Source organism: Falsihalocynthiibacter sp. S25ZX9 (genome assembly GCF_041205405.1).
In the GTDB taxonomy this organism is placed as follows: domain Bacteria; phylum Pseudomonadota; class Alphaproteobacteria; order Rhodobacterales; family Rhodobacteraceae; genus Falsihalocynthiibacter; species Falsihalocynthiibacter arcticus.
Genome location: NZ_JBGFCD010000012.1, coordinates 1 through 57,671, shown reverse-complemented (window position 1 = coordinate 57,671; position 57,671 = coordinate 1). Strand labels below are relative to the sequence as shown.

51 protein-coding genes and 2 pseudogenes are annotated in these 57,671 nt (G+C 52.1%); 23 read left to right on the top strand and 30 right to left on the bottom strand.

The annotated features are described in order from the left end of the window. Positions 1–34: 34 nt before the first annotated feature. Complete coding sequence (locus tag AB9F29_RS14145) at positions 35–199, bottom strand: hypothetical protein (RefSeq protein ID WP_369756150.1); 165 nt, start codon at positions 197–199, stop codon at positions 35–37. 733 nt (positions 200–932) lie between these two features. Between AB9F29_RS14145 and AB9F29_RS14140 the strand changes: the two genes are divergently transcribed. The 9 genes from AB9F29_RS14140 to AB9F29_RS14100 all read left to right on the top strand — a co-directional run bounded on the left by AB9F29_RS14140 (position 933) and on the right by AB9F29_RS14100 (position 9,688). Next, on the top strand, positions 933–1,811 hold the full coding sequence (locus AB9F29_RS14140) for an HlyD family efflux transporter periplasmic adaptor subunit (RefSeq protein ID WP_369756149.1): 879 nt from the start codon (positions 933–935) through the stop codon (positions 1,809–1,811). Beyond that, a complete protein-coding gene (locus AB9F29_RS14135) occupies positions 1,812–3,788 on the top strand; it encodes a glycosyltransferase (protein ID WP_369756148.1) in 1,977 nt (658 codons plus the stop codon). A 1,372-nt stretch (positions 3,789–5,160) separates the two neighbouring features. Further along, positions 5,161–5,310, top strand: a complete 150-nt coding sequence (locus tag AB9F29_RS14130; RefSeq protein WP_369756147.1) for a hypothetical protein — start codon at positions 5,161–5,163, stop codon at positions 5,308–5,310. Positions 5,311–5,320: 10 nt separating this feature from the next. Continuing rightward, positions 5,321–5,707, top strand: coding sequence for a hypothetical protein (locus AB9F29_RS14125; protein ID WP_369756146.1), 387 nt, complete (start codon positions 5,321–5,323; stop codon positions 5,705–5,707). Then, positions 5,691–5,921 carry a hypothetical protein gene (locus tag AB9F29_RS14120; RefSeq protein WP_369756145.1) on the top strand — a complete coding sequence of 77 codons (231 nt, stop codon included), beginning with the start codon at positions 5,691–5,693 and terminating at the stop codon, positions 5,919–5,921. Before AB9F29_RS14125 ends, AB9F29_RS14120 begins: the two co-directional genes overlap by 17 nt. Before the next feature lie 161 nt (positions 5,922–6,082). Further along, positions 6,083–7,306: a hypothetical protein gene (locus tag AB9F29_RS14115; protein ID WP_369756143.1), complete on the top strand. Its 1,224-nt coding sequence runs from the start codon at positions 6,083–6,085 to the stop codon at positions 7,304–7,306. Positions 7,307–7,723: 417 nt separating this feature from the next. Continuing rightward, positions 7,724–8,140 (top strand): DUF2852 domain-containing protein, encoded by a 417-nt coding sequence (locus tag AB9F29_RS14110; RefSeq protein ID WP_039004335.1) that lies wholly within the window; start codon positions 7,724–7,726, stop codon positions 8,138–8,140. 99 nt (positions 8,141–8,239) lie between these two features. Further along, entirely contained in the window at positions 8,240–8,758 is a 519-nt protein-coding gene (locus tag AB9F29_RS14105; RefSeq protein WP_082802324.1) for an RDD family protein, read from the top strand. 75 nt (positions 8,759–8,833) lie between these two features. Further along, positions 8,834–9,688 (top strand): arginyltransferase, encoded by an 855-nt coding sequence (locus AB9F29_RS14100; protein ID WP_039004336.1) that lies wholly within the window; start codon positions 8,834–8,836, stop codon positions 9,686–9,688. A 98-nt stretch (positions 9,689–9,786) separates the two neighbouring features. Here AB9F29_RS14100 and AB9F29_RS14095 read toward each other — a convergent pair whose 3' ends face one another. From AB9F29_RS14095 to AB9F29_RS14085, 3 genes are all read right to left on the bottom strand, one after another. Beyond that, a complete protein-coding gene (locus AB9F29_RS14095; RefSeq protein WP_369756142.1) occupies positions 9,787–12,165 on the bottom strand; it encodes a TRAP transporter large permease subunit in 2,379 nt (792 codons plus the stop codon). An 18-nt stretch (positions 12,166–12,183) separates the two neighbouring features. Beyond that, positions 12,184–13,074, bottom strand: a complete 891-nt coding sequence (locus tag AB9F29_RS14090; protein ID WP_052275122.1) for a TRAP transporter small permease subunit — start codon at positions 13,072–13,074, stop codon at positions 12,184–12,186. A gap of 115 nt (positions 13,075–13,189) precedes the next feature. Next, positions 13,190–14,278 carry a TRAP transporter substrate-binding protein gene (locus tag AB9F29_RS14085; protein ID WP_335586526.1) on the bottom strand — a complete coding sequence of 363 codons (1,089 nt, stop codon included), beginning with the start codon at positions 14,276–14,278 and terminating at the stop codon, positions 13,190–13,192. A gap of 342 nt (positions 14,279–14,620) precedes the next feature. Between AB9F29_RS14085 and AB9F29_RS14080 the strand changes: the two genes are divergently transcribed. From AB9F29_RS14080 to ilvN, 5 genes are all read left to right on the top strand, one after another. Continuing rightward, a complete protein-coding gene (locus AB9F29_RS14080) occupies positions 14,621–15,964 on the top strand; it encodes a cache domain-containing protein (RefSeq protein ID WP_369756224.1) in 1,344 nt (447 codons plus the stop codon). 14 nt (positions 15,965–15,978) lie between these two features. Continuing rightward, positions 15,979–16,638 (top strand): response regulator transcription factor, encoded by a 660-nt coding sequence (locus AB9F29_RS14075; protein WP_335586524.1) that lies wholly within the window; start codon positions 15,979–15,981, stop codon positions 16,636–16,638. Between the two features lie 155 nt (positions 16,639–16,793). Further along, positions 16,794–17,543: a methyl-accepting chemotaxis protein gene (locus tag AB9F29_RS14070; RefSeq protein ID WP_369756141.1), complete on the top strand. Its 750-nt coding sequence runs from the start codon at positions 16,794–16,796 to the stop codon at positions 17,541–17,543. Positions 17,544–17,839: 296 nt separating this feature from the next. Further along, positions 17,840–19,594 carry an acetolactate synthase 3 large subunit gene (locus tag AB9F29_RS14065; RefSeq protein WP_369756140.1) on the top strand — a complete coding sequence of 585 codons (1,755 nt, stop codon included), beginning with the start codon at positions 17,840–17,842 and terminating at the stop codon, positions 19,592–19,594. Between the two features lie 13 nt (positions 19,595–19,607). Then, positions 19,608–20,174: an acetolactate synthase small subunit gene (gene ilvN / locus AB9F29_RS14060; RefSeq protein WP_039004343.1), complete on the top strand. Its 567-nt coding sequence runs from the start codon at positions 19,608–19,610 to the stop codon at positions 20,172–20,174. A gap of 258 nt (positions 20,175–20,432) precedes the next feature. On the opposite strand, the gene AB9F29_RS14055 is transcribed toward ilvN, so the two are convergent. The 16 genes from AB9F29_RS14055 to AB9F29_RS13980 all read right to left on the bottom strand — a co-directional run bounded on the left by AB9F29_RS14055 (position 20,433) and on the right by AB9F29_RS13980 (position 36,658). Continuing rightward, on the bottom strand, positions 20,433–24,125 hold the full coding sequence (locus tag AB9F29_RS14055; RefSeq protein WP_369756139.1) for a vitamin B12-dependent ribonucleotide reductase: 3,693 nt from the start codon (positions 24,123–24,125) through the stop codon (positions 20,433–20,435). A gap of 658 nt (positions 24,126–24,783) precedes the next feature. Next, positions 24,784–25,656 carry a glucose-1-phosphate thymidylyltransferase RfbA gene (gene rfbA, locus AB9F29_RS14050; RefSeq protein WP_369756138.1) on the bottom strand — a complete coding sequence of 291 codons (873 nt, stop codon included), beginning with the start codon at positions 25,654–25,656 and terminating at the stop codon, positions 24,784–24,786. 2 nt (positions 25,657–25,658) lie between these two features. Continuing rightward, on the bottom strand, positions 25,659–26,498 hold the full coding sequence (gene rfbD, locus AB9F29_RS14045; protein WP_369756137.1) for a dTDP-4-dehydrorhamnose reductase: 840 nt from the start codon (positions 26,496–26,498) through the stop codon (positions 25,659–25,661). Next, on the bottom strand, positions 26,495–27,535 hold the full coding sequence (gene rfbB / locus AB9F29_RS14040; protein WP_369756136.1) for a dTDP-glucose 4,6-dehydratase: 1,041 nt from the start codon (positions 27,533–27,535) through the stop codon (positions 26,495–26,497). Before rfbB ends, rfbD begins: the two co-directional genes overlap by 4 nt. 3 nt (positions 27,536–27,538) lie before the next feature. Continuing rightward, positions 27,539–28,096, bottom strand: coding sequence for a dTDP-4-dehydrorhamnose 3,5-epimerase (rfbC, locus tag AB9F29_RS14035; RefSeq protein ID WP_369756135.1), 558 nt, complete (start codon positions 28,094–28,096; stop codon positions 27,539–27,541). A gap of 164 nt (positions 28,097–28,260) precedes the next feature. Next, complete coding sequence (locus AB9F29_RS14030; RefSeq protein WP_369756134.1) at positions 28,261–28,995, bottom strand: hypothetical protein; 735 nt, start codon at positions 28,993–28,995, stop codon at positions 28,261–28,263. A 106-nt stretch (positions 28,996–29,101) separates the two neighbouring features. After that, positions 29,102–29,572: a GNAT family N-acetyltransferase gene (locus AB9F29_RS14025; RefSeq protein ID WP_369756133.1), complete on the bottom strand. Its 471-nt coding sequence runs from the start codon at positions 29,570–29,572 to the stop codon at positions 29,102–29,104. 268 nt (positions 29,573–29,840) lie between these two features. Continuing rightward, on the bottom strand, positions 29,841–30,377 hold the full coding sequence (locus tag AB9F29_RS14020; protein ID WP_369756132.1) for an SGNH hydrolase domain-containing protein: 537 nt from the start codon (positions 30,375–30,377) through the stop codon (positions 29,841–29,843). A gap of 885 nt (positions 30,378–31,262) precedes the next feature. Continuing rightward, positions 31,263–31,634, bottom strand: a complete 372-nt coding sequence (locus tag AB9F29_RS14015) for an Imm8 family immunity protein (RefSeq protein WP_369756131.1) — start codon at positions 31,632–31,634, stop codon at positions 31,263–31,265. A gap of 205 nt (positions 31,635–31,839) precedes the next feature. Next, on the bottom strand, positions 31,840–32,121 hold the full coding sequence (locus AB9F29_RS14010) for a hypothetical protein (RefSeq protein WP_369756130.1): 282 nt from the start codon (positions 32,119–32,121) through the stop codon (positions 31,840–31,842). Between the two features lie 258 nt (positions 32,122–32,379). Beyond that, positions 32,380–32,676, bottom strand: coding sequence for an RHS repeat domain-containing protein (locus AB9F29_RS14005; protein WP_369756129.1), 297 nt, complete (start codon positions 32,674–32,676; stop codon positions 32,380–32,382). Then, a complete protein-coding gene (locus AB9F29_RS14000) occupies positions 32,642–32,875 on the bottom strand; it encodes a hypothetical protein (protein WP_369756128.1) in 234 nt (77 codons plus the stop codon). The genes AB9F29_RS14005 and AB9F29_RS14000 overlap by 35 nt, the downstream gene beginning before the upstream one ends. Before the next feature lie 448 nt (positions 32,876–33,323). Then, positions 33,324–33,977: a DUF2461 domain-containing protein gene (locus AB9F29_RS13995; protein WP_369756127.1), complete on the bottom strand. Its 654-nt coding sequence runs from the start codon at positions 33,975–33,977 to the stop codon at positions 33,324–33,326. An 81-nt stretch (positions 33,978–34,058) separates the two neighbouring features. Further along, positions 34,059–34,547, bottom strand: coding sequence for a DUF2269 family protein (locus tag AB9F29_RS13990; RefSeq protein WP_369756126.1), 489 nt, complete (start codon positions 34,545–34,547; stop codon positions 34,059–34,061). Further along, positions 34,544–35,872, bottom strand: a complete 1,329-nt coding sequence (locus tag AB9F29_RS13985) for an SDR family oxidoreductase (protein ID WP_369756125.1) — start codon at positions 35,870–35,872, stop codon at positions 34,544–34,546. The genes AB9F29_RS13990 and AB9F29_RS13985 overlap by 4 nt, the downstream gene beginning before the upstream one ends. 390 nt (positions 35,873–36,262) lie before the next feature. After that, on the bottom strand, positions 36,263–36,658 hold the full coding sequence (locus tag AB9F29_RS13980; RefSeq protein ID WP_335586621.1) for a cupin domain-containing protein: 396 nt from the start codon (positions 36,656–36,658) through the stop codon (positions 36,263–36,265). A 79-nt stretch (positions 36,659–36,737) separates the two neighbouring features. On the opposite strand from AB9F29_RS13980, the gene AB9F29_RS13975 reads away from it, so the two are divergent. Next, entirely contained in the window at positions 36,738–38,255 is a 1,518-nt protein-coding gene (locus tag AB9F29_RS13975; RefSeq protein WP_369756124.1) for a winged helix-turn-helix domain-containing protein, read from the top strand. Between the two features lie 695 nt (positions 38,256–38,950). Here AB9F29_RS13975 and AB9F29_RS13970 read toward each other — a convergent pair. Continuing rightward, positions 38,951–39,421: an Lrp/AsnC family transcriptional regulator gene (locus tag AB9F29_RS13970; RefSeq protein ID WP_369756123.1), complete on the bottom strand. Its 471-nt coding sequence runs from the start codon at positions 39,419–39,421 to the stop codon at positions 38,951–38,953. A gap of 91 nt (positions 39,422–39,512) precedes the next feature. Here AB9F29_RS13970 and AB9F29_RS13965 point away from each other — a divergent pair, with 91 nt between their 5' ends. After that, a complete protein-coding gene (locus AB9F29_RS13965; RefSeq protein ID WP_369756122.1) occupies positions 39,513–40,517 on the top strand; it encodes a pyridoxal-phosphate dependent enzyme in 1,005 nt (334 codons plus the stop codon). A 2-nt stretch (positions 40,518–40,519) separates the two neighbouring features. Then, entirely contained in the window at positions 40,520–42,289 is a 1,770-nt protein-coding gene (locus AB9F29_RS13960; protein ID WP_369756223.1) for a 2Fe-2S iron-sulfur cluster-binding protein, read from the top strand. Positions 42,290–42,700: 411 nt separating this feature from the next. Here the strand turns inward: AB9F29_RS13960 and AB9F29_RS13955 are convergent, their stop codons facing one another. From AB9F29_RS13955 to AB9F29_RS13930, 6 genes are all read right to left on the bottom strand, one after another. Then, positions 42,701–43,675: a helix-turn-helix transcriptional regulator gene (locus tag AB9F29_RS13955; RefSeq protein ID WP_369756121.1), complete on the bottom strand. Its 975-nt coding sequence runs from the start codon at positions 43,673–43,675 to the stop codon at positions 42,701–42,703. A 70-nt stretch (positions 43,676–43,745) separates the two neighbouring features. Then, positions 43,746–43,955 (bottom strand): hypothetical protein, encoded by a 210-nt coding sequence (locus AB9F29_RS13950; protein WP_369756120.1) that lies wholly within the window; start codon positions 43,953–43,955, stop codon positions 43,746–43,748. Between the two features lie 262 nt (positions 43,956–44,217). Next, complete coding sequence (locus AB9F29_RS13945; protein ID WP_369756118.1) at positions 44,218–44,583, bottom strand: cupin; 366 nt, start codon at positions 44,581–44,583, stop codon at positions 44,218–44,220. Positions 44,584–44,896: 313 nt separating this feature from the next. After that, positions 44,897–46,330 (bottom strand): mercury(II) reductase, encoded by a 1,434-nt coding sequence (merA, locus tag AB9F29_RS13940; protein ID WP_369756117.1) that lies wholly within the window; start codon positions 46,328–46,330, stop codon positions 44,897–44,899. 19 nt (positions 46,331–46,349) lie between these two features. After that, positions 46,350–46,646, bottom strand: coding sequence for a heavy-metal-associated domain-containing protein (locus AB9F29_RS13935; protein WP_369756115.1), 297 nt, complete (start codon positions 46,644–46,646; stop codon positions 46,350–46,352). A gap of 11 nt (positions 46,647–46,657) precedes the next feature. Further along, a complete protein-coding gene (locus AB9F29_RS13930; RefSeq protein WP_335586631.1) occupies positions 46,658–47,062 on the bottom strand; it encodes a mercuric transporter MerT family protein in 405 nt (134 codons plus the stop codon). Positions 47,063–47,136: 74 nt separating this feature from the next. Here AB9F29_RS13930 and AB9F29_RS13925 point away from each other — a divergent pair, with 74 nt between their 5' ends. The 4 genes and pseudogenes from AB9F29_RS13925 to AB9F29_RS13910 all read left to right on the top strand — a co-directional run. Further along, the gene (locus AB9F29_RS13925; protein ID WP_369756114.1) at positions 47,137–47,556 is read left to right on the top strand and encodes a helix-turn-helix domain-containing protein; all 420 of its coding nucleotides are present in this window, start codon (positions 47,137–47,139) and stop codon (positions 47,554–47,556) included. A gap of 523 nt (positions 47,557–48,079) precedes the next feature. Next, positions 48,080–49,351, top strand: coding sequence for a cytochrome P450 (locus AB9F29_RS13920; protein WP_369756113.1), 1,272 nt, complete (start codon positions 48,080–48,082; stop codon positions 49,349–49,351). Further along, the gene (locus AB9F29_RS13915; RefSeq protein ID WP_369756112.1) at positions 49,344–51,959 is read left to right on the top strand and encodes an amino acid adenylation domain-containing protein; all 2,616 of its coding nucleotides are present in this window, start codon (positions 49,344–49,346) and stop codon (positions 51,957–51,959) included. Before AB9F29_RS13920 ends, AB9F29_RS13915 begins: the two co-directional genes overlap by 8 nt. A gap of 761 nt (positions 51,960–52,720) precedes the next feature. Beyond that, positions 52,721–52,912: pseudogene (locus AB9F29_RS13910) on the top strand (transposase); the annotation flags it as partial. A 94-nt stretch (positions 52,913–53,006) separates the two neighbouring features. Here the strand turns inward: AB9F29_RS13910 and AB9F29_RS13905 are convergent. Then, a complete protein-coding gene (locus AB9F29_RS13905; protein ID WP_369756111.1) occupies positions 53,007–53,897 on the bottom strand; it encodes a LysR family transcriptional regulator in 891 nt (296 codons plus the stop codon). Positions 53,898–53,995: 98 nt separating this feature from the next. Between AB9F29_RS13905 and AB9F29_RS13900 the strand changes: the two genes are divergently transcribed. Together AB9F29_RS13900 and AB9F29_RS13895 are read left to right on the top strand one after the other, a co-directional pair. After that, positions 53,996–54,493 (top strand): lactoylglutathione lyase family protein, encoded by a 498-nt coding sequence (locus AB9F29_RS13900; protein WP_369756110.1) that lies wholly within the window; start codon positions 53,996–53,998, stop codon positions 54,491–54,493. A gap of 181 nt (positions 54,494–54,674) precedes the next feature. Continuing rightward, positions 54,675–55,334: a trimeric intracellular cation channel family protein gene (locus tag AB9F29_RS13895; RefSeq protein WP_369756109.1), complete on the top strand. Its 660-nt coding sequence runs from the start codon at positions 54,675–54,677 to the stop codon at positions 55,332–55,334. Between the two features lie 199 nt (positions 55,335–55,533). On the opposite strand, the gene AB9F29_RS13890 is transcribed toward AB9F29_RS13895, so the two are convergent. Both AB9F29_RS13890 and AB9F29_RS13885 read right to left on the bottom strand, forming a co-directional pair. Beyond that, the gene (locus AB9F29_RS13890; RefSeq protein WP_369756108.1) at positions 55,534–55,986 is read right to left on the bottom strand and encodes a GNAT family N-acetyltransferase; all 453 of its coding nucleotides are present in this window, start codon (positions 55,984–55,986) and stop codon (positions 55,534–55,536) included. Between the two features lie 114 nt (positions 55,987–56,100). Further along, a pseudogene (locus tag AB9F29_RS13885) lies at positions 56,101–56,291 on the bottom strand (transposase); the annotation flags it as partial. Positions 56,292–57,671 lie beyond the last annotated feature (1,380 nt).

Genomic DNA, 57,671 nt, shown 5'->3' with positions numbered 1-57,671 from the left:
ATGCCGTCGCATTGCGCTCGATCTTGCCTTTGAATTATGGAGGTGGCACCGGAATCTGTAAACCATTAATGGTCGTCGTTGCCGACGGCGTTCCCGGAGTACCTGTGATTGTTTGCGCGGATGCTGTGACCGAAAAATGTGACGCCGCCGCAATTGCAACGGCCAATGTAAACTTGAACTTTGCTGAATTCAGGTTCATTGCTACCCCCCCTTATTAATCAAAAAGTTTAAAAAAATACTTCGCTATTCGATTCTAATTGTAGCCCCATTTGCAATTTTGGGAACTACTTTTTGAAGGAAGCGGGAAAGCAACAACGAACGAGTCGCCCTCTTTGTCAATCTCCTCGCAGAGGATAGACAAAGAGAGGTATCATGCATTCATTTCCTCGAATTTTCTCCAGACTGAACACGTTATTACAGTCAATACAGAGATAGATCGTGCGGGCGGCTATCGCAACGTCAGCGCACCAGAATTTTGGTGCCAGTGCCGCTTTGAGTTGGAAGCTGCCTTTAGTCGCTACCTGTATGTAGGGCAGTTATGGGCCGTTCGTGTCATTAAACACTAAGGACGGAAAGGATCCGTTCGCTACGGAATGCACCAAGGTCTGCTATGCAGACGAAATGAATATTAGTGGCCCCAGAGCGAGTAGCGGCATGCGATTTTGATCCATAGGTCATTTCTGCCCGAGACCATTCTTTGTCTAAACTTCGTGAGAACGGCTGCTTTGCCACCTGTGTATCTTCAGCCCGAAATTTTTATGGCGCTGGACAATACGTAATGAAAAATCCCCTCGCTCTGCCATAATTCTAGACTAAGGATGACGTAGAAACTCGTTTTTACGAAGAGTTGATTCGTCTGCTGCATGGGGCAGTTTTCCACAAAATGAATGGGTTGCGAGATGCGCTTTGGTAGGCTTTTGGTGGGGTTAATAGTGATCCTGTTTGCCCTCTGGGTTATTGTTGGTGAACAAATCACGGGCGTCAGTTCAGACGCGGTCGTGAACGCACGATTGTCGACGGTACGCGCGCCGATTGCGGGAACGCTGGATATGCCGATGCGTCCTTTCGGGACGGTTATTCAAGAAGGTGAGGCATTGGCGACGCTGAACGATCCGCTGGTTGATAGTGTTCGGCGTGACGACCTGCGCATGGAGCTTGCCTTTGCTGCGGCGGAAGTTGAGCGCCTCGTGGCTTTCGATGCTGATCAGGTCGAAGCCGACACCGACAACAGCTCCGCCGATCCGGAGGTTTTGGCAAACCGCAGCCCGCGGACAGATACGCGCATTGGGCAGTCGGACCTCAACGTCTATTTAAGCGAGGCCCGCAGCCGACTTGCAGCCATTGACGCGCGCCTTTTTGAGGAAAATACGCGGCTTACCCGTCTTTCGAGTGCCAACCTTACCGCCCCGACCGACGGTCTTTTGTGGGAAGTTCTCGCCGATGATAATGAGGTCGTGCAACGCGGGCAGGATATCTTGAAACTGATGGTCTGCGATTCAGCCTTGGTCACTCTTTCGGTGCCCGACAACGTCTATAACCGCCTGCGCGTCGGCCAACTCGCCAAGTTCCGGCTGGAAGGCGTCGAAACGCTGTATGACGGGACGATCACGCGCATCGCCGGCGCAGGTGCAGAAACGATCTACCGTAACTTGGCGGTCGCACCGTCGATCAAACACCTTGAACGCTATGACATTGCCTTACTGGTGCCTGAGTTGCGCAAGAATACGGAATTGCGCTGCACGGTCGGCCAAACAGGTCGAGTGTTCTTTGAAACGCGCCCCTTGGACTGGGTTCGGGACCTGCTGAAGTAAATGCCCGATTACCTATATCTGAGTGACATCGAAAGCAGCCTCATCCGTGTCATGCTGGTGTTGGGAATCGCCATTATTCTACCGCTTTGGTTTGACGAAAAGAACCACTGGCATCGCAGCACGATGTTCGCGGTTGCTGGGGTGTTGGCACTTCGGTATCTGTGGTGGCGCGCGACCGAAACTATCGCTCCGGCGGGATTAACTTGGGACTGTTTGGCCAGTTGGTCGCTGCTGGGGCTTGAGGCGCTGTCGATTATCAGCTCGCTTAGCTCATTCGTGATCATGTCACGCATCCGCCATCGCGGGGACGAAGCGACAGAGCAGATTAACTGGTGGGACGCCGCGTCACCCCCACGTGTCGCCATTTTGATTGCAACCTACAACGAAGAACTTGAAATCCTTGAACGCACGATTATCGGGGCCAAAGCACTGAATCATCCCAACAAAGCGGTGCTGGTTCTCGACGATGGCCGCCGCGACTGGTTGCGCGATTATTGCGGCACGCAGGGTGTCCGATACGTTACGCGCGACGACAATGTCGGGTCCAAAGCAGGCAATATGAACAATGCGCTACGGGTGTTGGCGCAGGACGCGGTGCCTCCCGATTACATTGCCGTGCTCGACGCCGATTTTGTGCCGCACCGCGGTTTTCTCAGCCGCTCACTTGCACTGTTCCATGACCCGAAAATTGGACTGGTGCAAACCCCACAGCACTTTTTTAACGCCGATCCGATCCAGCATAATCTTGGGCTAAGCCGGTCTTACCCCGACGAACAGCGGTTCTTTTTTGATCATTTACAGCCCGCACGCGATGCTTGGGGCATTGCGTTTTGTTGTGGCACATCGTCTGTCATGCGCTGGCAGGCGGTACAGGATGTTGGTGGCTTTCCCACCGAAAGCATCACCGAAGATTTCATGATGACGCTGGTCTTGCGCGATGGCGGCTGGGACACCGCCTATCTGGACGAACCGCTGACGGAGGGGCTCGCCCCCGAGGGCCTCAAGGAATACGTCACGCAACGGTCCCGCTGGTGTTTGGGCATGATGCAAATCGCGCGTAGCCGCGTCGGGCCGTTTGCCCGCAACAACCTGCGGCTGCGTGATAGGTGGAGCGTGATCGACGCCGTCCTCTACTGGCTAAGCACGTTCCCGTTCCGACTGGCGGCGCTGACCTATCCGCTGCTGTATTGGTATTTCAACATCACAGTCGTGAATGCCGAAGTTGCCGATGTGATCGGTTATTTCGGGGTTTATTACATGTGGGTTCTGTTGGCGATGAATGTGGTCGCGCGGGGCATGGTCATCCCTATTCTCAACGACGTCAGCCAGATACTCGGTGCCATCCCCATCGCCCGCTCGGCCATCGTCGGCCTAATCCAACCCCATGGCCACCCCTTTAAAGTGACGGCGAAAGGCGGCGATCGCAGCCGTATCATTATTCAGTGGGATCTGCTGAGGCCCTATTTGATCCTGCTGCTGCTGACCATCGGGGGCCTGCTGATCGGCATATTCTTCGACGGGTTTTCATTCAATGACGCGGGACAGGGAAAATCTGTGGTGTTGTTCTGGACGCTCTACAATGTCCTCGTCTTGTCGATGACGTTGATAGCATTTGTCGAATTGCCGCGCGAGGAAAAGCATATCGCCGACGCTCCGGAGAAAACCTCCCTGATTGTGGGAGGAACGCCCTTACCCGTTCTCATCAAGTCGCTGACGCAGGACACGCTGCGCTACGAAGGGCTGTGCCACCCTCTGGGTTCAGTCGGCACAATCAATCTGCAGGGCGTGGGCGACGTGCGCGTGACCGTGATCGCCAAGACCAACCACGGCGCAAGGTTGCGTCTGCAAACAACCCCTGCCCAAAAAGAAGCACTGCTGTTGCGGTTCTACGTCGACGGAGGGTCCCCCGGCGTGGCACGCGCTAGCATAGTCGCACTGGTAAAAGACCTCGCCCGCAGACTATCGTTCAATCCCTGAAGGTCGTTAGGTAGGCATCAACGTTCTCAAATAGTTCAGGAGGTGGCGGTTAGCATTTGTTGGTGAAGCATGCAGCATCAAATAATTTGGCCCCATTGCTGCCGTTAGCTGCAAAGTGCTCCAAGGTCCGCTGGGGCCGTTCGCGTCGACGTCACGGTTGCCAATAGATGCAAGCGCAGCGAAGGTCGGCTTAGAGCCCAAACTGCAAGAGTTCCGCAACGCAGCAAAGGCAAAAACCTTCAACAACTATTCGGATTCTGAATGGTGTTTTTAGGGGCGCCAATCGGGCTTGTTGGCGATTAGGGGCGTTTGTGGACCACGTGCCGCCTCTACGCAACTTTGCCGTTTAACCTATTCGCGCGTTGCCAGCGTCAATTTGATTGATCTGAGCTAATCGTCCACGCGACTGAGCTTCAAGTTTAATTTTCATTGGGGATGATGCTTTGGTTTTATTATTATCATCCCGCAGCTTGGAAAGATGGCCATGTCGATTAAGAATTACTTATGTCCCAAACAGCGCTTTCGTGGACTGTATCGCCAAACATTGTAAGGTCACCAGCATCAACGCTTTGCTTGCAGCCGTCAGCAGCTACCCGTTCATCGATCTTGGTCCACATGTCGATATAAGCAAAGAATGCTAGAATAGGGCTACATGGGCTTCCCTGTGGCAACACGTCATTTTCAGTCGCAATCTTTGCCTAGATCAATGCAACAACTGGCGCGCACTGCATCTGCGAACGAAAAAACCACAGCACCTTATTAAAGGTGCAGCTTGGAAAAAATCTTCGATGTCGAGCAACCGAAAAGATCGGACGCATATATCCCCCAAAGTTCCGTCTTTTTTAGGTTTCTGAAAGGCAAAGTAACCGCCCTCTAGGTTTGTCAGTTTCTTCAGCTTTGCTAGCGATACGTGCAATAAATCTGCCCGTTTTGCCTTCGTGCGCAATCGAAAGAAAGGGTTGAATTTCTGGTCATACTTAGGTTTTGGCATGATCAGTTTTCGCCAAAAAAAATTGAATGAACTGTAAGATATTTCCTGCGATTGCAGTCCGTGTCTTTGCGGCCTTCCCCTGATTTTCTAAGTTCTCTGCAAAGAACAATATCTAGGAAGATGGTATCCCAAACCTCTCCGAGTACGTCTGGATCACATCCATGGATGGACCCATTTTCCAGTTCGGACACGTACGATTTGGAAAGGCCAAGTTCATTTGCCTGTAAGACGCAGAGCAAAACTGGGCCACCGAAGCGGCTGCAAGGCGCAGTTGTAGCGGAGTAAAATTCGCCAGTTTATGTCCTTCGTTTATTCGGAAAGCGGGGGATGTACTCTGCGTATACTTATAGTCGTGTACGCCGTGCTTGTTTGAAGGACGGTATGTCTGCTCGAGAAGCCGCGCGTTATTTCAACAAGGACCGTAAGACGATAGCGAAGATGCTGCGCATGGACAAAGCCCAAATCAAAAAACCGCGTCACACAACCAAGCGCATCTTTGTGCGCCTGCGGGATGAGCCTGCCGCATTCTAACGCAGTTTTTGTGAAGAGATACCCTGCGGAGACAACCGAGCCGTTCTGTGATGGCCACGTGTCTGCCTTTGCGTTCTTTGATGGCATCCCGCAGTCCATTCTTTATGACAATACCAAGATCGCTGTTGCGCGTATCCTTGGAGTCCGACCCTGTGTGCGGACACAGAGTTTTACCGAGTTGCAATCGCATTGCCTGTTTGATGACAAGTTCGGCAGGCCTGCGCGGGGGAACGAGCGAGGAATTGTCCGCCATTGGTCCGAGGACAATGGACGAGCGGCAATGTCGAAGGCGTGGTCGGATATACCCGCCGCAACTTCATGGCGCGGCCACAGCCAAACTATTGGCCAGCGTTTGGTATCCGATCAGGGCATCAATCTCAATGGTGCGCTACCGTAGCAATGATTACTCTGTGCCGGTGGCCTATGCCCATCACGACGTCCACGTGCGCGGCTTTGTGCATGAGGCCATTATTGGCTGCGATTTTGAGGTGATTGCGCGGCATCAGCGGTCCTATGCCAAAGCGGATATGATCTTTGATCCGCTGCACTTCATGCCCTTGATTGAGCAAAAGGTTGGGGCCTTGGATCAGGCTACCCCTTTGCAGGGTTAGAATTTTCCGGATGTGTTTGCCACCCTGCACCGATTACTTGAAGCCAGAATGGTCAAGCCCGGAAAGCGGGATCGAGCCATTGTCCGCCATTGGTCCGAGGACAATGGCGAGGGTGCAAGTTCTACGCCCGCTGGAAACCTTCGAGATGGGCGTTGTGCAAGGTGCAATTCAACAGGCGGTTGATCTGGGGGCGATTGATTTCTGTGCAGGACGGTTTGCGGTTGAATTATTTTGGTGCTGATAGTTTTTTCCAGCAATACATTCTCGGTTTAGTCACAACTCTTACAAATAACTTTGATCGGTGCCGTGTTGCTATCGTTGTTGGGGTGGGAAAACCGATCAAGGTTTATGCAAGTGGTGACGATGTTACAAACGTCACGGAGCATTTCTGTTTCCCTACTTTACCGCCTCACAGCCTGACGATTGACACCGATGTTGAAGGGTGGACAACGCACCGCGTGGCGCTCCATGCAGGCGCGCTGGAAGGCGAAAAGCTTTACGAGGCTTTGCAGATGGGGGATGCCAGCGCGGTGCATGTTTTAGGCGATAGTTTCGTGGTGCAAGGGTTTCCCGATGTTCTGCATGATTTGCTCGCTGAAAACGGCCTTGGTGACGTTATGACGTCTTTCGACGGGATCGGCGGCCTTGCCTTTTACGAAACCGATGGGCGCGGCCATACGCAGCGCTTTGCCAATACGCCACAGCACTTTGGCAAAACCCTTGTGATGAATGACGGCGGTTTTGAATATGGGCGCGGCGAGTTGGTGATTAAAACATCGATTATGAGTGTCTTGGAAAAACTCAAATATAACGGCGCGCCAAAACAATATATTTTGCTCGAAAGCAACCCGTTGAATCCTGTGGGCGATAGCCGCAATGTTGAATGGTCGGACGCAATGGGCTGGGTGCGCGATGTCATCGGAACCCGTTTTGTCTATACGCTTGAGGCAATGTTTTGCGGCAATGACGGCAGCGCGGGCGATCTTGCGCAAATCGCGATTGGCCTTTGGCCGAGCAGCTTGACCGGCGACGGGACGCACCCGACCGAAGCCGGGCGCGAGATCTATGCCAAGGCGGCTTATGGGGCTTTGGTTGATTTTGGCTGGCTCGAAGGAACCATCACTGTGCCAAGCGTTGTGCAAACCCTTGCGGCGGCAGGGACGACAATCACATGGGCCGCGCCAGCCAATGACGGGGGCAGCCCAATCCTTGGCTATAAAATCGAGCGCAACACGGGGAGCTGGGTGGCGCAAACACCGCAAGGTTCGGCTGCTGGTTACACCAAGCAATATATCCGCTCTTGGATCGCGCCAGCCTCCGGCACCTATCGCGTGTCGGCGATTACTCGCAAGGGCACAGGATCGCCCACAACAATCGTGGTTTAATCTGCGGGGCGCAGGGCATCCCCCTGCGCTCAAAGAGGCCAACAGATGCCCAACTGTAGATCGATCCGCAGCCACCTGTTTAACGCCCGTTTAAACTTTTCTGGTCGACGGGCCACTTAAACGGTTCTATTAATCAGAAAAACGTTTTGCTGCAGATATCTCTGTCAATCACTGCAAGAATCCCTGTCACGCTACACACGCTACAACAGTTTGGGCTGTCGCAGGCACACCGCACCATATTTTCTCGGCAAAATCACAGGAAATTATTGAAATTTTCTACGCGCAACATACTGATTTTATTTATTAAATCAAGTTAATGTAAAAAAGATTTACATTAGGTCTTGCGTTTTTCGCTAAACTCCCCATTTCTATTGATGTGAAACACATTAACATCGACCCCAACAAATGGAGACAGATATGACTTCCGCCACCGCATGGCCCTCACAAGCAGAAACATGGCTTGACGAAAAAGGCAAAGGCGCCTGGATTGCCGCTATGGTTCTTGGATTTATCTTTTTTTGGCCCGTCGGCCTCGCCCTACTTGCCTATATGATCTGGAGTAAACGTATGTTCAAATCAAAATCACGTGGCGGTTGCCGCGCACATTCGCACCGTCATTCGCACGGCTTCAGCAGCACAGGCAACTCAGCCTTTGACGCTTACAAAGCCGATACGCTGTCGCGCCTCGAAGAAGAACAGGTCAATTTTGAATCCTTCCTAGAGCGTCTTCGTGAAGCGAAAGACAAATCCGAATTCGACACGTTTATGGATGAACGCGCCAAAAAGGCACAGTCGCCCAAAAACACCGACAAAGATGCCCCCATCGAGTTGTAATTAACGCCGCATCCCTGTCTCCTCGCGGACTTGCCACCTCCCAAATTCTGGCAAGTCCGCAAATAGCAAATAAACGTCTTAACAATAGGTAGTCCTCAAATGGCAAGTGATTTTGATCCCCGCGATTATGGTTTTGAACCGGGTGCAGATACGTCCAACCGCCGCCAAAACCGCGAACAGGCGACGGGTCTCCCTGACCCTGAACTCCACGCCGGATTTTACGCGGATGTCGCTAAAAAACGTTTCGGTGCATGGATTATTGATACCATTGCCATCGGCCTACTGACGGGGCTTGTGCTTATTTTTACAGCCTTTTTGACGGTATTTATTGCGCCCTTTATTTTCCTCGCCATCGGTTTTCTTTATCGCTCTGTTTCCATTGCCAACCATTCCGCGACCCCTGGAATGCGGATGATGGGCATTGAATTGCGTAACAGCGATGGCAACCAGTTGGACGGCTCAATGGCGGTTTTGCACACTTTGGGCTATTCGCTATCCTTTACAATCTTCCTCGTTCAGCTTCTGTCGGTTGGTATTATGTTGACCAGCAACCGCGGAAAAGGCCTTACGGATATGGTTCTAGGGACCGCAATGATTAACTCGATGTCGCGATATTAACCCTTTGTTCAGCATGGGCTTGGCGCAGACGGTTTGGCTTGCTATCCTTATAGGTAGGAAAACCAGCGAGAGTATATGCGTCATAGCCTTCCAGTAGCCCCACAATTTTATGTGACGGCCCCCCAGCCCTGCCCTTATCTTGAGGGGCGCCGCGAGCGTAAGTTGTTTACTTCGCTTCAGGGGGAGTTCGCACAGGAACTCAATGACAGCCTTTCCAAACAAGGATTTCGGCGCAGTCAAAATGTTTTGTACCGCCCATCCTGTGCGGATTGTTCGGCCTGTATGTCGGCGCGCATCCGTGTGGCAGATTTCAAACCCAACAAGAGCCAGAAGCGCGTCACACGCAAAAATGCTTATCTGAAACGGCAGGCGCGCTCCCCTTGGGCCACCGAAGAACAGTTCAACCTGTTTCAACACTATCTTGAAACGCGCCACTCCGATGGCGGCATGGCGGAAATGGACGTCTTTGAATTCGCGGCCATGATTGAGGAAACCCCCATTCGCAGCCGCGTTGTGGAATATGTAACGCCCGAAGACACCCCCGATGTGGACACCGGCCTGACAGCCGTGTGTTTAACCGATGTTTTTGATGACGGCGTGTCGATGGTCTATTCCTTTTACAACCCGGATTTAGCGCGCAACAGTTTGGGAACGCACATTATTTTAGACCATATTGAGATCGCCCGCGAGGCTGGCCTGCCCTATGTCTATTTGGGGTATTGGGTCCCTAACAGCCCGAAAATGGGCTATAAGGGGCGTTTTTCAGCCTTGGAAGTTTACAAAAATGGTGCGTGGGTCAAAGTCGTTGACCCCGAAGGTTTCAGCCAAGATGACGGCCCAGAATTTGGCGATCAATTGGCCGACCAAGTGGCCCAGATCACCCTACCAAACAGCCGCAACGCCGCGGCACGCCACCCAAATACAGAGTGACGTCTAGCCCTCGGTTCCTCACGGTATCTGTGGATTTAAACGAAAAAGGGCGTCTCAATCGAGACGCCCTTTTCTGTTTTAGTGTCCGTTGAACCTGATCATTTTCCGATAAGGTTTGGAACGATCGTCACAATCGACGGTATGAAGTAGAGAACCGCAAGCGCCCCGACTTGGATCAAGACAAACGGTACGACCCCGCGATAGATGTGTCGCGTCGTGACTTCCTTGGGGGCGACCCCTCGCAAGTAGAACAGTGCGAAACCGAAGGGCGGGGTTAGGAAGCTTGTTTGCAGGTTCACCGCGATCATGATTGTTACCCATTTTGGGTCCATCGTGCCGCCGTAAATCACCGGTCCGACAATCGGGATCACGATATAAATGATCTCGAGGAAGTCGAGCACAAAGCCAAGAATGAACAACACCACCATCACCAGCAAGAACACTTTGAACTCGTCATCAAAGCTGCGCAGGAATTGTTGGATATAGTGCTCACCACCAAAGGAGATCACCACAAGGTTGAGCATTTGGCTGCCGATAAGGATGGTAAACACCATGCTCGTGACCTTGGCCGTTTCGCGCACAATCGGGGTAAGCACCCTGTTGCGGAACAAAACATAACAGGCGAACAGGATGCCAAACATGGCCATCAAGTAAGCTGCAAGCGCCACAAAGTAGGCAACCCAATCCTCAAACGGAACGCTGGAACGTGTGATCCGAAGATCGAAGTTCACCCCAACGAGGATCATCACAACTACGGCGAAAGCCGAAACCAAGATGATTTTACCCGAACCGCCCTGCTCTTGCAGGCGACGATAGGCCGCCAGCAAAAGCGCACCACCCGCGCCAAGCGCCGCAGCCGGTGTTGGGTTGGTGATCCCGCCAAGGATCGATCCCAAAACCGCAATGATCAGAACCAAAGGTGGGAACACCACCCGCAGAAGTTCATTGCGCGCCAACAAGCCAGAGGCATAGCGAACACCATAGGCCAGCATCAACCCGGGAACGGCCAACAAGATTGTTGCCCCCCCGGGGGATGTTGTCGGCGCGATCAAAAATGCGTCGATAATGAAGGCGAGAAGCACCCCTGCGCCGCCAATAACCAAGGGACGTGTATTGGCATATGGTGCCACACCGCGCGCCGTAGTGAGCGCAAGACCCATCAACACAAAGAAGATTGCAATGCCTGTGCCAATTGGTGCGATGCTAGAGATTTTCGCAACGGTTGCTGCTTCATACTCTTCTGGTGTCAGCTCGCGGCTTTTAACAGCCCCGCCAGAGGCCATGATCGCCTCTTGTTGATCAATCGCAAGATCCCAAGCTTCTTGGCCGTGCAAGTTAATCATCGCCGCCTGACAGCTGTCCCCGACATTTGTGCGCAAGCTAGCTGCTTCGGACGCATCGGAATAGCTGTCGACGTTGGTGTTTTGGCTTCCCACGATGTTCGCTTGGCTCAAAAGGATCAAACCACCGATGGCAATCACAGGCATAGCTACGAACCATGTGAGGCTGTTGCGACCACTGCCTTCCGTGTTGGCAACGCCCTCAAAGACAACCGCAGGTGCTTTTAACGGGTTAAACAGCGCATAGATAAACGCATAGCCACCATAAAGAACCGCCAGCATGACCCCCGGAAGGATCGCCGCTTGGAACAGGGTCCCAACCGAAACCACGGCCGCTTCGCCAAGATAAGTCAGCGCATCCGTACAACCCGCTTCCATCGCGCGGGCTTCTTGGGCGGCGGAATAGAGATCCCCCGCCAACGTGCCCAAAAGAACGATAACAATGGACGGCGGGATGATTTGCCCCAACGTCCCAGACGCCGCGATCACCCCCGTTGCAAGCTCAGGCGAGTAGCCGTGGCGCAACATGGTGGGAAGTGACAGGAGGCCCATGGTGACAACTGTTGCCCCCACGATCCCCGTTGACGCGGCAAGAAACGCGCCCACAACCACAACCGAAACCGCCAAACCGCCAGGCAAAGGGCCAAAGACCCGCGCCATAGTTGTCAGAAGATCGTTCGCGATTTTGGAGCGTTCAAGCGTGATCCCCATCAGGACGAACATCAAAACCGCGAGCAGGGTTTCAATGGATTGCCCCGCGAACACCCGCTCGTTCATCCGATTTACGATGAACGACAGGTTGCGGTTCATCGCGGTTTCCCAGCCACCGCCCACGGAGGGGTCGAGATCACTCGGGAAGAGCGGAACCTCAATAACGGGCAAATCCGGATATCGGAACAAAGAGATCACGTCTTGGTGCAACCCTGAGTCGATCAAGGCCCGATAGGCGACCGAACTGGTGTCCACCGAGGCGTGCATCAAAATGCCTGCGCTGTCTAATGCTGCGATAATCCCGAAGGATATCACCCCCGCCCCACCGATGGCAAACGCCACCGGAAAGCCCGAGAGAATGCCCGCAAAGAGGCTGAGGAAGACGATGATTAGGCCGACTTCGACGCCATCGAGTCCAAATAACATAGGTAGTGCCCCTTAAAATTAATGCGTGCCTTCGTAGGCTTCTTCACCCGCGCCAAGCGAGTCACGGTCGAGGTATTTCCCATCACTTTCGGGTCCTTCTTTGCGCTCAAGATAGGAGCGGTAGAAAAACGCGATTGCTTGGAGGAAAACCATACCGGTAAAGGCGACGATAAGGATTTTGAACAAGAAATAGCCGTTGAACCCGTTGGGCGAGAACCCGATGGTTTCGACGTTCCACTTGAGGATTTTGGCTTTCCTCGAGAGCAATTCGATGGTGTCGGTCGCCGAGACTTTCGGGGTCACGAGGTGACGCCACAAGAAGAACCATGCGTACATCCAAACCAGAACCGCGACGGGCATCATAAAGAAGATCGACCCGAACATATCAATTGCGCGTTTAGCGCGGAAACTCACGGCCGAATAGACAAGGTCCACACGTACGTGGCCGCCCTGAACAAAGGTGTAAGACGCACAAAGAGCCACGACCAAAGCATTGTAAAATTTCAACTCTTCGGCCCACCAACTGATGTCGAGGGCCAGTGCGGGACCAAAGCCAAACGTGATTTGGGCTTGAGTGAAAATCCGTTGCACGAACACGATGATAATCTGTTGCAGAACCATCAAAAGGCCGGCCCAAGCAAAGAACCGACCGACACCGTTAGAGATGCCTTCGAGCACCCGCACACAGCCCCACATGAATTGATTTTTCCACATCCCGAAGGCTGTGAGCACGAGAAAGCCGGTGAAGACCACAAAGAAAAACTCAATCGAGCCACCATAGTAGATGAACCGCATAAGCGATGCTTGGTCCGACCAATCGAGCCACATTTGCGGATGCGTTACCGCAAACCCGAAATTGTAGAACGCCATTAGGATGTTCTGAAAGAACCAGACAATGCCATTAAGCATCGAAGTCCCCCTGTTAATTTAATGTCTATGATAACGCCGCTGGTTGCGGGTCAGATTCGGGTTGGGCCTTCCACGAGATCGCAGAAGGCCCTTCCGATAGTGTTAGTGGGGCAAATTAGCCGTTGCCCAGAACACGGGTCCGTTGGTCTACGTAGAAACCATCCGATTTTTGGATCCAAGAAGACGAAGACGCCAAGGATGTTTCAAAGCTCGCACGGATTTTTTGGAACAATGCGTCATCCATGTTTTCGTCCATAACTTCTTTGGAAGCCGTCCCAAATGCATCCCAAACATCATCAGAGAACTGAAGGGTTTTAACACCCTGCGCCTGAAGACGGGCCAAAGCGGCACCGTTGTTTGCGAGCGTTTCGCTCAAGTTATAGTGTGTTGTGGCTTGTGTTGCATAATCAATGATCGCCTGATGTGTTGGCGACAGGGAGTTATACACGTCAAGGTTCATACCAACCGCAAGGCCGGAACCCGGCTCGTGGAAGCCCGCTGTGTAGTACACTTTGGCAACTTCTTGGAAGCCAGCACGTTCGTCCGCAAACGGACCAACCCACTCAAGACCGTCCAAAGCGCCAGACGACAGAGCTTGGTACAATTCACCACCGGGGATATTTTGAACAGACGCGCCCAATTTACCCAGAACTTTACCACCAAGACCCGGCATACGGAACTTTAGGCCGTTGAGATCTTCTGCGGAGTTAATTTCGGAACGGAACCAACCACCAGATTGCGAACCCGAGTTCCCAGCAAGGAAGGAACGCAGGTTGAAGATTTCACCCAGTTCATTGTGAAGGTCTTGACCGCCACCGTGAAGGTACCAGTTGGTCAGTTCTTGTGCTGTGGCGCCAAATGGAACCGCAGTGAAGTAAGCATAACCTGGGTGTTGGCCCAAGAAATAATAGTCAGCCGAGTGATAAAGATCAGCTTGGCCCGAAGACACAGCGTCAAACACTTCCAACGCGCCAACAAGCTCGCCCGGTGCTTTTTTCTCGATGATGAGGTCGCCACCCGAAAGGGTGTTAACAGCGTTCTCAAAGTAGCTCGCAGCGTCGTCAAGAACAGCAAAGCCACGTGGCCAAGATGTTACCATTGTCAAAACGCGTGTGCCCTGAGCGAGCGCGGGTGTTGCGAGTGATGCAGCGGCAGCAGCAGAGCCACCAAGTGCAGATGTCCGTAGGAATGAACGGCGATCCATAAAGGTCTCCTCCCCTTTATAATGTCCGACTCTTTGGTCGGGACATTCGTTAATAGTAGGTGCAGACTACTTAGTTAAGGCCACGCCACAATACCCAGTCCTACGCAGACGGTCAGAAAAAATGACCAAAACCAATATTTTGACCTTTTAATCAACATTGATTCCCGCGCATTCCCTTGAAAGGGTGTTTGACCATCACGCGACTTGGCCTCATTCTCTATCTCACGTGCGAGGTGACTCGCCGCTTAATTAGGATAACTGCCCCCGTTGCGACCCCCGCGTTTCCAAAAACTGTCAGCTTTCGTAAATGGCCTCTCATTTGGCTATGGGCAAAAGCTGTTTATGTTGGCCACCCTGCCCCTTATTCTCGCGACGGCGGCGATTGCAGTTGTGGTAACCAACCAGTCCCGTGAACTGGCGGAATACGAGATAGCACAGTTGGAACGCGAACTGATTGAAGCCAAGAAGTCCGAATTGAAAAATTATGTAAACCTCGCCCGCTCCGCATTCTTCTTTATCTATGGTCGCGCCGCGCCCGACGATTATCAGGCAAAACTGCGGGTCACCCAAATCCTTTCGGCGATGACTTATGGCGACGATGGCAGCTATTTTGTGTTCGACTACGACGGAAATAACCTCGTCTCACCACGCCAAACCTATCTTATCGGGCGCAATTGGGCGGGACTGACAGACCCCGAAGGCACCCCCATTGTCGACGCGTTGATCACACTGGCGCGCACGGGCGCGGGCTATCACACTTATACGTGGGAAAAACCGTCCACTGGCGAAACCAGCCAGATGATCACCTATGTGATTGGGCTGCAAAACTGGCGGTGGGCCGTGGGCACAGGCGTTTTCATTGACGATGTGGTCAAAACAACCGAAGAGGCCCGCGCACAGGTCGGCGACCGAATTCGCCAGACCTTCCTCTATATCGGGGCGATCACCCTTGGCGCCCTCCTTTTGGTGTTTTTATCAGGATTGACCCTCAATATTCGCGAACGCCGTTTGGCCGATGTGAAGCTTAAAAAACTTACGCAACGGGTGTTTGATACTCAAGAAGAAGAGCGCGGCCGTGTGGCGCGCGAATTGCATGACTCCATTAGTCAAATCCTTGTTGGTGTGCGCTATGCGCTGGAACTGACCCGTCGCCGCATGAATAACGGTGATCCCGATGCCGCCGACAGCCTCGATAAGGGCGTGTCGCACCTTAACGGCGCGATCCAAGAAGTCCGCCGAATTAGTCGTGATCTGCGCCCCGGTATGCTAGACGATCTTGGCCTAGGTCCCGCGCTGCAATCTTTGATTAAAGACTTCAGTCTGCGCACCGGTATCAAAACCCAGATCGAAACCGCTGTTTTTCGCAACCGCCTCGACCAAGAAAGCAAAATCGCGCTTTACCGTATCGCCCAAGAAGCCCTGACAAATATTGAGCGACATGCGGGGGCTACGCATGTTAGCCTACGCGTAGGTGGCCATAAAAACGGTGCTTCTCTCGTGATCTCCGATAATGGCCAAGGGATCCCAGAAGCGCGCAAGGACCGAGTTGAAAACGGTATCGGCCTGCGTAATATGCAAGAACGTGTGGATCAACTTGATGGCACCTTTATGATGAATTCAACCAGCGATGGCACAACGATCGAAGTGCAAGTGCCCTTTAGCCACCTATTGCCCCCAGACCGATAATCCTAGGAGTCCAAATGAGCGACACGCCCCAAGTCACACCCACGCGCGTTTTGATTGTCGACGATCACCCGATGGTCGCGGAGGGCATTCAGTCTATTCTTGAGACCTATGACGATATTACGGTTGTAGGCTGCCTGAGCAATGGGCGAGAAGTTATTGAGAAAATTGATGAATTCTCGCCTGACGTCATCCTGCTTGATCTTAATATGCCCGAGGTAAACGGGCTATCCGCCACCGAAATCCTTTTGGAAACGCACCCGAACACCCGCATTTTGATCCTGTCGATGCACGACACGCCCGAGTATATTTCGACCGCGCTCTCTGCGGGGGCAAAAGGCTATATTCTCAAGGATGTCCCGACCGAAGAAATCAAAGTCGCCATAGATACGGTGATGGCAGGTAACCAGTATCTTTGCCCCGGTGCAACATCGTCAATTGAGCCTAAAACCACCGATGGCCGCGTCCCCCTTACGAGTCGCGAGCAAACGATCCTGTTGGAATTGGCCCAAGGGCGCAGCAACAAAGAGGTCGCGATCAGCTTGGATATTTCCGTGCGCACTGTTGAAACGCATCGCAAGAATATCAAACGAAAACTGGGGATTAGTTCGACCGCTGGCCTGACGCGCTACGCCATGGAGCAAGGCGTCCTGCAAGGGACAGGCGTGCCGTTCTAAGCTTTTTCAACGCTTAAAACGGCTGTCATTCCGTTGCGGGCTAAAAAATACCATGTGTGCCCCATAACTTTTTGGAGGTCACGAGTTTCGTTAATGGAGCCTTCATTATAACGACATAGATTGTGGAAAACGTATGCAGTTAGGATGCCACCCTTATGTCGATCTCGCAAAAATTTTCGCCCCCAAACGCCTCGAAAATAACGTCCTATTCTGATGGGTCTCGGTCCAAGAAGAACGCCGATTCCTTTCAAAAGGATCGCGAAATCTTGGATCAAATTACCCTGACGCGCTCGGAGGCTCTGCAAATGAGTCTGCGCGTGATGGCCATCGTTGCCGCGCCATCAAGTAAAGATCGCGACGTGAGTATCGAGGAATTCAACGCCTACCAAGAAAAGTATCTTAAGACGCTTGGGCTTTTGTTTGGCAAAGAAAATATCCTTGACCTTCCCCAAGATAAACTCGACTGGATTAGACAAATCGCCTCACAGGATGGCGAGTTGCGCCAACGTGTTTTGTCGTGCGGAGAACGGATCAAGTCGTTGGGAACGCGTCTTGCGGAAGGGAACATTCCAACCTATCGCGAAGCCTCCCAGTTCTATGAAGCCATTTTTCCCGCTACATATGAAAGTATGAACGTGATTACAGAGGCTCTTTGGGGCGATCTAGAGTTGAAAAAAGGCGACATCGACGGGGCACGTCAGACGCTCACCTCCGCGTTTAACGATATTCGCAAAATTTCCACCTCCATTCGCCTGACAGCCATTAACGCGTCCGTAGAAGCAGCACGGGCTGGAGATGCAGGGCGGGGATTTTCGGTCATTGCCAGTGAAGTAAAAACCCACGCAGAAGGTATCCAAGCGGCCACAGACAACGCGCAAAGCGTGATTAGCACCCTAATCAACTAACCTCGCCTTACTTAAAATTCCAATTTACCATCGCATTTTGCAACTTTACGCAACTATTTTACATTGCCGCGACACTTTAATCGCGTTTTCGGTGTTGACGCCCCCTTTTCCCGTGATTAATGTCTCTCTACACGCAAAGGAGCTTAGGCAATGTTTTCTATTGTCATTCTAGTCAGAAAGATGCGCATGGGCCGGTAACGGTACACCATTATGGAACCCATGCGCCCTCGGAAATTTCCGGGGGCTTTTTTGTTGCAACACCATACACGCAGATCGCGTGAACATCGGAGAGAAACATGACACGGCAGATGACCGGCGCAGAAATGATTGTTCAAGCCCTTAGGGATCAAGGCGTAGATACCGTCTTTGGCTATCCCGGCGGCGCCGTCCTACCAATCTACGATGCCATTTTTCAACAAAACGACATTCAACATATTCTGGTGCGCCATGAACAGGGCGCGGTTCACGCCGCCGAAGGATATGCGCGCAGCACCGGAAAACCGGGTGTCGTTTTGGTAACGTCCGGCCCTGGGGCCACAAATGCAGTAACCGGTTTGACGGACGCTTTGCTGGATTCCATCCCACTTGTGGTTTTGACCGGCCAAGTGCCGACATTCATGATCGGAACCGACGCGTTCCAAGAAGCGGATACCGTTGGCATCACCCGCCCCTGCACCAAACACAACTGGTTGGTAAAAGACACCGACAAACTTGCCGAAACGTTGCACCAAGCCTTCCATGTTGCGACCAGTGGTCGCCCAGGACCGACGCTTGTGGACATTCCCAAGGACGTTCAATTTGCAACGGGCACTTATACGCCGCCGCAGAAGGCGAAGGTTGATCACTACCAACCCAACCTAAAAGGCGACAAAGAGGCCATTACGGCAATGGTTGAACTGCTCGAAACTGCCAAACGCCCGATCTTCTACACGGGTGGCGGCGTTATCAACTCAGGCCCCGCCGCCAGTCAGCTGCTGCGCGAATGGGTTGCAGCAGCAAACATTCCTGTAACGTCCACCCTCATGGGCTTGGGTGCCTATCCGGCGTCAGGCAAAAATTGGCTCGGCATGTTGGGCATGCACGGGTTGTATGAAGCCAACATGGCGATGCATGATTGCGACGTGATGATCAACATTGGTGCGCGGTTTGATGACAGGATCACCGGCCGTCTCCAATCGTTTAGCCCAAAAAGTACCAAGGTTCACATCGATATTGACCCGAGTTCGATTAACAAAGTGATCCGTGTCGACGTTCCCATTTTGGGCGATATCGGCCATGTGCTTGAAGATGCTTTGAAAATTTGGAAAGCGCGCGGCAGTAAAACAAATGTCGGGGCATTGGCAACTTGGTGGGCACAGATCGACAAATGGCGTGCGCGCAGTTGTCTTACGTACAAAAATTCTGAAACCATCATCAAGCCGCAATATGCGCTGCAACGCCTTGAAGCGCTTACAAAAAAATATGACCGCTATATCACCACCGAAGTTGGTCAGCACCAAATGTGGGCCGCACAATTCCTTGGGTTCGAGGATCCAAACCGGTGGATGACCTCCGGCGGATTGGGCACAATGGGCTATGGTTTACCCGCGTCAGTTGGCGTGCAGGTTGCCCATCCCGATAGTCTGGTGATTAACGTCGCGGGCGAAGCGAGTTGGTTGATGAATATGCAAGAGATGGGAACCGCAATTCAATATCGCCTGCCCGTCAAACAGTTCATCCTCAACAATGAGCGTTTGGGCATGGTACGCCAGTGGCAGGAATTGCTGCATGGCGAACGGTATAGTCATTCGTGGAGTGAAAGCCTGCCAGATTTTGTGAAGCTGGCCGAGGCCTTCGGGGGCAAGGGTATTCGCTGCTCCGATCCTGCGGATTTGGACGAAGCGATCATGGAAATGTTGGCCTATGACGGGCCCGTTATTTTCGATTGTATGGTCGAGAAGCACGAAAACTGTTTCCCGATGATTCCGTCTGGTGCCGCGCACAATGAAATGTTGATGGGTGATGCTGACACGCAAAATGCTATTGGAAACACTGGCGCGGTTCTCGTTTAAGAAAGGTCGATAAATGTCTGTTCTAAAGATTAAAAAAGGCGCATCCAAGCACTCGGCTTATGACTTAAAAGACCCGAATGCTGATGTCATTGAAACGCATACTCTAGCCTGTGTTGTTGAAAACGAGGCGGGTGTTTTGGCGCGGGTCATCGGCCTGTTTTCGGGGCGTGGATATAACATCGACAGCCTCACAGTGGCCGAAGTTAACCACGAGTTTCACCGCTCGCGTATCACTATTGTCACCTCGGGAACCCCACAAGTTATCGAGCAAATCAAAGCGCAACTTGGGCGGATCGTGCCCGTTTACCGAGTCAATGATTTGACAGTCGAAGGCCCGAGTGTTGAGCGCGAATTGGCGCTTTTCAAAGTGGCCGGAAATGGCGAAAAACGTGTTGAAGCCTTACGTTTGGCCGATATTTTTCGCGCCAATGTCGTTGATAGCACGCTCGACAGCTTCATTTTTGAGATGACCGGCACAAGCGAAAAAATTGACGCTTTTGCAGAGCTTATGCGCCCGCTTGGGTTGGTTGAAACTGCGCGAACGGGCGTTGCCGCCCTTGCACGTGGTGGGGAAAAATAAGCTGGCTTTTTTAAACTCTTTAAACAAAAAACAAACGCGTTTTTAAACATTAGAAAGCCGAGGTTTTATCCTCGGCTTTTTGCATTTTCCTCGAATTCACACTCGTGGAAAGGAAAAAGGGGAGCCCAAAGGCTCCCCGAGTTTCGCTTATCAGGCTCATCATTCGTACCGCCCGGTATTCTGCCTGCGGCCTGATCCGCGTCAAGGGCGAGCGCACCCGCCCCGGAATTCCCCCGACCCGAAGGTCGAGGAGGTTTTCTAGCTACACCCAGATGTTCCGCCACAGGTGTTGCATTTCATACAGGTGCCATTGCGCACCAGTGTGTAGTTTCCGCAATCACCACAGGGATCGCCCTCGTAGCCTTGCATTTTTGCTTTCGAACGCAGGTCCATTTGGCCCAGGCCGGTTGAAACAGTTCCGGACGAAATCGACGTCGTTGTCGCCGTGGAAACCTCTGGAACAAGGGACCTCAACGTGGCGATTGGATCGGCGAAATCGCTCAATGCAGTTGCCCCCGCGCCGCCCTGAAGGACAATTAACTCTTGGGGAAACCGCTTGCGCAAATAGCCTGTAGAGCTGATTTGTTTCAAAACCTCCAAGGACTTGGACGCTGCAGCTTCACTCACAGTCTGCACGTTTGAGACGCCCTCCTGATCGCCGCGACCAATGTCGTCAAAACTTGCGCCCTCTGGTTTGACATGCGCGAGGTCGGTGCGATCCAAGTAGGAAATAGCCAATTCGCGGAAGATGTAGTCAAGGATCGAGGTCGCGCTTTTAACGCTGTCGTTGCCTTGAACCATGCCAGCGGGTTCGAATTTCGTAAACGTAAAGGCATCGACGAATTCTTCGAGAGGCACACCATATTGCAGGCCAACCGAGACCGCGATGGCGAAATTATTCATCATTGCGCGAAAGCCTGCGCCTTCTTTGTGCATATCGATAAAGATTTCACCAAGATTGCCGTCTTCATATTCGCCAGTCCGCAGATACACTTTGTGGCCGCCGACATTGGCCTTTTGGGTATAGCCTTTGCGCCGCTGAGGCATCTTTTCGCGGTGGCTTTTGATGATCTCTTTGATGATGATCTTTTCGACAACTTTCTGCGCCAAAACAGCAGCTTTTTCCCGTTGGGAACCGCTTTCAAGAATGTCTTGCGCCTCCTCGTCGTCCTCAACCAAAGCAGAGGCCAAAGGTTGCGACAGTTTGGATCCATCACGGTACAGCGCGTTTGCCTTGATCCCGAGCGACCAGCTCAACTCATAAGCTTTTTGACAGTCCTCAATCGTAGCATCGTTCGCCATGTTGATGGTTTTGGAAATCGCACCCGAGATAAAGCTTTGTGCCGCCGCCATCATATAGATGTGGCTGTTAACACTAAGGAAACGCTTACCAATTTTTCCGCAAGGATTGGCGCAATCGAAGATTTCGTAGTGTTCTTCTTTGAGGTGCGGCGCGCCTTCAAGGGTCATTGTTCCGCAAACATGGTCGTTCGCTGCGTCGATTTCCGCGCGCGTGAAGCCAAGGTGGCGCAGCAGATCGAAGCTTGAGTCATTCAGTTTTGCGACGGGAATTCCGAGCGTCTTGGTGCAGAATTCTTCGCCCAACGTCCATTGGTTAAACACGAACCGAATGTCAAAGGCGCTTGGCAGCGCTGCTTCGATTTTATTCAATTCGGCCTGACCAAAACCGTGCCCAATGAGGGAGGTGTGGTTGATGCTTGGGGCGTTACCAATGCTGGCGTGGCCAACCGCATAGCTGATAATTTCTTCAATATGCGCCGAGCCATAACCTTGTTTTTCGAGGGCCGCGGGAACAGATTGGTTGATGATTTTAAAGTAGCCACCACCTGCGAGTTTCTTGAATTTCACCAGCGCGAAATCAGGTTCAATCCCCGTGGTGTCGCAATCCATAACGAGGCCGATGGTGCCCGTCGGCGCAATAACCGAGACCTGCGCGTTGCGATAGCCGTGCTTCTCGCCAAGGCGCAGAGCTTCATCCCAAGCGGAAGTGGCCAAGTCGATTAGGCGCATGTCGGGACAGTTTTTGTGATCGAGCGCGAGGGGTTTGATATCAAGCCCTTCGTAGCCGTTTACCTTGCCATAGGCTGCGGTGCGGTGATTACGGATGACGCGCAGCATATGCTTGGAGTTTTTCTCGTATTTCGAAAACGCGCCCAGTTCGCCCGCCATTTCGGCGGAGGTCGCATAGGCAACCGCCGTCATGATCGCCGTCAAAGCGCCGCAAAGCGCGCGGCCTTCGTCGCTGTCATAGCCAAAGCCCATGTTCATCAGCAAACCGCCGATGTTGGCATAACCAAGGCCCAACGTGCGGAAATCATAGGAGCGTTGCGCGATTTCTTTGGAGGGGAATTGCGCCATGGTGACCGAAATTTCCAACGTGATGGTCCAAAGACGCGTGGCGTGCATATAGTCTTCAGCTTGGAATTCGTCGTCCTTAAGGAAGGTGAGCAAGTTCATCGATGCAAGGTTACAGGCCGTGTCATCGAGAAACATATATTCGGAACAAGGGTTTGAGCCGCGGATCGCACCATCTTCGGGGCATGTGTGCCAAGCGTTAACGGTGTCGTGGTATTGGATGCCCGGATCGGCACAGGCCCATGCGGCATGGCCAACTTGTTCCCAAAGGTCGCGAGCTTTGATTGTCTTGGTGACAGCGCCGTCGGTGCGGTTGATCAGGTCCCAATCGGTGTCTACTTCCACCGCTTTCAAGAAGGCGTCCGTGACGCGGATTGAGTTGTTTGAATTTTGGCCAGAAACGGAGCTATAGGCTTCGGAATCCCAGTCAGTGTCGTAGGTTGGGAATTCAATGCTATCATAGCCTTGGCGGGCATAATCCAGAACGCGCTTCACATAAGTCTCTGGGATCGCAACTTTTTTCGCAGCCCGCACGGCGTCTTTTAGAGCGTCGTTCTTTTTGGGTTCATAGGCATCTTGGACGGCACCATCCCAAAGTTTAATTGCCGCAAAGATCGCGTTCAGCTTCTCTTCGTGCATTTTGGAACCCGCCACAATGGAGGCAACTTTTTGCTCTTCAAGAACCTTCCAGTTGATGAATTCCTCGATATCTGGGTGGTCGGCATCGACGATCACCATTTTGGCCGCGCGACGGGTTGTGCCGCCGGATTTGATCGCCCCTGCGGCGCGGTCACCGATTTTTAGGAAGCCCATGAGGCCAGATGAACTGCCGCCGCCCGATAGTTTTTCGCCCGCCGACCGGAGGGACGAGAAGTTGGTGCCAGTGCCAGAGCCGTATTTAAACAGACGTGCTTCGCGGACCCAAAGGTCCATGATACCGCCCTCGCCCACCAGATCGTCGGCCACGGATTGGATGAAGCACGCATGCGGTTGCGGATGTTCGTAGGCGGAGGTTGAGAGGGTTAATTCGCCCGTTTTATAGTCGACATAATGGTGGCCTTGGCCCGGTCCATCGATGCCGTAGGCCCAGTGCAGGCCCGTGTTAAACCATTGTGGAGAGTTGGGGGCGGCGCGTTGGCTGGCGAGCATATGGCGCATTTCGTCGTAATAGGCGCGCGCATCGGATTCTGCCGAAAAATAGCCACCCTTCCAACCCCAATAGGCCCAAGCCCCGGCCAGACGGTTAAAAACCTGCTTGGCGCTAAGTTCACTGGTTGTGCGTTCGGATTTAGGGAGTTTTTCGAGCGCCTTTTCGTCAGGAACCGAGCGCCAAAGAAACTCAGGGACACCCTTTTCTTTCACTTTTTTCAGGGCGACAGGCACACCCGCCTTGCGAAAGTATTTCTGGGCAATGACGTCGCTAGCGACTTGGCTCCACTTAGCGGGCACTTCAATGTCTTTGAGTTGGAACACAATTGTACCATCTGGATTGCGAATTTCCGACAGTGTTTCGGTGAATTCTATATCCGCATAAGCGTCTTTTCCGGATTTGGTAAATTTGTGTTCGATTTTCATGTCTTTGCCCCGTCGCTGACCCTGCGGTCTCGTTTTAAAGTGCAAACCAAACCCACATACCGTGATGAAGCTTGATCCCAAATTCGTGCTGGTCGGTGAAGAAAAAGGAGTGAAAACCCGCCAATGATCATGCAATCAACGGCGTAAGCGCGATTTGAAAATTTAATTTCGCTCTTAAACTTGTCTCTGTCCCTTTTGCCGCTCTGCCACTAAATCTTGTGGCATCCCCGACCGGCACCCACAAGGTGGCGTATTTGAAGCCATTCGGTCAACGCAAATATTTGACTTATCCACTGGTTTTTTTCGTTGACCTGAGCGGATTTTCGGGACGGGTGGCCTCATTTTGATTCTAATGGTTAATTTATTTTTTGCCCGCTTATTGAGCCGGTTTTGGAATTGTTCAATAGATCGGCTGAGTTAGGGAATTGGACTGAGAAACTGGGTGAAGTTATCCACAGCAGAGAGTATTAACAGAAGCCTAAATTCGAAAGATGGCCGAAGCGCCCCTCTCGCGATTGATTCCTAAAAAATGATTACCACCTAGGGTAGTTCTCTCTAAAATCTGTTCTAATTTAGTATCACTTTGGGTTTTGAACTCACACGACGCAAGACGGGGGCACCTTATGGGACCCCCGTTGTGATTCTCGCCAGTGAAACGTTAATGGATCAAACTGGCCAAATAGGTGCCATAGGCATTTTTGCCATAGGTCTTGGCGTGAACGGCCATCATCCCAGCATCAATCCACTTGTTCTCAAATGCAATCTCTTCGGGACATCCCACCTGCATCCCTTGGCGCAATTGTAGGGTCCGCACGAAATTTCCGGCGTCCAACAGGCTGCCATGGGTGCCTGTATCGAGCCACGCAAACCCGCGCCCCATGGTTTCAACCGTCAGCGAGCCGTCCTCAAGGTAGGTCTCCAGGAGGCTGGTGATTTCCAATTCACCCCGCGCGGAGGGTTGTACTTGATGCGCACGCCTTGGCGCATCCCCATCGAGGAAATACAGGCCCGTCACCGCGTAGTTCGACGGTGGGTTCTTTGGCTTCTCGATGATTTCATTAGCGTTTCCATCCACGTCAAACCCAACCACACCATAACGCTCCGGATCGGCGACGTGGTAACCAAACACCGTTCCTCCTGTGTTTTTCTCATCGGCGCGTTCCAAAATCTCCGGAAGCCCGTGGCCAAAAAAGATGTTGTCACCAAGCACCAAAGCCGATGGCGCCCCCGCAAGAAAGTCCTCAGCGAGGATATAGGCCTGCGCCAACCCGTCCGGATTTTCTTGCACGATATAGGTCAGCGATAGGCCCCACTGGCTGCCGTCGCCAAGCGTGCGGATAAATTGGTCTTGGTCGTGCGGCGTTGTGATGATCGCAATTTCGCGTATGCCCGCGAGCATCAAAACCGACATCGGATAGTAAATCATCGGCTTATCATAAATCGGTAGAAGTTGTTTCGAGACTCCAACAGTAATGGGGTAAAGGCGCGTGCCGGAACCGCCCGCGAGAATAATGCCCTTACGTTTTGTCATAATTACTGGTCCAATTTATTTAGTGTTTTAGTCAATGAGGCGCGCCAATCTGGGCGCTCAAGGGTGAAAGCGGACAAATCATAACAATTCATCCGCGAGTTTTTCGGCCTTTTTGCGGGGGTCGGATAGGCCGTTGAGGGAATATCCTGAACCGCGCAGGTGATGCCAGTTTGGTGGAAAATTTCCCGCGCAAAATCCGCCCAACTTACGTCGGGGGCCCCCGCGAAATGATAGGTCCCAGATTTTCTTGGGTCCTGCGCTAGTTGTTGAACGATGTCAAAACAGGCCGCCGCGATATCCTGTGCGGCGGTGGGGCCGCCGACCTGATCGGCCACGATGTTTAAGCTGTCGCGTTCCCGTCCAAGGCGCAACATGGACTTCACAAAGTTGCTGCCATGCTCGGAGAAAACCCAACTTGTTCGCAGGATTGCGTGGGTCGGATTTGCCGCCCGCACCGCCTCTTCGCCCGCAAGTTTTGTTGCCCCATAGATATTTAGCGGACCGGTGGTGTCCTCTGGCGATCTAGGACTGTCGCCCGCGCCATCAAAAACATAATCCGTCGAAATTTGGACGAAAGGAATATTCAAATCACGACAGGCAACGGCCATCGCCCCTGCCGCTGTCCCGTTGATCGCCTGTGCGATTTCGGGCTCATCCTCAGCCTTGTCCACATTCGTATAGGCCGCAGCGTTGATCACCCCAAGCGGTGCACGGTCCCGAATAATCCGCGCACAGCCTTCTGGATCACTGAGATCGGCCTCGTCCCGTCCAAGGCAAACCACCCCCGCAAGTTTCGACAATTCGCGCCCGACTTGACCCGTTTTGCCAAAAACCAGAATCACGATTTTGTCCCAAGGCGCGCGCCAACCCCGTCGCGGTTTTGCAACGCCGACCACCAGTCTTGATTATCCAAATACCAATCAACGGTTTTGGCGATACCTTCTTCAACGGTCACCGAAGGGCGCCAGTTGAGTTCGGTGCGGATGCGCGTTGGATCAATCGCATAACGCAAATCATGTCCGGGGCGATCGGCAACAAAGCTGATCAAATCGGCATGGGGCGCGTTTGAGGGGCGGCGTTGATCGAGCACCCCGCAAATCATTTTGACGAGATCCAAATTAGTGGCTTCGTTTTCGCCGCCGACATTATAGCTTCGGTTTAGCACGCCCTTTTCCAACACACACAAAAGCGCGTCGGCGTGGTCTTCAACATAGAGCCAGTCGCGGACGTTTTCGCCCGTTCCGTAAACAGGGATCGCCTCCCCCGCGAGCGCCTTCAGGATCACCACGGGAACCAGCTTTTCGGGGAAGTGGTACGGGCCGTAATTATTGGAGCAATTGGTCATCACAACGGGTAAACCATAGGTTTCGGCCCATGCGCGCACAAGGTGGTCACTCGCGGCCTTAGACGCTGAATACGGCGAGTTTGGCGCATAGGGCGTGTCTTCGGTGAACTGCCCTTCGGCCTCCAGCGAACCAAAAACCTCATCGGTTGAGATATGGTGAAAACGGAAGCCCTCGGGCTTGCCCGCCCCTTCCCAATAGGCCCGCGCGGCCTCAAGAAGGATATACGTTCCAGTAATATTGGTCTGGATAAACGCCCCAGGTCCGTCGATCGAGCGGTCCACGTGGCTCTCGGCGGCAAGATGCATCACAGCGTCGGGCTTATGCGCAACCAGAATGCGATCCATCGCGGCGCGGTCGCAAATATCGGCGTGCTCGAAGGCATAGAGAGGGTTTTCGGATACGCTTGCGACGTTTTCCAAACAGGCCGCGTAGGTCAACGCATCGACATTCACAACTTCATGGCCGCGCGAAACCGCCAAGCGCACAACTGCGGAGCCAATAAATCCTGCGCCGCCCGTAACCAAAATTTTCATGCTCTAACCTTTATATTCAAATGGGCTGTCGAAGGTGCTAAACACCTGTGCAGCCAAGTCTTTTTCCGAAAGAACCGGAGCCGCCACATCAAGGGGCCACGTCACGCCACAACTGTCCCACCGCACCGCGCCATCACATTCGGGCGCGTAATAGTCGGTACATTTATAGACAATTTCCGTATCCGGCTCCAAGGTCATGAACCCATGCAAAAAACCCGCCGGTACAAGAAGCTGTTTGCCGTTTTCAAAGCTCAATATTTCGCATGCCCACTGGCCATAGGTCGGCGAGCCTTTGCGAATATCAACGGACACGTCAAACAAGCTACCTTTGCCACAGCGGACCAACTTGTCTTGCGCATGGGGTGGCGCTTGAAAATGCAGCCCGCGCACAGTGCCTGTTTGCGATGAAAGCGAGTGGTTGTCTTGGACGAAATCATACGCCAACCCCGCCGCCTCGAATGCACGTTTAGAATAGCTTTCGCTAAAAAAGCCGCGATGGTCGCCAAAACGATCTGGCGTGATCACGAGTACACCTGATAATTCGGTTTGAGCAATATCCACGGGGGCCTCTTAGGTCTAAGTGATGGTTTTCGCGTCAATACCGCGAAAACACGCGATTGCCCAGCTTTATCAAATCCATATAGAAGCGGCCAGCCTCAAGCGCCAAATGGCAGGACAAACTCAGCTGCCGCAAAGTTCAAATGAGGTATAGCAATTCCCCCGCCCTATTTGATTTCGCGGCCCGCCCACCAAAGGCGGTCTTCGATCATGAAAAGAGTTGCGCTATCTTTTTTCTCTGGGCGATTAAAAGCGATGCTGAGGACAGCGGTGTTCGTCCGCGCCCACTTTCGGGTTAGGTCTTCGCACTCACTTCGAGACCCATCTGTTTGCGCTCGGCACTCCAGAAATTTTTCACTTTGGGCCGCTTGAATGTTCGCATTATCGCGGGGAGTTATACCGAAATATGTTGGCCTTGAAAAAGCCATTCCCTCGACGGAAATTGTGGCTGAGCCAGCGTGGGTAATTCCGCCACCCATGTCGTCTAGGAGTATGTAGCCTCCGGTAGAAAACGGTCCTTCATCGTCGTCGGCGGGGGTTTCAACAAGAAAACCACAGGCGCTTGGCGCATACCAAAGCACATAACGATCTGTGTTTACTGTTTTAGAATTAGTTTCCCAAAGAGAAATATTTCCTTGCTCGGGACTCTCCTGAACATTCGCCAGCCTCAGTCTGGGATATTCGTCCCCGCAGGTCTTTTGAATGCCAAAGGGAAAGTAGGGTTCCATTCGCAAAACTATACTCTTCGCAAAACGGGTATCTGGATAAAGGTCGGAATTATCTAGAGGTGCTTCTTTTGCGGGAGCGGGAGTTTCGGTCTCGTTCGGAACACAAGCACTCAGCACAGCCACGGCAAGAACTGTCAGGGAAAGCCTTGCCCAAAATCCACCTATCCTAAACATAGCGTCCTCCAACAAATTTTTATCCAATACCCGTAAGCTGCGTTAGGTTTCTGCTTCAGCTGTCCGGATGAAGCGAAAGTCTAATGTGAGCCGTGTGAGGAAGCAATCATCTGACTGTTGTCGCGGTCCAACACATGACGTTTCCGTCTTCTTCATCTAGCCTTTGCCCTGTTTCCACAAAACCGTTTCGAGCAAGGACGATCCGGGAAGCGGTGTTGTCGATACTGCATTCCGCTGTCACTTCTCGAACCCGGTCGTCGTCCCTCGCCCATGTCAAAAGCTCAGCCAACCCACGACTGACTGCGCCTTTCCTTTGACGTGTGGGGGCAATGCCAAATCCGATCTCGAGACGTCCATCTGCGTGTGGCTTCACAACGGAGCAAATGCCCACGACTTCACCATCTTCGACGAACATCCAGGCCGCTGGGACAAAGTCGAGAGCGATGGAAGAAGCGAGTGAGCGCAACATTTCAAGAACGGCCACAGGAGCCACCTGACTATCAGGGAGACCTAAACCGCGCGGCGAACCGCCTCCAATTATTTGGTGAAAATCGTTATCATCCATCGCAATTAGCATTCTATTTCTCTCGTTCTCGCACCTTTTGGTGCACGCTTTAGTGAATTGTCCCGTCGTTTAAGACATTCAGAAACGGGGAAGGCTCGCGAAATAACTTTTACAGCGACGCTTCAACATCTAAATTTTGGGGGAAGCGATTTCATTCCCTCCCAAAACGCGCCAGAACCGAAATGTAATGATATATAATTACATTCAACCACTTAGCGTTTAAAATTATCAGGGCACAACGGAAATAAATCAGGAATGTGATAGGCCGCATTTGTCCCCCCTATTTGGATTCAATGTTGCTGAGAAGAGAGCTTTCACGCGCCGGATCACGATCAAAACGCACGACTTCGCCTGTTAGGGGTGCAATCAATCGGGCACCTTTTACCAATAAATGGTCATCATCAGGGTAATGGTTTACACCTTTCAAAGTGATGAAACAACTTCCTGTATTAGCATCACAGAGCGCGTCTGCGACAGAAACAACCCGTATCCTGTCGTTCCCACGAGCACGTTTTTCAAACAAATCCACGATGGGAGAACTCCGCTCCAAGTATCGCTCATACGATGTCGTCAACTCACCCTCAGGCACCGTTTCTAACATCCGTTGCTTTGCTAAAGTCATAGGTACGTTCCAGCCCGCCTCTGGAATTGGCGCCCCGAGCACGACATTGAGTTGCGCAGACAGTTCATTTATCCGAAGTTCAATAAGTGAATGAACTCTCTTTCTGCGATCCGCACTATCCCATCGCCAAAACGAATGAATGCTATCCTCAAGGGCTTTTTCTACAACTTCTAAACAGCGAAAATTTAATGGCATTTTATAGTGCTGGAAGCCAACCAACCGTGCGCAATTTGGAAGACTAGCAGTATAAACTGAAGGGGTCCGACACAACTGGACAGCGTGCTCAGGTGTATCCAACACAAGTGAATGGATACGCGAATGACGAAGCGACGGGATTTTTCAGACAAGTTAAAGGCTGCTGTGGCGCTTGAAGCGTTGCGCGGGGACAAGACAGCCAAGCGCTAGCTGCATCCTACACAGGTGAGTACGTGGAAACGGCAGGCGATTGAGGGCATGGCAGGCGTCTTCTCAAATAAGGTTAGGAAGGCTGAGAACAAGGATGGTGAGATCAAAGACCTTCACGCAAAGATTGGTCAGCTGGCGCTTCTCGGGGTGCCCCCCCTGCCGGCCAACGGGTAGAGAACGATTTTTGTCACAGGGTCTAATGCAATGTGCCCGTTAGAACGCCGCGAGATGATCCGCCGGTCATCGATCTATTCCATGCCGGTTAGCTTTGCCCCCGCAGCGTGGCGGTTCAGTTTGCGCCGATTGCGGTTTTGGAGGTTTTAACGGGGAGACGCGGAACATTGGAGGAGCTTGCCGAGCTTGTGGCGCCGCAGTTTCATGCGAAACCTAATCGAGTGAATTTTGTGGTAAGTCGTGGAGGGAGGAGCTTGGGTGTTTTGCATACTGGTCAATCTGGTCGTATTGTAGACTAATCTTGGTACATCTTCTTCATTTCATCGGAAAACTCTACGTCCTAAAATCTTAAGTAACCTGGTGCGCGGGGCGGATTTAGTGTGATTTTCGGATTACTGTCCAACACAGATCTAGCTTGCAAGAACGGTGCAGGTCTTCGGCCTGTTGCCCGAAGCCGATCAAGGTAAGAACTGCTAATCTTAAGACCATCCGTTAAACTGCTTAAGAAATTTCTTGGTGGTCTTCGTATTCCCACATTCCAAACCGCGCTAGTCTATGTGCAACTTCGTCCCAGCCTTTGCCTGTCGTTTCCGCGCATAGTTTTTCGATCATAGACCTAATCTTTTCCCAATCGTATTCTGCAACCACAAGCATGTGTCTACCGAATACCCCAAAATCCCCAAAATCTTGGTTGATTGACTTGGAAGCTATCCATTGTGGTGTACAAACGAAAAAGGTGAAATTATCAAAAGAGCTGCCTTTCTCTGGCCCAATCGAAGCTTCAATGTTGAAACCGAACGTATCTTTGATATCTGGCCAATATGTGCGTTCATCGATATCTATCGATGCAAGTGATTTGAGTTCGGCTTTCACATTTATATTCCTATTCGGATACGTCGAGGTGCGCATTTGATCTTACGATCCATTTCCCCTTAATAAGTACCCTTGTCTCAAAATTTACTTGAAGGCCAGTGTTAGTAAACGGACTATCCTTTGGGATTGGGGAGCGGAAAGTCCTCATTTTGTCCGCACTAACGAGTGTTTTACCGTCACTTGCTACGTGATGACCTAGTCCAACTTACGCCTGCCCAAGTTCCCCCAATTCTGCTCTTGTAGCACTACCCGCCACTGTAAGGTTACCTTGCCCTAGTTGGGAATCTTCACGCAATACCCCCTGTTTTTGGGTTGCAGTCAGTGCCTTATTTGTAGCTTTTTTAGTTGCTGAGCTTCCAATCGTTTTTGTCACGCTCATGATTGCTTGCAGTGTTTTAGTGATGAAGCCCAGACCCACTTCTACTACCGCGAAACCAGAATCCGCCACACTGTCTACGTAGCGGCCGTCCTCAATTGCCCTTGTCATGTCCGCGGAGCGTTACATCCTTGGAACCACAACTTTCGCAACATCTGTAGTATAATTTGCAATTGTGTTTGCGCTTTCTGCCGCACCGAACAACCCATCTGAATCCCCAGTTAAAACAAATTCACCAATTCCTGCACCTATGTTGACGGCTTGGTCGAACCACCCAATTTCATTCCCATTTGGATCGATTTTATTAGTCGGATCGTTAAAGCTATACGAATACCGATTGGTCCCCACACCTGGCAGCGCAGGATCAAATCAGTCTGGCTGGATGAACATGGCGAGTTCGGGGGCGTAGTATCTGGCGTTGAGGTATTGCAGGCCGGTGTCGGCATCAAAGCGTTCGCCGATGAAGCCTTTGGTTTCCGCGGGATCGAGGGAAGCGACAATATCGTCGGCTTCACCAATGGGTGCATAGATCGATCGTTTGGCAATGCTTCCAGTGCAATCCGTCACAAGGCGCACGGAGGCGAGTTGATCGCTGTGCATATAGCTGACCTTGGCGCCGTTTTGGCCCGTTTTATAGGAGAGGCGGACGCCACTGAGGGGGCGCACGAGGATGGGTTTCTATTTCCCCCGACTTGCGCAGATCCACGCCGCCAAAATAAAAGGTCACTTCGCCGCCCACCATTTTGGATAAGCGCGTGCCGTCGGCTGCATATTTATAGGCCGTTGTGACGCCATCCATGGTGACCGATTTAGGCTGGTTCTCGCCATCGTAGGTCATGATTTTGCCATGCAGACCCTGCTTCATGTTGCCATTCGCATCATTGGTGAAGGTCTCAGGGTCAACTTTATGAGGTGCGTTATGCGACTGCTAAGTGCCACACAGAGAAGCGCGGGCATTCATCGGGGAATAGTTAAAACTCTGGCGGTAAATCAAGTGATCCGCTTCAATCGTGGCTGCGGAAAAACTGCTTTTAATACCACAATCACAGCTCAAAGCAGACCGTCGCCGCCAAGTTCAGCAAGGTCGGCTACGGGCCGTTAGCGACATTGATGGGGGAATGATTTGGCCCAATTTCAGCACCAGACTTCGGCTCTTTCTTCCGGAGGCTGGCCCTTATGGAAAGCTCGCCTCATTCTATTGTTGGAAAAATCTGGTGAGAGAAACGCGAGGTTCGCTTATACAGCTAGACCATACTAATGCGCAGCCCCATGAAGGGCGGCGACTCCGCTTCGGATATCTCTCTTGCGCGCCTTCAATCGAAGTAGCGTACCAACGGGGTGCTGGCGCGAAATATCTCGATCAGCAAATCTATTACTTCGTCGTCGAGTAGGAGCGCGTCCGACAGGTCTTTGCGGCATCCAAGGCCGACCATTTTCAAATAGGGTTCAGCGGGACCGCTACTCTCAAAGCCGTCCGGCACAGCGCCCAACGTCTTTCGTGTGATCACTCCCTCTGGGAAAGTCTTCTTGAACGCAGCGTCGGCCAAGACGTCAGTCAGGCCTTCCGGATCATCGACCAAACGGGATCGCATCCGTGCGAGCGCTGGCTTAGAGGGTTGAAAAAGCGCGGCACCTGCGTGGCAGTTTCCTGGCTCAATATGGAGATAGTATCCGAAGTCTTCCGAGGGATGACCTGCGTTGGCAAAAACATCCACACCGGAGCGGTACAGATCACGCCCAATGCGGTCGCGCGGCTCTTGGAATAATTTGGTGTAGCTTTGTTTGGGTTTGCAAATCGCCTCAGCGACGAAGGGATCAAAGCGATGCGCGTAGTCGTGCAGTGTCATGGCAATGCCTGCGAAATTGCGCAGGGCGTCATCGCGCGCGTCGCGGTGGGCATCCAGCCAGACTTTGCGGTTGTTCTGCCCGAGATCCGTTAGGAACGTAAATGTTTCTGGCTCAACCATGGGTGTACCTCCAATTCCGCAGTTTCTGCGATGCGCGTACAAAATGCATCAACAAAGTGATTTCTAAAGGTATCAGAAAGGCTATCCAGCCCAAATCATGATCTCGGGTCTAGCGGTCATAAGCCACAACAAAATCACAATTGCCAAGAAGGCCGGGATGCCGCACGCGAACCATATGCGATAAAGGCGCATGTATCGTGGCGTGAGTGGTGCGCCGGTTTGTGCGGACGCGCGGGCCTCATCTCGCATCTTTGCTTGGATGGCTATAACCGGCAGCCAGAAAAGCCCAATAAAAACATAGAGTGCGAGCGAGAGAGCAATCCAACCTTCCGACAATGGCCATCCATGATTTAGCGCTAAAGTGATTCCAGTGAGGGGCTGTGCAATCGCAGCCGTTGCTGTGAACAGCATATCGGCAATGACCACGATGGCGGCGGTATGGGCGATGCTGGCGGGGTCTTTGGTGCGATGGGCCATGACCATGAAAAAGGCGATACCCGACCCCGTTCCGATCAAAACGCAGGCGCCCAGAACATGCAGCAGACGGACAATTTCGATCCAGTCGATCATCGAGTCTCCAATGCAATGCGTGCGATCATTGCGAGGGCGATTCCGGGTATGACTTTTACCAACGGGCCAAGAGGATCAAACCAAAGGTGCGGAACAAAAAGCGTCGATGCTGCCAGATAGAAAAGGCTGACAAGAACCGCGAGCCAACAGGCCAATTTTGCAGAGGGGCGATAGGCAAAGGCCGCAGCGATCCCAATGTCAACAAAAGCCCAGAAAAGGACACTTCCGAGAGCCAATACATGGGGCCAACCAACGTCTTCCAAAACAAGCGCCGCTTCGTTTGCGCGTATGATACCGATGGCCCCGGACAGGAACCAAAACGTGACGAGCGTGGCAATGATAATAGGGGTGAGTAAAGACATGCGCGCAAACAGGCGATCCTCGACCCGCGCGGGCATATGCGCCAAAGTTTGCGAGAGCGATTTGACCGCAGGTATGCCAAACGCCGAAAGGTCTGAGGGCACACCGGTAACACCATCGGCTAATACTCTAAGTGCGGTCGTGCGCAACGGAGAACGCCACCCCAGCATTGCCAAACCATCCGCGACCTTGGCAATTGAGCGGGTCAAAAAGCTTGAAATGGTGATCTCGCGTCTCGCGGGTGCAAAGCCCAGCCAGCCGCGCATAGAGGCTACGACTTCCCGCAACGAATGCGTTTCGTCTTCAACGAGGTCGCCAACAAAGCCGTCGGGAATATCGCCCCTGACCGCGGCGCTCACGACCTCAGCAAGATCATCCAGTGCAACGGTTTGAACGCTCGCGTCAGGAACCGCCAAGGGTTGGACTAGCGGAAAGGCCGCCAGCATGCGCAGCATGGTCGTGCCCCCATAACTATGTTTTGCCAAGACAAGTCCGGGGCGAAAAATAGTGTGTCGAACGCCCGCTTTCTGAATTGCCGCATCGCCCCTTGCCTTGGATGTAAGAAACAGCGTCGTCGCATCCAAACGAGCCCCAGCCGCAGAAATTTGGATGATTTTAATGTCCGCCGAAACGCAGGCTTTGGCCAAAGCTGACACGGCGTGATGATGAACCGCCTCAAGATCATCCTTTGGCCCGTCCTGTAGGGCACCCGAACAATTCACGACCACATCAATGTCTCTCAGGAACGGTTGCCAAGCACCTGCTTCGGTCAAAGAACGAAGATCGCCTGAAAGCCAACGGATCGTCGGAAGAACACGTTCTCCGGCGGCAATATCCCTGCCAAGCCCAATGATCTTGTGGCCATCTCGTTCCAAACGCTGCGCTATCCCACAACCAATGAGGCCATAAGCTCCGACAACAAGGACATTCACCACAGTTCGGCTTTCCTGATCATGACTATTCATGCAGTTTCTCTAGTGGGTGAATGGGGGAAAGGCTATAGGGATACGAGTGCGCGGTCTTGATTTAAATACACAATTTTACGGCATTGTGAAATTGATCCGTTGCAAGTATCCGCCTTTCGCTATGGTGTGGAATACTTGCAGGATAGGCTCAAAGCCGCAGTTAGCTGCAACTTTCACAAAGTTCAGCAGAGGGCCGCTCGCGTCAATGCCACGATTACCAATGGGGGCAAGCTTAGCGAACAGCGGCTATGAGCCGATATTGACTGCAAATCTTAGTCCCTATGCAAAAATTGGATTAAGCATGTTTTATGATATGATCATGACTTGCGATCCGCATCCTGACTTATGGGCTGAAAACGATGATCATGTTTGCGGACCGCGATCACACTCTTATTGCGCCACCATAAGTGGACTTCCAGCCTCGCCAAATTGAAAAACAACAAATTTGGCGCGCTCGGTAGCGCTCAAATTCGCACCGGTCATTCCGAGGTCGGGCAGTTCGTAAAACGCTTCACCGGCCGCATAGTCAACCGGTTCTGCGCCATCAACCTCCAGACGCAATCCACCTTCAAGTATGTAGACGAATAATTGTCCTGGATGGATATGATGGTCGGTTTTCCAACCCGGATCGACGTCGAACAGTAGAACTTTTGCCTCTGTATCTGGCATGCCCTCGATGGGGGTTGTCAGCACCGGTGTGATTACCGTCTCCGCCGATACTGGCGCCAGAGTTAGGGCCAAGTGGATCGCGAATGCGGTGAAAGCCGTGATGATAGGTCGTTTCATGGTTCGCTCCTTGAAAAATGTGCCTCAGGGCACTCTTAAACTGTGTTAGTAAGGAAGAGTATTTCGCGGAGACAAAGAGATGTCAGGAAATCCAAACGAAAAAGAACCGAAATATTCTGAAATTGCGATCATTGGGGACTTTCGATTTGATGTCAGAAGCTTGACCCTTTTCGATATTGAATGGCAGCCAGTGTCTTTACGCCATCAGTCGGCATTAGTTTTATGCGAACTTGCAAAGTCACCAAGCAAAACTGTGTCGAAGGATAGGCTCGTAAGTGCCGTTTGGGGCGGGACATTTGTAAGCGACGACAGTCTTGTGCAGTGTATCAAGGACATTCGAAAAGCGCTGTGCGACAATGATCGTAAACTTGTGCGAACGGTCGCCAGGATAGGCTATCGTCTGGATACTTACCAACCGGTCGCTTCATTCACAACCAACCAGAAACCCAGCATCTTTATCGAAAACATTCAGTCCTCCGGAAATCGAAAAATATCCAAGGTTTTTGCTATGAACCTTCGGGACAAACTCGTTTTGGTCATGGCGCCGCGCACCGAAGTGAGGGTCTTCACCAGCACCGGAAACCAAACAGCGACAGACTACATCGTGCAGGGCCGAGCGAATGTCAGCGGCGACTGCGTCAAGCTTTTTTTGTCTCTTTCCGAGGTAAAGTTGCACGGCCATTTCTATGCCGAATCTTTCGAGAGAGACGTATCGGAAATAGATCAGCTGGCAGAAGATGTCGCGCGAAAGATTTCAAGTGTTTTGCGTATTAGCGTCTTTAATCATGATGGCGAGAAATATGGTAATAAGCCAGACGGACAACTTGATTTCCAACAACTGATGGCCAAGGCGCACTACTTTTACGGTCGCATTACAGTCCCTGCGACCGCGATCGCTCGAACAACATTGCAGGTCGCCGTCGAAAGATCGCCTGACGACCCGAAAGCACTTGCGATGTTGGCACATTCAACCACGCAGATGCGCCCGTACATTCGCATTGAGGACAATGAAGCGGAGACAATTTGGGCGTTGTCACTGGCGGATAGGGCCGTCGCACTCGGCGCAACATCAGCTTTTGCATTCCGTACCCGTGCCAACCTGAGACTTTGGTTGTTGGGGGATCATAAGGGGTGCCGCACCGATTGCGCACGGGCGCTGGCGATTAACCCGAACTTTTATTTGACTCACCTGACGCTCGCAACCAGTGAAATATTAACAGGGGCGCATATCGCTGGAATTGACCGCATAAGATCTTTCGTTTCCCTGACAAAGATCGATCGTCAATATGCATACTTTCAGTCGTTGATCGGATTGGCGTGGATCTTGGCGGGCGACGATGCCGCCGCAATTCAATTTGCAAGCGACGCCTATGAACGTTTGCCGGATTCCTCATGGCACGCAATGGTCTATGCTGCCGCAGCCTCTGTTAATTCTTCTATCACCAAGACCGAAGAGTTCAAAAAAATGATATATGGAATAGACCTGCCTTTTACGCATTTCAGATCGTTGCCGTTCGCGGACGTGAAGGACGTTGAAATGCTGGAATCCAGGCTTCGTGCAGTAGGCCTTGGGGCGGAGCAGACTTACCTATCATGAGCGCAGGGGCCAAGAAAGGAACGTTGCTCCAGTGCCACGCTCGATAGGCCCCTGCCCTTGTCCAATCAGCTCCGCGTGTGTGACGCGCTATCGGAGTTCTGTTGATTGCGTAGAAGTTGGCCGCCACAGAGCCTTTATCACGGGCTTCGATGACCATATAATGCGCAACGTCATGCGAGAAAGCGTCGATTTGGTTGATCTTCAAGCTCTCAAGGAGGCTCGCTTGCGCTTAATCGAGTGGCGCATCAAACAGAACCACGTATTATTCAGCCATTGCAGCAGCTACAGATAACAGGGCGGCATAGACGGCAGCCAACGTAATATTCCAAGACATCGATTTTCTCCTTTTGGTGAAATTTATCTGCTCAAAGTTCACTCCCCCCTTCATATCAAAGGCCACCGATGTTGACCTGAAAACGGGCGGAAATTTACGCGAAGATCTCCAATGCCCTTCATCTACATCCGTCTTTTTACAAATTTTTGGCAATTGTAACGCCTTGCTCGACACCGATGTCGCTGAATTGACGTTCGCGTGGCTCCGCTCGTCCAGAGAGCACCAAAATCGGGCAATTTCCGGCGTTTTCTTTCAAACCCTCAATAGTTTTCACACAGCCTTAGCCCTTAGCCGACCTTCGGATTCCTTTTGTTGGAAGACCGCTTGGCAACTTTTGAAATCGGTCAAAACAAAATATCGTTTATCCCAAGTTTTCCAAAGACACTTCTAAGCCAATTTTTTTGCGCCCCATAACGACGGAGGTTCGAAAACGTCGTACGTTCGAATTTTCGAAAAACAATCGGTGCGTCAATTCTTCGAATTCATGCATATCTTTCGCAGTACAAATAAGACAGAAATCGGCCTCCCCTGTTACGTAATAGCACTGCTGGACCAAGATTTCATTCAGGGTTTGGCGGACAAAAAGGTCAATTTGGTCGCGACGCTCACGCTCTAGCTCGACCATCACGATAAAACTCATGTGTTGGTCAAGCTTACTCGGGTCCAGAATCGACACATCCCGCACGATGACACCAGAGTCGCGCAAAGCTCTTAACCGCCGTTGCACGGAAGCCGTCGATAGACCTGCAAGATGGGCAAGTTTATCTAAACTCGTACGCGCGTTTTCTTGAAGAGTATTTAAAATAACGACATCGGCCTTATCGATCTTCATCGTGCGGTCCCTTATCTAAAATTGAAAAATTTTCCCATAAATATTTGAATTATGATCATTAGCCATCACGCGCCTTTGATATATTACCTCTATGAAACATTCAACTTTCGCACTTTGCCCCGCTTCTCCGTCCCATCTTCTGAAGCACTGGCCAGCCTATGCGCCATCTCCCTTGGTGCGAGCGCACCTGTCCCAGAAACCTCTCCTGCTCAAAGATGAAACAAGCCGTATGGGCCTTGGCTCGTTCAAGGCTCTTGGCGGCGCATATGCGGTTGCGCGGTTGATCATGGGCGACGAAGAGTATTGGGGCCGCCCTCTGGCGGACTTTCATGCAAAGGCCAAGGGCATGACATTCATTTGTGCGAGCGCCGGAAATCATGGGATTTCAGTTGCCGCCGGTGCGCAGTTGTTTGGTGCAAAGGCGCGAATTCATCTTTCAACACTCGTGCCCGCGGCCTTCGCTGTGCGGCTTAAATCTCTGGGAGCGCAGGTGGTTATCTCTGGCGAAACCTATGAGCAGAGCGTGCAATCCGCCATTGAAGAGGCCGCGCGAGGAGACGGCATCCATTTGGCCGACGGATCGTGGGAAGGATATACTGAGCCCCCTCGTTTGGTGATGGAGGGCTATACGATCATCGCCGAGGAAATGCGGGCCGAGTTTGAGGAAAAGGACGACTGGCCGAGCCATGTCTTTTTGCAAGCGGGTGTTGGCGGCATGGCGGGTGCGATCACATATATGATCCGCAAAAATTGGTCCGTTCAGCCCCACATCACTGTGGTCGAACCAAATCGCGCGCCTTGCCTGCGGGATAGTGTGGAAGCTGGCCGACTTGTCGAGGTGTCCGGGCCTGTTTCCAACATGGGGCGCCTGGATTGCAAAACCGCTTCAATGTTGGGATTTGAAATTTTGCGTGAGAAAGCAGATCATTTCACGACGATCACAGATGCGCAGGCGCAATCAGCGGTCAATGATCTTTGCGCCTATAATTTATACTCGACGCCCTCGGGTGCTGCAGGGTTTGCCGCCGTTGAGCAAGCCAAACTTGGGAAAAATGCGCGCGCATTGGTTCTCATCACCGAGGGTGTGTTATCGTGATTATGATCGAGGACCTCTATCGTTACCCGCTCAAGGGATTTCCTGCGCAGCGTCTGGAAGTCGTTGATCTCAACGTGGGCCAAGGGATCGCTGGTGATCGCGCGCTTGCACTTGGGTTCAACTCGCAACATGTTGAACCTGCGGGGGGATGGACGCCCTGCCAAGCGTTTCAACGTATGAGTATTCGCCCAGATCTAACGCGCTACCAACTCGATGTGCTGGATGAAACGCTTAGATTGACGTCCCCACAGGGGCTGGTTGAGCACATTGATCAAGACAGCAAATGTTTGGTCAATTTAGCAAAAAATTTTGGTGAGAAGACGCCGGTGCATCGCAGGGAAGAAGGCGGCGGATATTGGGACCATCCCGATGCTGCACTCTCGATCATCAATATTGCGACCATTGAAGAAATTGCGAAAACCCTCAAGAGACCTATTGCCCCTTTGCAGTTTCGGGCAAACATTTACGTCCGCGCGGAGCCTTGGGCGGAATTTCACTGGCTGGGGCAGTCTCTTGAGGTCGGCGACGCGCGGATTGACATTATACGCCCAATTGATCGGTGCAAAACGACGTCAGTGAATGTTGACACGGGTGAGCTTGACGTAAATATGCCAGCCGCACTGCAACAGCACTTTGGCCACATGTTTTGCGGCGTCTACGCTTCGGTTCGCAATACTGGGCGGATAGGCACCCCTGCTATTGCTCAGATCACGCCGAGCGCAGGCCAATCTGCGGTCCGCAAGGCCGCATCCGTTTCCTCCGCCCCGTCTTTGCCGCATTGGCCACGGCCCGCGACTATCTGTGAAACACGCCATGAAGCCGAAGATATAAAATCCATTTGGATCGAGGACAGCCTTTCGGACATCGGCGCACTCAGCGATTTCAAAGCCGGTCAGTATATCCGCATTCATGGTCTGGGCGGCGAGAGAATTTGGCGGAGTTATACAGTCTCGGCAGTACAAGAAGGCAAACTCCGTGTCACCGTCAAGCGTGACATCGGTGTTGGGTCACAGGCCATGCACAACCTCGTTGCAGGCGATATGGTCACGTTGACAGGCCCCTTTGGTGAGGCAACTCTGCGCGATCCTTGCAAGGCCATTCATTTTGTGAGCGCGGGCATCGGCATCACGCCGATTGTTGCAAAACTAAGCGCGCTCGCAGTGTCAAAATACACCGGTCCTATTGTTGTGCATCACGTTGCGCGTGATCCGGAAAAATTGGCACTGTGGGACGAAATTGAACAGGCTGCGGCGGCATTTCCCAATATCAAATTGCATCTTTATCTTACGCAAAATACGGGTGACCGGAGAGCGGCACATCACGGACGCCCAAATTGTCACGCCGTGATTGCACAGGCCAATATAGCCCAAGCCGATATCCATATTTGTGGGCCCAACGGGTTTGTTAGAAGTTTGGATGACCACATAGAAGCGGCGAATATTCCAAGGGAACGGATTTTCCGCGATTCATTTAGCTCTCCAAGTGTTACAGTAAATATGCGGGAAATAGCCCCTTCACCGCCAATCAAAGTTACTCTGAGCAGATCTAACATCATCGATTATTGGAGACCGCAAGACGGCACCTTACTTGAATTCGCTGAAAAACGCGGTGTCATTACGCCCTCGCATTGTCGCGCAGGCATTTGCAACACTTGCCAGTGCAACGTGATAGCTGGGGCGACCGAACGGCTTGTCGGGGAAGAAGGCGAAGATCGTGAGAGAACGTTGCTTTGCACCTCAATTCCCACTGAAACTCTGACGTTGGATATTTAAAATGGGTAAGCGCGGGCATTCATGCACGAATGTCGTGTGGTAAACTGGTACACTAAATCAGAACCCGTTAGTGTTGCCACCTCACTGCTTGTAAAATGGATATCTCCGGCGACCTCGCGGGCGCATACGACGAGCAGCGCCTTCAACTCAGAACCGCATAGCGGACCTCCGTGCGCTATGCGGCGCGCATCTCGTTCCCGCTCTTTAAGTCGAAAAGTGCGTGGTGCAGCAAATTGGGCCAAATCACTCGCCCGTTAATGTCGCGAATGGCCCAGTGCCGCCGTTTGCGACAATATCAAATGCTGCGGCGCAGTCCGTCATTGCAGACATTGGTGAAAAACCGCAGCGTTTTCTCATGCACTAACGTCGGTTGTCCAGAATAATGCCGCCGCCCAGAACAGCAAACAAATTTCAGTCCGGACCTTGCGAGTTTAACAAGCGGGACAGCAATGCGGCTTGGTTATGGGTGTCGGTCTTTTCAAACATTCGCCTAACTTGAGTGCGCAAAGTATTTATCGAAACCCCAAGCTCCAACGCTGCAGTTCCCAAATCTTGTCCCAAAGCGAGTAACTCAGCGAGTTTCAATTGCGCGGGCGAAAGTCCGAACGTTGGGACCGCAGCTTCCAATCGCCCACGTAACAAAAACTCATCATCAAACGATATCAACACCCGCTCTTGCTCGGTTGCGATCCAGCAAAAAATAGGATGGCCAGCCTCGTTTTCGCCAAGTGGGACAATACTGGCTGGTTCACTCTGAAAGCCGCGCGGCAGATTTGTTGCGAGACGGTTTTTGGCGCGTTCAATAGCCTTCTGAAGATCTGTGTCAAATTTCCTAATCCGTGCATGGAGTCTTCCGCCTGAAACCACCAACCCAGAATGAGCCCCTAGCCGTTCGCTGGCCAACTTATTGATGCGAGCGACACGCCCGTCAGCCGTGAGTTCTATGAGCGGAACATCCTCGCGGCGAATTCCGGGAACAACGACAATCAAGCATATTATCTTCCAAGAGCCCTTAAATTTCTGAATGATTTTAACTTCATGCGACATCGGCGAAACATGCATTTTCGGAACGTGTTTAACTGCAATCTGATCATAGGAAATCCATGCCATATCAGCGGTTATTTGAAACTGAATATTTTCCCATCGCAGTAAATCACGCGCTTCAAAGTTTTGCGGAAATTGGCGAAAGCCCTCTTGAAAACGAAGGAGCAGTTCATCCCAGCCAGAATGAATGCGGGTACCGACTTGCGGCCCAGAGATAATGCGCCGCACTTCGGGCCCGTGATGCCAATGATCGACGAAGGCATCAAAGTCGCCGTGGTAATAGCTTTCTTGTTCCGACCGCAGGAAGGTAAGGATTTCTTCCTCTTCATCTGTAAAAGGCATTGATCGGCTCCACTTGTTTGCCAACTGCACGCTTTCATCCCATGTGGCAGGAGGTTAAAATGACTCTACCTCAACTGTGACGTTTACCTAGGCTCAAAATCGCAATCGAACGCGAGTATTGGGCAACTGTGCCACCCAATACGCGCATTCTTTGCCACACTGCACGCCGTTGCACACGGCGTTCCTCGGCGCGCAAAATTGAGCGTTCCATCGCGTCCTGATCGAAGCGGAACTGATTGTTGGGAAGGCGTTGAGCGGATAGTATTTGACTGAAGTCCATGATGAGTTTCTCCTTGTTGCCACTTCATCATAGTCAATACTCGTGCCGCCACGTGTCATCCCAATGCATGACACGTGGACCTTTCGGGAGCCTAAGCGGACCGCGGCGAGTAGAGACAAAGCAATGCATACAGGTCGCTGACCTGCGTTTGGCTTGAACCCGCGATGGCGCAACCCAGCCATAAAAAACGGCCCTTTAAGCATTTCGACGTCCAGTGTCTTCGGGCAGCCTTTTCCACCGTTTCGACTGATCTAGGGGAGCGTTATTCGTATTGAATGATAATGGATTCAAAGTCCTCTTTGCTGGTCACCGTGGTGTGGTGACCTTTTCCATGCTTGTCTTCCATATGCCAAACGTCACCCGGGCCAATGTCGCGGAATTCGCCATCGCTGGCCGTCACTCTTACTGTGCCCGCGAGACACACTAGTTTTTGCGCGACGGGGGTTGGATGAATTGGTTCATTCCATCCCGACCGCAGCCTCAAAAACATAGCCTGTTTCACGCGTTCTGGCTCTGAGATTTCTATATCTTGAGCTGGTGGCGCAAAGCTGCGTTCTGTCAATGTGACGCTGACATCCATCCAATGACTCTCGCCATTTTCGTCAGCAATTAGTTTTTGAAATTGCATACTGAAAACCCCCATCCTATGCATAGAATTGATTATTGCTGGAATAGAATGCTATGTCTAATGTAACTGACATGAACGGAGCCTTTGGGCCGATCACGACAAAGACAATATGGGCGGAGAGCGTTTGCTCGCTGCGTTCGCAAACTAAATTGGGCAACCTGAAGAAAGAGGACGCTCGGGGCTGCGACCCAGTTTTTTCGATGCGCAAACGCTGCTAACGGCGACAGTGAGCCCATAGCTTAGCTTTTCCGCGTCGCTGCCAATGTCTGCTAACGCGAAGATGAAACAATTTAATGCTTGGATGGTGAATATGCTACCCCGCACAACAGGATAGCTTTGCGACATCCTTTTCGAATGTCTGCGCGGCCAGTTTTAGCCCCTCGACGGTTGTGAGGTAGGGAAAGATCATCGCGCCCAAATCGTCGTAGGTCATGCCCATTTTGAGGGCCATGGCGGCCGTCTGAATGCTATCTGCGCCTTCTGGGGCAATGATGTGCGCTCCAAGGAGCTTCTTACTTTCCTTCTCCGCAATCAACTTGATGACACCGCGTGTGTCACGCGCAGCCAAAGCACGTGGTACATGCTCCAACCCAAGGACAGATGTGACCACCTCATATCCCAATGTCTTAGCTCGCGTCTCGGTAAGGCCGACACTGGCCACTTGTGGGTCAGAGAAAACAACAGCAGGCATGATGCTATTGTCATAGCTCAGGGTGTTTCCGTTCATCGCGTTTTTGGCCGCGAGCTTTGCGCCATAAGCGGCCATATAGACGAACTGATCGGTTCCGGTCACATCGCCTGTGGCATAAACGCCGTCCCGCGTGCTGCGCATTTGAGGATCAATCACAATTCCGCCGCGTGCATTCGTGTCGATACCGGCGACATCAAGCGCCAAAGAACCCGTGTTTGGGGCACGGCCTGTCGCCAGCATCAGCTTTTCGGCTTTGATCTCGACTGCGACGCCATTGTGTTTGGCGTGAAGGATGACAGTCTCGTCCGACTTTTCAAATCTATCATATGACAATCCGTCCAGCACTTTGATGCCTTCATCGGCGAAGGCTTTCGTCAGGGCTTCGCTGACTTCCGGTTCCGCCTCTGGCAGCAAACCGCGACGCGTGACGATGGTCACTGCGACGCCAGCTCGGGCGAAGATCTGAGCAAGCTCAACGCCAATATACCCGCCCCCCATCACCATCAGCGATTTTGGAAGTTGCGCCTGCTCAAGTGCCGAGGTGCTGTCCAGCCAATCGATACCGTCCAGTCCGAGTATATCTGGAACATGCGGGGAGGAACCCGTTGCGATGATGATTTTTGGCGCGCAAATGGTACGACCGCCAATGTGTAAGGAACCATCTTTCGCGAAACTTGCCTGACCTTCAATGTACGTAATGCCCTCATAGTTTGGCAGAACATCAACGTATTTTGCGACGCGCAGATCATCCACCAAGGCTTGTTTTTGGGCCACCATTGCCGCCCAATCCGTCACTCTTGCCGTGGCCTCCACGCCGTCAAAGCGGGCGGCACCTTTGGCTGAGTGAAGTGTTTCGACCGCACGGATCATCGCTTTAGACGGGACGCATCCGACGTTGACGCAAGTGCCACCGATGGTTCCGTAGCCTATAAGAGCAACCCGCGCTCCATCCTCCGCTGCGGTGATTGCAGCGGAAAAGCCAGCCGAGCCAGCCCCAATGACAGCGAGGTCAAATGTATCGGCATCCACCGCGTTTGGATTCAGTAATTCAAGCATGATGTTGGGTCTCTCAATTTCACGAATTACTGTCGTCGCCCACAAGCTCAGCCTCATAACCCGCAGACGTAGAGGCGCGTGCGATATCATCTGCACTGGTCATGGCATCATCAAAGACAACCAGCGCTGTGCGTGTGTCAGAATCTGCGCTCACTGAATTAACGCCCTGTACCGCGCCCATCGCAGATTCAACGATAAAGGGGCAGCTTGCGCAGGTCATACCAGGAACAGAGAATGTCACTGTTTGCTCAGCCGCAAAGATAGGGCTGGCGGCCATAAAACCAAGCAGGGCCAAAACGGAAGTGTGGAGTTTCATTGTATGTCCTTTCAAAGACCAAGAAGAATGGGAGCAACGACCGGCGCGATCCAATTCCAGAACAGCGCGATCACGATAAGAAATGTTGATGCCCACAGCGCGGATTTTACCAACCGGTTGGGAAGTGGGCGGGCACAAGTGTCACCCTCGGCACAGGCTTTGGGCGTGCGGTAAACCATCCAGTAGCCGTAGCCGAGAAACCCCAGCGTAATCACAATGAAGATTGGCTTGTACGGTTCAAGGGCCGTCAGATTGCCGATCCATGCACCGGATATACCAAGACTGAATAGGATCAACGGAACAATGCAGCACGTAGAGGCGGCAAGAGCGCCAAGAATGCCGCCCGCAGCAACCATACGCGCCTTTCGGCTGTCAGGGTCGCTCTGGTTTAGGTCAGCGTCTATGGTGTCAGTCATGCAGGCCCTCGCAATTCAGGTTTCTTCATGTAAGATGCGGTCTGTAGCCACTACAGAAACAAGGGGTTTTTTCGATGTCCGACTTCACGAATGCGCGAGGGTATCCCATTGGCGAAATGTCCAAGCGAACCGGCGTGAATATTGAAACAATTCGCTACTATGAACGCATCGACATCATGCCGAAGCCGGATCGCACGGCAGGTGGCAATCGCCAATACAACCACGACCAGCTCAAGCGGCTGTCCTTTATCAAAACGTCCCGCGAACTTGGGTTCAGCATTGATGAAATCCGCCAACTGCTGGAAATGGTGGACCGGCAAGATTTCACATGTGGTGAAGTGCATGGATTGACCGTTGGGCACTTGGCGTCAGTGCGCGAAAAGATCAAAGGGCTGCGGAAATTAGAGAAAGCCCTTGTTGGAATGGCCGCAGAGTGCAGCCAAGGCGATGTGCCTGATTGCCCCATCCTTGACACACTGTTCGAAACACGGTGACCTTAGGGTGTTCCACCATGAGGCTAAGCGGACATAAGATAACTCTCGGTCAAACGTCGGTTTGTCCGCACGCCGAGGTTTCAACCGACAAAAATGCTGCACCAATCACCAATCGTCGGTTAGGGCCGTTCACGACATTGATGGGTGAGTGATTTGGCCAATTTCCGCACCGAGCACATTTCGACCTAAGGGGCGGGAACCGGACATTCGCTGCACCACGCACAAATGCCTTCTGTTTTGATAATTATACAATTCACTGAATTGCGTTGTTTCCTAAGTTTAGGCTCAGCTATGCTCCTGAATCTTTGCAAGTTTTCTATTGTGCGTTAACTTTGATCACTCTGTCTGCGGGACGCGCGGGCTATAGAATTGCCGGCTAAATTGGTTGATTGGATAAAAGAGTGTTTAGGGCTCATCCCAATCGCTAAGCACTGAGACATAGGACCAACAACTTAATAGCAGAATCGGCGACACTCTGACAAAATTACGCCTTCATACTTTGGCAACTTGGGGGCAGGAATAAGTGAGCATTCTTTCACGGTTTGGAAACCGCCTTCGAAACCGTATTCCGCCCGGTGAACTTGAAGATCTGGAAAAACTCGAACGAACCAATAGGTTTATACTTTCTGATCTCTCCGCAATGCATGGACCTATATTTAAAATTAAGGAAGAAGACCGACCCCAGATATGTGTTGTTGGTCTGGAGCTTGGTCGTGCGCTCTTGAAAACGTATGCAGAAAGTTTGCAGCCGGTGAATATTGACATTACGCCTGTATTGGCCGCTGGCTTCATGCGCCACATGACCGGCAGCGAGCACATCCACTATCGGGCTGCCTTGACCAAGGCCGTAAACTCTATGAGCGTGGAAGGTACGCAAGAAGATTACAGAGCAATCACTTTAGCTGCGCTTCAAAAGTACTCGGAAGCCAAACTTAAAGGTGACGACGCGGCGTCAATGCTCCACGATACGCTTTCCGAAATTTCCACAGGATTTCTAATCCGTTTGTTCTTTGGCCTGCGTCCTGAAACAGTGGAATTTGCAGAAGTTTGCCAGCTCTTCCAAAGACTTGGTCCCCACGGAGTTGTATGGAATGTGGGCGATAATCAGAAGCTTGCATTTGATGCGCTTGTGGCCAAGTTGGGCACCCTGCTTGCGACAGATGTTGGGGAAACTGACGACTGCGTGATATCGACGATAAATAATAACGGCCAGCTTGACAGCACAATGCTCGGCAACCTGATCTATATGGTCGAGATTGGACGATACGATATGGCTGGCTTGTTTCTGTGGATCTGCAAAAACGCAGGCCTGTCAGGAGAATACAGTGATCAAATCCGAAATGAGGCCGATGTTAAAACGGCTCGCGGCTTGGCGCGTGCCTTTGTGCTCGAAACTCTAAGGCTTGATCAAAGCGAGCGGCTCATTCGTCGTATCACGCAAGGTTTCACCTTCGAAGGTTTTAAGTTCCCCAAAGATTGGCGGGTTCGCATTTGCATGTGGGAATCGCATAAACTGCCCGATAAGTTTGAAAATCCGTTCGATTTTGCACCCTCTCGTTTCATGAATAACGCGCCCTCGCCTAACGTCTATTCCCCATTTGGACTGGACCATCATCAATGCCCGCTTGCCTCTGTGTCGGTCGCTCTGGGGGCGCGTTTTCTAACATGCCTTGTTGGGAATTTCCGTGTCCTGCCAGTGAACGACGGCCCGTCGGTTCGCGGGCCCTACCATTGGGAACCTCCAGTAGATTTCTACGTAGAGCTGCAACATATTTCCGGAGGCGAACATGCGTGATGACAGCGCGCTCGAACTGGAAAAAACTGTTTACGATCTCTTTTCCACTCAGGTCAGACAAACCCCAAATACTCTCGCCGTCCGAGCAAGCGATGGCACGCGCAGCTACGCGCAAGTCGAGGAATTTGCGTTCAAGGTCGCGAGCGCGTTACAAGCAGATGGCCTTGAACGGGAAGAACCAGTAGCCGTTTTCATGCAGCGAACGGCTGATCTTCCGGCGGTGCTTCTGGGTATCATGCGCGCCGGTGGAGCGTATCTCCCGATCGACCTTCAAGAACCGCCGGAACGGGTATCGGCGATGGTGAAGATTGCCGGATGCCGCCGCTCAATTGGCGACCGAAAAACCTTCGAAAAGCTGAGTTCCGGCGGGGGCCCCGAGATCAAGTTTTACGATGTGGATGCGATTGGGAGCGTAAACCACAACCTACCACCGCCACCATCCTCTACGGATCTGGCCTACGTGATATTCACCTCAGGCAGTACGGGCGCGCCGAAAGCTGTGGAAGTCGAACATCAGAGTTTGACCAATGTTTTGGTTGAGGCGCGCAATTTGTTTGAGTTCACCTCGCAGGATACCTTTCTGGGCGTCACTACGCTGGCTTTCGATATTTCGGTTATCGAGTTTTTCTTGCCGTTGATCGTCGGCGCCGACATTTTGTTGCGTGATAAGTCGACACTCCTAAAACCGAGGGAAATCGCGCGTCTCGTCCGCGAAGAAGGTGTAACTGCAATCCACACCGGCCCTTCCGTTTGGTCCGTTATCCTCGATCACGTTCCGGATTTTCCGAGACTGAGGATTGCCGTCAGCGCAGGAGAAGCGGTCACCCCGTCGATGGCAAGAACGATAGCGCGATATGCAGACCAAGCGTGGAATATGTACGGCCCAACGGAAGCTACGGTCTGGGCAACGGGGCATTTACTGGAGCATACGGCGGCGGAGAATTTGATTGATATCTCAGCGCCAATTGGGCGTGAATTTCATGGCGTATCGGTGCGCATCGAAGACACAAACGGCAATCTAGTGGATCAAGGCGTCGAAGGTGAGTTGTTGCTCGGTGATATCTGCGTTGCGAGAGGTTATCGAAATAGACCTGATTTGACAGACGAGCGGTTTGTTTTGCGAGGAGAAACGCGTTTTTATAGAACCGGTGATAGGGTCGCTCGTGGTCCTGCGGGACTTTTGTCGTACAAGGGGCGGTTTGACGATCAAATTAGCATACAGGGCCGCCGCATTGAACCGCGAGAGATCGAAGTTCTGCTTGAGAACGAAGCTGGTATTGCCCAAGCCGCCGCGACTTGGTTTGAAACCGAGAGCCGCACGCGCGCTATTGTGGCTGCCATCGTCCTTGATGGCGAAGAACAGCCAGATTTGTCTTTAGTCCGGAAACACCTCGAAGCTCAAATCCCAGAAGCGATGATACCGGCAAAATATCTTGTGCTGGATAGGTTGCCGATAACAAAAAACGCAAAAGTTGACCGTGCAGCGATCCGTGCTCTTCAAGGCGAGCTAGATGTAACGTCTCTGCCGAGGGAAGCCAAAAGCAATATGACGACAACTGAAGCGATTGTCGCCGAAATCTGGGGCCGCTCAATGCGCGACCCTAACGTTGGCCCTGAATCGAATTTTTTTGCCATCGGCGGTGACAGCCTTGCCGCTGTGAACATCAGCTTGCGATTGGAGCACAAACTGGAATTGTTGTTGCCGTCTCAACTGGTTTTCGAGGCTCCGGTTCTGCGTGATTTTGCTGCCATGGTTGATGAAATCCGGGCCAAGCAGTTTGTGCGCTCCGCCAGCAGTTTCATTTTCCCTTTGGTCGAACGGCCAGAAACCACTCCGGTATTCTTTGTTGGCGTTGATCTGAAAATGGCCCACCGTTGGCGTCTTCCATGCTCGCTTTATGCGGTTGCCTATTGGGCGACTGGGGGGCGAATGGTCGAGATGGAGACCGTCGAGCAACTTGCCGCCACCTACATTGAGAATATTCAAAAATTGCAACCACAGGGGTCGTACAGGATTGCGGGATACTCGTTTGGTGCCTTGGTCGCCCTTGAGATAGCGCAGCAGTTGCAGGCGCTTGGTCGAGATGTTGAACAGCTTTTAATCCTTGACCCCTTTAAGCTTTCACGCACATCTAGCGATGGGACAGAAATGGTCGCCCATCACGAAAGTGCAGCATCTCAAATGTCCAAATACGGCCGAAACAGCATGGGCCGTATTCGTCGGCACGGACTCGCTGGATTGATCACATCTTTGTATAAACCGATCCAAATGATCCGCGGTGGGAACTGGTTGATGTATCAAATATTCCACCTTCACCGCCGTTACCCCAACCTTGTTCAAGAAAGCCTTTTGCCAAAGAAACTCTGGCCTGTTTTCTGGTATTCGGCACGAAGGAAGGCCGGAGAGTATATTGCGAAGCCATACACGGGGAAAACTTTAGCGGTATTCACACCAAAGCAGGGTGGAGAAGATGCGTGGAAGAAGGTTCTGAAGACGGCGAACTTTATGACACTGAGTGCTGATCACGGAGCCATATTCGAGTCCGACGTTTCGGAAAAGTGGGAGACAGAACTGCGAGGAATGCTGGAAAGGCAAACGTCCACCTGACACGGGAAGCGAGTGTCATACAAATTTATACCAACGACTTCAATGCGGGGTGATTTCAATCGGTCGGCGCAACACTTTACTCTTTTTGGAAAGGTGGAGTGTAAATCAGGAAGTATCGGCAACGAACGTTTTATACAGATACGCAGAAGTCGGAGATGTGGGATCCCTCTCAGCCATGCAAGCATCGCCAGTCGGCAGTGGAGGGCCGCGTGGAGCGGGTGAGATCACGTTTGGCGCCGACACTTAATGATCGTGAGGAGATATCGAGGGGGCTGCGTGGAGAGATGTCTTTGCGATCAATTGCAAGATTCCTGAAACGATCAGCCGCCATGGCGCAACCAAAAAGTATCGTGCGGCACGATCAGATGCCGCAGCGTGGGACCCATTGGCGACAGGTGATGGGCACATTCACCGAAAGGGGGTCAGCGCGCAAAACCCTGCAAGCTGGCAGGCAATGCCTATCTCTGCCGCGCCATATCGATCCGTGACAGAGGGCCGAGATCGAAGACCGCGCAGTCCCGGGCCACAGGAAAGGCGATCTGATTGCAGGTTCCGAGAACAAGGACAGAAACAGCGTTACCCAAGCCTTGATCAAACAGTCCCGCAAGCTGGCCAAAGAGATGTATCGCTTACTGACTTGGGACCGCGGGTGCGAGATGGCCGAGTGTGAGATGGTCACCTTAGTGACGAAGATCGACATTTTCTTGGGCGCCCCACACAGCCCCTCTCATCGCTGCAAGCAGCGACTGCCGGGCAATGCATGGCAACGCGGTTCAAACGAAAATACCAACCGCCTGCTACGACAGTACTTTCCAAAGGGCACCGATTTGTCGATACATAATCAAGCAAAGCTGAGCGCCGTCGCAAGACAGCTCAACGAACGACCCCGAATGACGCTCGGATACGAAACCCCCGCAGCGCGTTTAAATGCATGTGTCGCGTCGACCAGTTGAGATCGCCGGACGAAGCTACCGTTCAATATACTCATCTGAACGTCACCTATCTGTTCCGGCCAATACCCATTTTGTTTGTTACCCCTGTGTAACGTTATCTCAAAGCCGTTGCCGTACGGCTAATGAAGTCGCTCAAAGCCGCGACACGCGCGATGTCGCTCCGTCCCTTACGGGAAATTACCCACAGATCATGGTACCGTTGTTTCGGAAGTTGAATGATCGCCAACTCCTGATTTTCAGCAAAGGCATCCACGCCGGATTTTGGCAATATTGTGTACCCTAGCCCCTGCGCAACGGGAATTGGGATTTGGCCGATCTGGTTGACGAAAGTCCTGACTCTTAAGCGATCAGAGCCTTTGTAGTCCTTGGGGAAGTTCAGCGAAAAAAGATCATCTGCATATGCATACCCGTCTGGGTGCGCGACAAAACCAAGCTCGTTTAACTGATTAAGATCAAGTTTTCGCCCAGAAAAGGGTCGCGGAACCACCAAACACAACTCTTCTCGGGCCAATTCATGTGCGTCCAGTCGGGGGTGGCTGATGGGTTCCGCGACGACCCCCAGATCAAACTCTCCATTCAGAACGGATGTCACAATGCTCATATGTGGAGCAGCCGTAACACTGATCACAAGCTCTGGCGCGTGCTGCATCCGATCAAGAATATGCGGATAGAGCCACATGGCAAAGCTGCCGGAACACCCGATGCTGATGTCGCCAACGTCTGGATCATCAGTTTGAATGGTGTCTTGCAATTCGCGCTCTTGCTGACGTCGCGCAAGGCCGATGGCCAGCACGGCTTCACCAGCAGGGGTGAGCGTAAAGGACTTACCATCCTTTGATATCAGCGGTTTGCCGACTTGGGACGCCAGTTTGTGCAGATGCTGCGAAACACCAGGTTGTGTCATCCCCAATAGCTCCGCCGTCCGCGTAAAATGTCCGACGTCGCACAGCGTTGTAAAGGTATCCAACCACGTGGCATTTAGCATGACTGCCTCAAAAAATTATGAAAATCATACAAAATGATAATTTTTAATGCGGGCGCAGTCCATCTAATTCTCTTTCAACACTCTTGAAAGGAAACACCATGCAACCGGCACCACGTTCATTCTCTCATATCGGTCTATCTGTTCCGGATTTAGACAAGGCTATCAAATTCTACGGCGACGTTCTTGGCTTCTATGTCATCATGGAACCTACTGTCATTATCGAAGACGATAGCGACATTGGCCAGATGTGCTCGGACGTTTTTGGCAAAGGTTGGGGGCGCATGCGCATCGCGCACTTAGCGACGGCTGATCGCATCGGGTTTGAGCTGTTCGAATTTGAAGGACACAAGGCACCAGAAGATAACCTTAACTTCAGACAACACGGCATGTTTCATTTTGCCATTCAGGATCCAAACCTTGAAGATCTACTGGAAAAGATTGTTGCGGCCGGTGGCAAACAACGCATGCCAGTGCGCGAATATTTTCCCGACGAGAAACCATATCGCATGGTCTACGTCGAAGACCCTTTTGGGATCGTCTTTGAACTCTACAGTCACAGCTATGAACTGACATACTCTAACGGTGCATACTCCTAAGCCAGACGCCGACATTCACGTTGCAAGTGAGTGTCGGCACTTTGGCCTCGTTCCAGACCTTCGCTGCAATCATTTCCGACGGCAACTTAACCGAATCTGTCAAACCACGATTGATGAGAGCGGGGGGAGCTTCTAGTGTGTCCACCAGCGACGAACTTAATCGTCAAGACATGAGGCTTGGATGAGCATTGTTATTTTCCTAGATTTTATAGGCGTCACACTTTTCGCAGTGACTGGGGCACTGGTGGCGTCACGCAAACAGTTGGATATCATCGGCTTCATATTCTTGGCGATGGTTACTGGCACAGGTGGTGGAACCGTTCGCGATCTCATACTTGGGGTGCCCGTGTTTTGGGTTGAACAACCGCTGTTCATTCTGGTCTGCACGGTGGCAGCAGTTGTAACGTTTTTCATCGCGCACTTTCTGGAGTCGCGCTACCTTTGGTTGTTATGGCTCGATGCGGCCGCGCTGGCTGCCTATGCCGTGTTTGGCGCCTATAAAGGGTTGCTTGTCACCGGATCGCCAGTGATAGCGGTCGTGATGGGGGTACTCACCGGAGGGCTTGGCGGTGTGTTTCGAGATATTTTAGCCAGCGAGCCTTCGGTTTTGATGCGCAAAGATATCTATCTCCTTGCGGCGATGGTTGGCGGTTTGACTTATGTCGGTATTCTAGGGGCCGGAGTTGATCAATTTGTGGCGGCCGGCCTAGGATTTATTCTGGCGTTCCTGACACGCAGCGGAGCGCTGGCTTATGGTTGGAGTATGCCTGTATATCGCTCACGTCCAGGGCGCGACCCTGAGGTCAGCCTTGATGCTGCCAACCGCAACAACCCTGATTAATCTTATTGTTAATGCTGCAGTCGACAAAAAGGGCGGAGAGTCGCCCGTCGCTGCAAATTGCTCCAATGCCCGCTTTTCGCACAACCTCAATTTGAAACCGTGCCAAACGAAACGCTAAGCACACCAAGGTAGATTGTGGCGGCATACTCATACTTCGGAGCTGGGACTCAAAGAGCAGACCGACCGTACGGTAGCCTCGTCAGTCATTCGCCAGTCGCTTATTCATGGAGACGGTGTTGCCGCTTCGGGCCATCTCAGTCCATCCCAAGTGCTGATAGAGGCGAACATTCTCAGGCATATCGACGTGGGTGTTCAGACGTATTTCACAAAATCCTTGCCGCTTGGCCTCACATTCTGAAAGCTCGATCAGTTTGCGTCCTAAGCCCTTCCCACCATGATCGGGGTGAACCGCCAAGTTCGCGAGTTTCATAAATCCATCACCGGTAATAAGAACGAGTCCGGCAATAACCTCCTCGCCTTGCACGGCGACCCAGACCTGATTGTTGGCAATGTCGTCCGCACACCCGTCGGAAACCGACGGCATATCAGAGATGCGCTCCGCGTATTGGGCATATGCCGCGTCAATGCAGGCTGCCAATGCACTAGCATCCGTCGCTTGTGCGGGGCGAATTACTGGATTTTTAATTCTCAAATCATTTCCTTCCTTCAGGCTTGTTTCATGTACCTCTGATCATAGCGCGGAACTCAAAGTCATTGAAGCGGACCTTGGCTGCATCGCAGAAGATAGGTAAAATGGGCGGCGATCTCAACGGGTCGACGCGACACATGCATTTAAACGCGCTGCGGGGGGTCGTATCCGAGCGTCATTCGGGGTCGTTCGTTGAGCTGTCTTGCGACGGCGCTCAGCTTTGCTTGATTATGTATCGACAAATCCGTGCCTTTTGGGAAGTACTGTCGTAGCAGGCGGTTGGTATTTTCGTTTGAACCGCGTTGCCATGCATTGCCCGGCAGTCGCTGCTTGCAGCGATGAGAGGGGCTGTGTGGGGCGCCCAAGAAAATGTCGATCTTCGTCACTAAGGTGACCATCTCACACTCGGCCATCTCGCACCCGCGGTCCCAAGTCAGTGAGCGGTACAGCTCTTTGGCCAGCTTGCGGGACTGTTTGATCAAGGCTTGGGTAACGCTGTTTCTGTCCTTGTTCTCGGAACCTGCAATCAGATCGCCTTTCCTGTGGCCCGGGACTGCGCGGTCTTCGATCTCGGCCCTCTGTCACGGATCGATATGGCACGGCAGAGATAGGCATTGCCTGCCAGCTTGCAGGGTTTTGCGCGCTGACCCCCTTTCGGTGAATGTGCCCATCACCTGTCGCCAATGGGTCCCACGCTGCGGCATCTGATCGTGCCGCACGATACTTTTTGGTTGCGCCATGGCGGCTGATCGTTTCAGGAATCTTGCAATTGATCGCAAAGACATCTCTCCACGCAGCCCCCTCGATATCTCCTCACGATCATTAAGTGTCGGCGCCAAACGTGATCTCACCCGCTCCGCGCGGCCCTCCACTGCCGACTGGCGATGCTTGCATGGCTGAGAGGGATCCCACATCTCCGACTTCTGCGTATCTGTATAAAACGTTCGTCGCCGATACTTCCTGATTTACACTCCACCTTTCCAAAAAGAGTAAAGTATTGCGTCGACCGATTGAAATCACCTGTCATTGAAGTCGTTGGTACATATATTAGCGAATAGCCGCTTTTAGCAAAATTATTCTGCTGCAAATATCCTCGTCACCATTGCAGAAAACCGTGGCGAGCGACAACGAGCTCATACCGTTACTGCAAGTATCCACGTCGAAGAACAGAACAAAACTGGGAGAAAACGGCATACCCTATGTGTAAACAGTATTTAGGGATTTGATGAAAAACAATGTGGGTCATTGTTCCAATTGGTCGGGATGGAAGGATTCGAAACTTCGACATACAGCACCAATAACCACCTAAATCTTTAGAAAAAAAGAGAATTATTACAAATGGGCCCAATTTCCTCGATTATAAATCAATAGGGTACACGTGAAATGTAAACGAGTTTTTAGCTTAACGTAACGAGCCCCATATGTTCTAGAAAGCGGAATGCGTTGCATTCTGTCTCTTTCCCTGCAGTCGGAGAACAAAAATCGGGCCCAACTTTTTATCGCATTTGTGTAAACCAGGGCTGTAGACCATCACTTTAGAATTCAAGATACCGCACGAGACTGGTTCCCAACGCCCTCGCAAACGAAAGGGGCGAGCCTCTTAAGCCCGCCCCTTTATGCATTCAATTGCGCCTCTTTAAACGAAATCAAAGTCGCTTGCGGTGAGGTCTGCGCGGTCGAGGCCGGTG

Coding starts and splice junctions, on each gene's coding strand:
- AB9F29_RS14065 (WP_369756140.1), top strand. CDS start 17,840: ATGACACGGCAGATGACCGGCGCAGAAATGATTGTTCAAGCCCTTAGG.
- AB9F29_RS14055 (WP_369756139.1), bottom strand. CDS start 24,125: ATGAAAATCGAACACAAATTTACCAAATCCGGAAAAGACGCTTATGCG.
- AB9F29_RS13930 (WP_335586631.1), bottom strand. CDS start 47,062: ATGACTGACACCATAGACGCTGACCTAAACCAGAGCGACCCTGACAGC.
- AB9F29_RS14020 (WP_369756132.1), bottom strand. CDS start 30,377: ATGCCATTAAATTTTCGCTGTTTAGAAGTTGTAGAAAAAGCCCTTGAG.
- AB9F29_RS13895 (WP_369756109.1), top strand. CDS start 54,675: ATGAGCATTGTTATTTTCCTAGATTTTATAGGCGTCACACTTTTCGCA.
- AB9F29_RS13995 (WP_369756127.1), bottom strand. CDS start 33,977: ATGGTTGAGCCAGAAACATTTACGTTCCTAACGGATCTCGGGCAGAAC.
- AB9F29_RS14075 (WP_335586524.1), top strand. CDS start 15,979: ATGAGCGACACGCCCCAAGTCACACCCACGCGCGTTTTGATTGTCGAC.
- AB9F29_RS13925 (WP_369756114.1), top strand. CDS start 47,137: ATGTCCGACTTCACGAATGCGCGAGGGTATCCCATTGGCGAAATGTCC.
- AB9F29_RS14085 (WP_335586526.1), bottom strand. CDS start 14,278: ATGGATCGCCGTTCATTCCTACGGACATCTGCACTTGGTGGCTCTGCT.
- AB9F29_RS14080 (WP_369756224.1), top strand. CDS start 14,621: ATGTTGGCCACCCTGCCCCTTATTCTCGCGACGGCGGCGATTGCAGTT.
- AB9F29_RS14135 (WP_369756148.1), top strand. CDS start 1,812: ATGCCCGATTACCTATATCTGAGTGACATCGAAAGCAGCCTCATCCGT.
- AB9F29_RS13950 (WP_369756120.1), bottom strand. CDS start 43,955: ATGGACTTCAGTCAAATACTATCCGCTCAACGCCTTCCCAACAATCAG.
- AB9F29_RS14130 (WP_369756147.1), top strand. CDS start 5,161: ATGTCTGCTCGAGAAGCCGCGCGTTATTTCAACAAGGACCGTAAGACG.
- AB9F29_RS13975 (WP_369756124.1), top strand. CDS start 36,738: ATGTCAGGAAATCCAAACGAAAAAGAACCGAAATATTCTGAAATTGCG.
- AB9F29_RS13905 (WP_369756111.1), bottom strand. CDS start 53,897: ATGCTAAATGCCACGTGGTTGGATACCTTTACAACGCTGTGCGACGTC.
- AB9F29_RS14095 (WP_369756142.1), bottom strand. CDS start 12,165: ATGTTATTTGGACTCGATGGCGTCGAAGTCGGCCTAATCATCGTCTTC.
- AB9F29_RS13985 (WP_369756125.1), bottom strand. CDS start 35,872: ATGAATAGTCATGATCAGGAAAGCCGAACTGTGGTGAATGTCCTTGTT.
- AB9F29_RS14120 (WP_369756145.1), top strand. CDS start 5,691: ATGGTGCGCTACCGTAGCAATGATTACTCTGTGCCGGTGGCCTATGCC.
- AB9F29_RS14110 (WP_039004335.1), top strand. CDS start 7,724: ATGACTTCCGCCACCGCATGGCCCTCACAAGCAGAAACATGGCTTGAC.
- AB9F29_RS13990 (WP_369756126.1), bottom strand. CDS start 34,547: ATGATCGACTGGATCGAAATTGTCCGTCTGCTGCATGTTCTGGGCGCC.
- AB9F29_RS14145 (WP_369756150.1), bottom strand. CDS start 199: ATGAACCTGAATTCAGCAAAGTTCAAGTTTACATTGGCCGTTGCAATT.
- AB9F29_RS14070 (WP_369756141.1), top strand. CDS start 16,794: ATGTCGATCTCGCAAAAATTTTCGCCCCCAAACGCCTCGAAAATAACG.
- ilvN (WP_039004343.1), top strand. CDS start 19,608: ATGTCTGTTCTAAAGATTAAAAAAGGCGCATCCAAGCACTCGGCTTAT.
- AB9F29_RS13900 (WP_369756110.1), top strand. CDS start 53,996: ATGCAACCGGCACCACGTTCATTCTCTCATATCGGTCTATCTGTTCCG.
- rfbB (WP_369756136.1), bottom strand. CDS start 27,535: ATGAAAATTTTGGTTACGGGCGGCGCAGGATTTATTGGCTCCGCAGTT.
- AB9F29_RS13960 (WP_369756223.1), top strand. CDS start 40,520: ATGATCGAGGACCTCTATCGTTACCCGCTCAAGGGATTTCCTGCGCAG.
- AB9F29_RS13915 (WP_369756112.1), top strand. CDS start 49,344: ATGCGTGATGACAGCGCGCTCGAACTGGAAAAAACTGTTTACGATCTC.
- AB9F29_RS14025 (WP_369756133.1), bottom strand. CDS start 29,572: ATGCTAATTGCGATGGATGATAACGATTTTCACCAAATAATTGGAGGC.
- AB9F29_RS13935 (WP_369756115.1), bottom strand. CDS start 46,646: ATGAAACTCCACACTTCCGTTTTGGCCCTGCTTGGTTTTATGGCCGCC.
- AB9F29_RS14010 (WP_369756130.1), bottom strand. CDS start 32,121: ATGACAAGGGCAATTGAGGACGGCCGCTACGTAGACAGTGTGGCGGAT.
- AB9F29_RS13980 (WP_335586621.1), bottom strand. CDS start 36,658: ATGAAACGACCTATCATCACGGCTTTCACCGCATTCGCGATCCACTTG.
- AB9F29_RS13945 (WP_369756118.1), bottom strand. CDS start 44,583: ATGCAATTTCAAAAACTAATTGCTGACGAAAATGGCGAGAGTCATTGG.
- AB9F29_RS13955 (WP_369756121.1), bottom strand. CDS start 43,675: ATGCCTTTTACAGATGAAGAGGAAGAAATCCTTACCTTCCTGCGGTCG.
- AB9F29_RS13965 (WP_369756122.1), top strand. CDS start 39,513: ATGAAACATTCAACTTTCGCACTTTGCCCCGCTTCTCCGTCCCATCTT.
- AB9F29_RS14000 (WP_369756128.1), bottom strand. CDS start 32,875: ATGAAGCAGGGTCTGCATGGCAAAATCATGACCTACGATGGCGAGAAC.
- AB9F29_RS13970 (WP_369756123.1), bottom strand. CDS start 39,421: ATGAAGATCGATAAGGCCGATGTCGTTATTTTAAATACTCTTCAAGAA.
- merA (WP_369756117.1), bottom strand. CDS start 46,330: ATGCTTGAATTACTGAATCCAAACGCGGTGGATGCCGATACATTTGAC.
- AB9F29_RS14100 (WP_039004336.1), top strand. CDS start 8,834: ATGCGTCATAGCCTTCCAGTAGCCCCACAATTTTATGTGACGGCCCCC.
- AB9F29_RS14030 (WP_369756134.1), bottom strand. CDS start 28,995: ATGTTTAGGATAGGTGGATTTTGGGCAAGGCTTTCCCTGACAGTTCTT.
- AB9F29_RS14090 (WP_052275122.1), bottom strand. CDS start 13,074: ATGCTTAATGGCATTGTCTGGTTCTTTCAGAACATCCTAATGGCGTTC.
- AB9F29_RS14105 (WP_082802324.1), top strand. CDS start 8,240: ATGGCAAGTGATTTTGATCCCCGCGATTATGGTTTTGAACCGGGTGCA.
- rfbA (WP_369756138.1), bottom strand. CDS start 25,656: ATGACAAAACGTAAGGGCATTATTCTCGCGGGCGGTTCCGGCACGCGC.